The 54,729-nt window shown below is 64.1% G+C and carries 60 protein-coding genes (1 of these 60 only partly in view); 26 read left to right on the plus strand and 34 right to left on the minus strand.

Annotation, left to right across the window (positions count from 1 at the left end; translation table 11 throughout):
* The first annotated feature begins 166 nt into the window (after positions 1 to 166).
* Positions 167 to 979: a MerR family transcriptional regulator gene (locus QM590_RS19070; protein WP_269596064.1), complete on the plus strand. Its 813-nt coding sequence runs from the start codon at positions 167 to 169 to the stop codon at positions 977 to 979.
* Here the strand turns inward: QM590_RS19070 and QM590_RS19075 are convergent, their stop codons facing one another.
* On the minus strand, positions 980 to 1,798 hold the full coding sequence (locus tag QM590_RS19075; RefSeq protein WP_269596063.1) for a DUF2786 domain-containing protein: 819 nt from the start codon (positions 1,796 to 1,798) through the stop codon (positions 980 to 982).
* Positions 1,799 to 1,987: 189 nt separating this feature from the next.
* On the opposite strand from QM590_RS19075, the gene QM590_RS19080 reads away from it, so the two are divergent.
* From QM590_RS19080 to QM590_RS19095, 4 genes are read left to right on the plus strand one after another with little or no spacing between them, the layout of a single operon-like run.
* A complete protein-coding gene (locus QM590_RS19080) occupies positions 1,988 to 3,268 on the plus strand; it encodes an ABC transporter substrate-binding protein (protein WP_269596062.1) in 1,281 nt (426 codons plus the stop codon).
* Positions 3,269 to 3,282: 14 nt separating this feature from the next.
* Positions 3,283 to 4,329 (plus strand): carbohydrate ABC transporter permease, encoded by a 1,047-nt coding sequence (locus tag QM590_RS19085; RefSeq protein WP_269596061.1) that lies wholly within the window; start codon positions 3,283 to 3,285, stop codon positions 4,327 to 4,329.
* On the plus strand, positions 4,326 to 5,147 hold the full coding sequence (locus QM590_RS19090) for a carbohydrate ABC transporter permease (protein ID WP_068047507.1): 822 nt from the start codon (positions 4,326 to 4,328) through the stop codon (positions 5,145 to 5,147). The genes QM590_RS19085 and QM590_RS19090 overlap by 4 nt, the downstream gene beginning before the upstream one ends.
* Positions 5,144 to 5,317: a hypothetical protein gene (locus QM590_RS19095; protein WP_176460445.1), complete on the plus strand. Its 174-nt coding sequence runs from the start codon at positions 5,144 to 5,146 to the stop codon at positions 5,315 to 5,317. Before QM590_RS19090 ends, QM590_RS19095 begins: the two co-directional genes overlap by 4 nt.
* Positions 5,318 to 5,320: 3 nt before the next feature.
* Here QM590_RS19095 and QM590_RS19100 read toward each other — a convergent pair whose 3' ends face one another.
* The 4 genes from QM590_RS19100 to QM590_RS19115 all read right to left on the minus strand — a co-directional run bounded on the left by QM590_RS19100 (position 5,321) and on the right by QM590_RS19115 (position 7,848).
* Positions 5,321 to 6,046, minus strand: coding sequence for a peroxiredoxin (locus QM590_RS19100; RefSeq protein ID WP_269596060.1), 726 nt, complete (start codon positions 6,044 to 6,046; stop codon positions 5,321 to 5,323).
* A gap of 47 nt (positions 6,047 to 6,093) precedes the next feature.
* Positions 6,094 to 6,462, minus strand: coding sequence for a DUF5313 family protein (locus QM590_RS19105; RefSeq protein WP_269596059.1), 369 nt, complete (start codon positions 6,460 to 6,462; stop codon positions 6,094 to 6,096).
* 88 nt (positions 6,463 to 6,550) lie between these two features.
* The gene (locus tag QM590_RS19110; protein ID WP_269596058.1) at positions 6,551 to 7,438 is read right to left on the minus strand and encodes a LysR family transcriptional regulator; all 888 of its coding nucleotides are present in this window, start codon (positions 7,436 to 7,438) and stop codon (positions 6,551 to 6,553) included.
* Positions 7,429 to 7,848, minus strand: a complete 420-nt coding sequence (locus QM590_RS19115; RefSeq protein WP_317813777.1) for an MmcQ/YjbR family DNA-binding protein — start codon at positions 7,846 to 7,848, stop codon at positions 7,429 to 7,431. Before QM590_RS19115 ends, QM590_RS19110 begins: the two co-directional genes overlap by 10 nt.
* Before the next feature lie 108 nt (positions 7,849 to 7,956).
* Between QM590_RS19115 and QM590_RS19120 the strand changes: the two genes are divergently transcribed.
* Positions 7,957 to 8,307 carry a nuclear transport factor 2 family protein gene (locus QM590_RS19120; protein ID WP_269596056.1) on the plus strand — a complete coding sequence of 117 codons (351 nt, stop codon included), beginning with the start codon at positions 7,957 to 7,959 and terminating at the stop codon, positions 8,305 to 8,307.
* A 141-nt stretch (positions 8,308 to 8,448) separates the two neighbouring features.
* On the opposite strand, the gene QM590_RS19125 is transcribed toward QM590_RS19120, so the two are convergent.
* Positions 8,449 to 9,531, minus strand: a complete 1,083-nt coding sequence (locus QM590_RS19125; RefSeq protein ID WP_269596055.1) for an inositol-3-phosphate synthase — start codon at positions 9,529 to 9,531, stop codon at positions 8,449 to 8,451.
* Positions 9,524 to 10,114 (minus strand): PadR family transcriptional regulator, encoded by a 591-nt coding sequence (locus tag QM590_RS19130; RefSeq protein WP_269596054.1) that lies wholly within the window; start codon positions 10,112 to 10,114, stop codon positions 9,524 to 9,526. The genes QM590_RS19125 and QM590_RS19130 overlap by 8 nt, the downstream gene beginning before the upstream one ends.
* A 121-nt stretch (positions 10,115 to 10,235) precedes the next feature.
* Here QM590_RS19130 and QM590_RS19135 point away from each other — a divergent pair, with 121 nt between their 5' ends.
* On the plus strand, positions 10,236 to 10,643 hold the full coding sequence (locus QM590_RS19135; RefSeq protein WP_269596053.1) for a fatty acid desaturase family protein: 408 nt from the start codon (positions 10,236 to 10,238) through the stop codon (positions 10,641 to 10,643).
* 35 nt (positions 10,644 to 10,678) lie between these two features.
* Here QM590_RS19135 and QM590_RS19140 read toward each other — a convergent pair whose 3' ends face one another.
* On the minus strand, positions 10,679 to 11,209 hold the full coding sequence (locus QM590_RS19140) for a GNAT family N-acetyltransferase (RefSeq protein WP_269596052.1): 531 nt from the start codon (positions 11,207 to 11,209) through the stop codon (positions 10,679 to 10,681).
* A 191-nt stretch (positions 11,210 to 11,400) separates the two neighbouring features.
* Between QM590_RS19140 and QM590_RS19145 the strand changes: the two genes are divergently transcribed.
* From QM590_RS19145 to QM590_RS19155, 3 genes are all read left to right on the plus strand, one after another.
* On the plus strand, positions 11,401 to 11,832 hold the full coding sequence (locus tag QM590_RS19145; protein ID WP_170944655.1) for a DUF5318 domain-containing protein: 432 nt from the start codon (positions 11,401 to 11,403) through the stop codon (positions 11,830 to 11,832).
* Positions 11,833 to 12,147: 315 nt separating this feature from the next.
* A complete protein-coding gene (locus QM590_RS19150) occupies positions 12,148 to 14,643 on the plus strand; it encodes a transglycosylase domain-containing protein (RefSeq protein ID WP_411741365.1) in 2,496 nt (831 codons plus the stop codon).
* 112 nt (positions 14,644 to 14,755) lie between these two features.
* Positions 14,756 to 16,207 (plus strand): glycosyltransferase family 87 protein, encoded by a 1,452-nt coding sequence (locus QM590_RS19155; protein WP_068047521.1) that lies wholly within the window; start codon positions 14,756 to 14,758, stop codon positions 16,205 to 16,207.
* Here the strand turns inward: QM590_RS19155 and QM590_RS19160 are convergent.
* The 9 genes from QM590_RS19160 to QM590_RS19200 all read right to left on the minus strand — a co-directional run bounded on the left by QM590_RS19160 (position 16,182) and on the right by QM590_RS19200 (position 25,995).
* Positions 16,182 to 17,432, minus strand: coding sequence for a TerD family protein (locus QM590_RS19160; protein WP_269596051.1), 1,251 nt, complete (start codon positions 17,430 to 17,432; stop codon positions 16,182 to 16,184). The two genes, QM590_RS19155 and QM590_RS19160, sit on opposite strands and share 26 nt — an antisense overlap.
* A 90-nt stretch (positions 17,433 to 17,522) precedes the next feature.
* Positions 17,523 to 17,750 carry a helix-turn-helix domain-containing protein gene (locus QM590_RS19165; protein WP_032378705.1) on the minus strand — a complete coding sequence of 76 codons (228 nt, stop codon included), beginning with the start codon at positions 17,748 to 17,750 and terminating at the stop codon, positions 17,523 to 17,525.
* Positions 17,750 to 18,349 carry a hypothetical protein gene (locus QM590_RS19170; protein WP_269596050.1) on the minus strand — a complete coding sequence of 200 codons (600 nt, stop codon included), beginning with the start codon at positions 18,347 to 18,349 and terminating at the stop codon, positions 17,750 to 17,752. The genes QM590_RS19165 and QM590_RS19170 overlap by 1 nt, the downstream gene beginning before the upstream one ends.
* Before the next feature lie 84 nt (positions 18,350 to 18,433).
* Positions 18,434 to 19,165, minus strand: a complete 732-nt coding sequence (locus tag QM590_RS19175; RefSeq protein WP_269596049.1) for an ESX secretion-associated protein EspG — start codon at positions 19,163 to 19,165, stop codon at positions 18,434 to 18,436.
* 17 nt (positions 19,166 to 19,182) lie between these two features.
* Entirely contained in the window at positions 19,183 to 20,568 is a 1,386-nt protein-coding gene (locus QM590_RS19180; protein WP_269596048.1) for a PPE domain-containing protein, read from the minus strand.
* 39 nt (positions 20,569 to 20,607) lie between these two features.
* Entirely contained in the window at positions 20,608 to 21,411 is an 804-nt protein-coding gene (locus QM590_RS19185; RefSeq protein WP_269596047.1) for an HAD family hydrolase, read from the minus strand.
* Positions 21,408 to 23,741 (minus strand): phosphoribosyltransferase, encoded by a 2,334-nt coding sequence (locus tag QM590_RS19190; protein WP_269596046.1) that lies wholly within the window; start codon positions 23,739 to 23,741, stop codon positions 21,408 to 21,410. Before QM590_RS19190 ends, QM590_RS19185 begins: the two co-directional genes overlap by 4 nt.
* Positions 23,738 to 24,886, minus strand: coding sequence for an HpcH/HpaI aldolase/citrate lyase family protein (locus QM590_RS19195; protein ID WP_269596045.1), 1,149 nt, complete (start codon positions 24,884 to 24,886; stop codon positions 23,738 to 23,740). The genes QM590_RS19190 and QM590_RS19195 overlap by 4 nt, the downstream gene beginning before the upstream one ends.
* Before the next feature lie 23 nt (positions 24,887 to 24,909).
* The gene (locus QM590_RS19200) at positions 24,910 to 25,995 is read right to left on the minus strand and encodes a hypothetical protein (protein WP_269596065.1); all 1,086 of its coding nucleotides are present in this window, start codon (positions 25,993 to 25,995) and stop codon (positions 24,910 to 24,912) included.
* A gap of 220 nt (positions 25,996 to 26,215) precedes the next feature.
* Here QM590_RS19200 and QM590_RS19205 point away from each other — a divergent pair, with 220 nt between their 5' ends.
* Complete coding sequence (locus QM590_RS19205; RefSeq protein WP_027495074.1) at positions 26,216 to 26,791, plus strand: TerD family protein; 576 nt, start codon at positions 26,216 to 26,218, stop codon at positions 26,789 to 26,791.
* Positions 26,792 to 26,883: 92 nt separating this feature from the next.
* A complete protein-coding gene (locus QM590_RS19210; RefSeq protein WP_269596044.1) occupies positions 26,884 to 27,981 on the plus strand; it encodes a DUF475 domain-containing protein in 1,098 nt (365 codons plus the stop codon).
* A 24-nt stretch (positions 27,982 to 28,005) separates the two neighbouring features.
* Here the strand turns inward: QM590_RS19210 and QM590_RS19215 are convergent, their stop codons facing one another.
* The 3 genes from QM590_RS19215 to QM590_RS19225 form a co-directional block, all read right to left on the minus strand.
* On the minus strand, positions 28,006 to 28,371 hold the full coding sequence (locus QM590_RS19215) for a helix-turn-helix transcriptional regulator (protein ID WP_269596043.1): 366 nt from the start codon (positions 28,369 to 28,371) through the stop codon (positions 28,006 to 28,008).
* A 339-nt stretch (positions 28,372 to 28,710) separates the two neighbouring features.
* A complete protein-coding gene (locus QM590_RS19220; RefSeq protein WP_149408091.1) occupies positions 28,711 to 29,409 on the minus strand; it encodes a response regulator transcription factor in 699 nt (232 codons plus the stop codon).
* A 21-nt stretch (positions 29,410 to 29,430) separates the two neighbouring features.
* On the minus strand, positions 29,431 to 30,834 hold the full coding sequence (locus tag QM590_RS19225; protein ID WP_149408090.1) for a glycosyltransferase family protein: 1,404 nt from the start codon (positions 30,832 to 30,834) through the stop codon (positions 29,431 to 29,433).
* A gap of 162 nt (positions 30,835 to 30,996) precedes the next feature.
* Here QM590_RS19225 and rpsF point away from each other — a divergent pair, with 162 nt between their 5' ends.
* The 7 genes from rpsF to QM590_RS19260 all read left to right on the plus strand — a co-directional run bounded on the left by rpsF (position 30,997) and on the right by QM590_RS19260 (position 38,661).
* Positions 30,997 to 31,284 (plus strand): 30S ribosomal protein S6, encoded by a 288-nt coding sequence (gene rpsF, locus QM590_RS19230; protein WP_008711385.1) that lies wholly within the window; start codon positions 30,997 to 30,999, stop codon positions 31,282 to 31,284.
* A 57-nt stretch (positions 31,285 to 31,341) separates the two neighbouring features.
* Positions 31,342 to 31,893 carry a single-stranded DNA-binding protein gene (locus tag QM590_RS19235; protein ID WP_037195207.1) on the plus strand — a complete coding sequence of 184 codons (552 nt, stop codon included), beginning with the start codon at positions 31,342 to 31,344 and terminating at the stop codon, positions 31,891 to 31,893.
* Positions 31,894 to 31,935: 42 nt separating this feature from the next.
* Positions 31,936 to 32,178, plus strand: coding sequence for a 30S ribosomal protein S18 (gene rpsR, locus QM590_RS19240; protein WP_032396926.1), 243 nt, complete (start codon positions 31,936 to 31,938; stop codon positions 32,176 to 32,178).
* 14 nt (positions 32,179 to 32,192) lie between these two features.
* The gene (gene rplI, locus QM590_RS19245) at positions 32,193 to 32,648 is read left to right on the plus strand and encodes a 50S ribosomal protein L9 (protein ID WP_032378698.1); all 456 of its coding nucleotides are present in this window, start codon (positions 32,193 to 32,195) and stop codon (positions 32,646 to 32,648) included.
* A 234-nt stretch (positions 32,649 to 32,882) separates the two neighbouring features.
* On the plus strand, positions 32,883 to 35,162 hold the full coding sequence (locus QM590_RS19250) for a SulP family inorganic anion transporter (protein WP_269596039.1): 2,280 nt from the start codon (positions 32,883 to 32,885) through the stop codon (positions 35,160 to 35,162).
* A gap of 521 nt (positions 35,163 to 35,683) precedes the next feature.
* Positions 35,684 to 38,326: a replicative DNA helicase gene (dnaB, locus tag QM590_RS19255; protein ID WP_269596038.1), complete on the plus strand. Its 2,643-nt coding sequence runs from the start codon at positions 35,684 to 35,686 to the stop codon at positions 38,324 to 38,326.
* A 77-nt stretch (positions 38,327 to 38,403) separates the two neighbouring features.
* Positions 38,404 to 38,661, plus strand: a complete 258-nt coding sequence (locus QM590_RS19260) for a DUF3297 family protein (protein WP_269596037.1) — start codon at positions 38,404 to 38,406, stop codon at positions 38,659 to 38,661.
* A gap of 42 nt (positions 38,662 to 38,703) precedes the next feature.
* Here the strand turns inward: QM590_RS19260 and QM590_RS19265 are convergent, their stop codons facing one another.
* The 8 genes from QM590_RS19265 to QM590_RS19300 form a co-directional block, all read right to left on the minus strand.
* Entirely contained in the window at positions 38,704 to 40,884 is a 2,181-nt protein-coding gene (locus QM590_RS19265) for a heavy metal translocating P-type ATPase (RefSeq protein ID WP_269596036.1), read from the minus strand.
* A 19-nt stretch (positions 40,885 to 40,903) separates the two neighbouring features.
* The gene (locus tag QM590_RS19270) at positions 40,904 to 41,188 is read right to left on the minus strand and encodes a DUF1490 family protein (protein ID WP_269596035.1); all 285 of its coding nucleotides are present in this window, start codon (positions 41,186 to 41,188) and stop codon (positions 40,904 to 40,906) included.
* A 91-nt stretch (positions 41,189 to 41,279) separates the two neighbouring features.
* Positions 41,280 to 42,035, minus strand: a complete 756-nt coding sequence (locus tag QM590_RS19275) for a class I SAM-dependent methyltransferase (RefSeq protein WP_269596034.1) — start codon at positions 42,033 to 42,035, stop codon at positions 41,280 to 41,282.
* A gap of 23 nt (positions 42,036 to 42,058) precedes the next feature.
* On the minus strand, positions 42,059 to 42,532 hold the full coding sequence (locus tag QM590_RS19280) for a GNAT family N-acetyltransferase (RefSeq protein ID WP_269596033.1): 474 nt from the start codon (positions 42,530 to 42,532) through the stop codon (positions 42,059 to 42,061).
* Between the two features lie 14 nt (positions 42,533 to 42,546).
* Positions 42,547 to 42,885 carry a hypothetical protein gene (locus QM590_RS19285; protein ID WP_269596032.1) on the minus strand — a complete coding sequence of 113 codons (339 nt, stop codon included), beginning with the start codon at positions 42,883 to 42,885 and terminating at the stop codon, positions 42,547 to 42,549.
* A 31-nt stretch (positions 42,886 to 42,916) separates the two neighbouring features.
* Positions 42,917 to 43,435 (minus strand): putative immunity protein, encoded by a 519-nt coding sequence (locus QM590_RS19290; RefSeq protein ID WP_269596031.1) that lies wholly within the window; start codon positions 43,433 to 43,435, stop codon positions 42,917 to 42,919.
* Positions 43,428 to 43,604 (minus strand): hypothetical protein, encoded by a 177-nt coding sequence (locus QM590_RS19295; protein WP_269596030.1) that lies wholly within the window; start codon positions 43,602 to 43,604, stop codon positions 43,428 to 43,430. Before QM590_RS19295 ends, QM590_RS19290 begins: the two co-directional genes overlap by 8 nt.
* A gap of 164 nt (positions 43,605 to 43,768) precedes the next feature.
* A complete protein-coding gene (locus QM590_RS19300) occupies positions 43,769 to 44,140 on the minus strand; it encodes a VOC family protein (RefSeq protein WP_269596029.1) in 372 nt (123 codons plus the stop codon).
* Positions 44,141 to 44,288: 148 nt separating this feature from the next.
* Here QM590_RS19300 and QM590_RS19305 point away from each other — a divergent pair, with 148 nt between their 5' ends.
* Both QM590_RS19305 and QM590_RS19310 read left to right on the plus strand, forming a co-directional pair.
* Positions 44,289 to 44,969, plus strand: coding sequence for a thiamine pyrophosphate-binding protein (locus QM590_RS19305; RefSeq protein WP_269596028.1), 681 nt, complete (start codon positions 44,289 to 44,291; stop codon positions 44,967 to 44,969).
* A complete protein-coding gene (locus QM590_RS19310) occupies positions 44,969 to 45,868 on the plus strand; it encodes a transketolase family protein (RefSeq protein ID WP_269596027.1) in 900 nt (299 codons plus the stop codon). The genes QM590_RS19305 and QM590_RS19310 overlap by 1 nt, the downstream gene beginning before the upstream one ends.
* Here the strand turns inward: QM590_RS19310 and QM590_RS19315 are convergent, their stop codons facing one another.
* The 3 genes from QM590_RS19315 to QM590_RS19325 all read right to left on the minus strand — a co-directional run bounded on the left by QM590_RS19315 (position 45,869) and on the right by QM590_RS19325 (position 47,673).
* Positions 45,869 to 46,327, minus strand: a complete 459-nt coding sequence (locus QM590_RS19315) for a DUF6194 family protein (protein ID WP_269596026.1) — start codon at positions 46,325 to 46,327, stop codon at positions 45,869 to 45,871.
* Positions 46,328 to 46,403: 76 nt separating this feature from the next.
* Positions 46,404 to 47,027: a luciferase domain-containing protein gene (locus tag QM590_RS19320; RefSeq protein ID WP_269596025.1), complete on the minus strand. Its 624-nt coding sequence runs from the start codon at positions 47,025 to 47,027 to the stop codon at positions 46,404 to 46,406.
* Positions 47,028 to 47,094: 67 nt separating this feature from the next.
* Positions 47,095 to 47,673, minus strand: coding sequence for a hypothetical protein (locus QM590_RS19325; protein WP_269596024.1), 579 nt, complete (start codon positions 47,671 to 47,673; stop codon positions 47,095 to 47,097).
* Between the two features lie 277 nt (positions 47,674 to 47,950).
* Between QM590_RS19325 and QM590_RS19330 the strand changes: the two genes are divergently transcribed.
* Positions 47,951 to 48,226, plus strand: coding sequence for a PLD nuclease N-terminal domain-containing protein (locus tag QM590_RS19330; RefSeq protein WP_269596023.1), 276 nt, complete (start codon positions 47,951 to 47,953; stop codon positions 48,224 to 48,226).
* Here the strand turns inward: QM590_RS19330 and QM590_RS19335 are convergent.
* Positions 48,219 to 49,613 (minus strand): aminotransferase-like domain-containing protein, encoded by a 1,395-nt coding sequence (locus tag QM590_RS19335; protein WP_269596022.1) that lies wholly within the window; start codon positions 49,611 to 49,613, stop codon positions 48,219 to 48,221. The two genes, QM590_RS19330 and QM590_RS19335, sit on opposite strands and share 8 nt — an antisense overlap.
* On the opposite strand from QM590_RS19335, the gene QM590_RS19340 reads away from it, so the two are divergent.
* The 4 genes from QM590_RS19340 to QM590_RS19355 all read left to right on the plus strand — a co-directional run bounded on the left by QM590_RS19340 (position 49,612) and on the right by QM590_RS19355 (position 54,115).
* Positions 49,612 to 50,553 (plus strand): DMT family transporter, encoded by a 942-nt coding sequence (locus QM590_RS19340; RefSeq protein ID WP_269596021.1) that lies wholly within the window; start codon positions 49,612 to 49,614, stop codon positions 50,551 to 50,553. The two genes, QM590_RS19335 and QM590_RS19340, sit on opposite strands and share 2 nt — an antisense overlap.
* Positions 50,550 to 51,770 (plus strand): pyridoxal phosphate-dependent aminotransferase, encoded by a 1,221-nt coding sequence (locus QM590_RS19345; RefSeq protein ID WP_149406755.1) that lies wholly within the window; start codon positions 50,550 to 50,552, stop codon positions 51,768 to 51,770. Before QM590_RS19340 ends, QM590_RS19345 begins: the two co-directional genes overlap by 4 nt.
* Before the next feature lie 124 nt (positions 51,771 to 51,894).
* Entirely contained in the window at positions 51,895 to 53,058 is a 1,164-nt protein-coding gene (locus tag QM590_RS19350) for an NADH:flavin oxidoreductase/NADH oxidase (protein WP_269596020.1), read from the plus strand.
* Positions 53,059 to 53,173: 115 nt separating this feature from the next.
* Positions 53,174 to 54,115: a DUF808 domain-containing protein gene (locus QM590_RS19355; RefSeq protein WP_269596019.1), complete on the plus strand. Its 942-nt coding sequence runs from the start codon at positions 53,174 to 53,176 to the stop codon at positions 54,113 to 54,115.
* Positions 54,116 to 54,127: 12 nt separating this feature from the next.
* Here the strand turns inward: QM590_RS19355 and QM590_RS19360 are convergent, their stop codons facing one another.
* Together QM590_RS19360 and QM590_RS19365 are read right to left on the minus strand one after the other, a co-directional pair.
* Positions 54,128 to 54,340 carry a hypothetical protein gene (locus tag QM590_RS19360; protein ID WP_269596018.1) on the minus strand — a complete coding sequence of 71 codons (213 nt, stop codon included), beginning with the start codon at positions 54,338 to 54,340 and terminating at the stop codon, positions 54,128 to 54,130.
* 8 nt (positions 54,341 to 54,348) lie between these two features.
* Positions 54,349 to 54,729 carry the 3' portion of a helix-turn-helix domain-containing protein gene (locus QM590_RS19365; protein ID WP_269596017.1) on the minus strand. It continues 162 nt past the right edge of the window, so 381 of the gene's 543 nt are visible here — the last part of the coding sequence; the start codon falls outside the window, past its right edge — the gene reads right to left on this strand; its stop codon occupies positions 54,349 to 54,351.

Consider the following 54,729-nt stretch of genomic DNA (forward strand, 5'->3'; position numbering starts at 1 on the left):
GCAGTAACCCTCCATAGCTTCTCGAATGACTCACCAGAAGCTTGGCAAAGAGGGAGCCCCGGCTACACCCGAATCCCCAGCACCGAAACTCGGCCGTGAACCGAGTGTCATCCCTGTCCAAGGCAAGAGTTCACTCTCCCGCAGGGGGAGGGGTCAGAATGTCGACATGAACGGTTTGCTGACGATCGGTGAGTTCTCTCGGATCACGCACCTGTCGGTGAAGACGCTGCGGCGCTATCACGAGTCGGGTCTGCTCGAGCCTGCGACCGTCGACGACTACTCCGGTTATCGGTACTACGACACCGATCAGGTTGCGACGGCGCAGGTCATCAGGCGGTTCCGCAGTATGCAGATGCCCGAGCGTGAGGTACGGGCGATCGTCACCACACCTGATCCCGACGCCCGAGCCCGACTGATCACCGAGCACCTCACTCGGCTCGAGCGGCAGTTGGACGACACCCGATCAGCGGTCACGGCCCTGCGGCGACTCCTCGACCCGACGCCACCGACCATCGAGGTTCGACGCATCCTCACCGAAGAGTGCTCGGTCGCAGCGATTTCCGAGATGGTCGACGCGTCCGAGGTGCTGGATTGGTACAGCGAGGCGATGGCCGAGATCGACGCAGCTGCATACGAAACCACCGGACCACCGGGTGGGTTGTACGACAACGAGTTGTTCACCGAGGGCCGCGGCGTCATGACGGTGTACGTGCCCACGCTGGATCCATTGTCCATCAACAGGATTCGGCCGATGACGCTGCAACCCACCGAACTCGCGGTGACGGTACACAGCGGTGCCCACGACGACATCGACGTCACCTACGGCGCTCTGGGGATCTACGTGGAGACCAACGGCCTGGCCATCGCTGGGCCCGTTTGTGAGGTCTATGTCGTCGGGCCACGCGATACCGAGGATTCGTCGCTGTGGCGCACGGAAATTGGGTGGCCGGTCTTTGCGGCCTCGCCGCGAACTCGGTAGTCAGCGACCCAACTGTTGGCTCGCGGCGTCGATTTCGGCATGACCGCCGATCTTCGCGTTTCGCCCCGCTCGATCTCCGGCCTTTCGGGCACCCTCGGAGTAGCCGGCGTTCGCGCTCTGGCCGCGCCAGTGTCCGCGCGCGGTCGAGGTCTGCCGGTAGTAGTCGCGCAGTTCGATCTCCTTGTTGCGCAACACAAGCGCCGTACCAGCGCCCTGTTGCTCCTGTGCGATGGCCTTGGCCTCGGTGTCCTTCTTCACGTCACCGAGTCGTTGACCGATGCGCGACGCGAATGCGGTCTGGAAGTTGAGCCGCGCCGTCACCGCAGCGACCGGCACTTCCTCGCGCCGGGTGTAGCGTCGGCGATTCTTGATCTCGGTGACGGTGCGGATGGCCGTCTCGGATTTGTAGGCACCGGACTTGATGTACGCGTCGGAGGCTCGCACCATCTGGATCAGCAGCGAGGAGTAGAGGGCTTCGGTGGTCTCGATGTCGGAGTCGAAACCGTACGCGAACACCTGCGTCGACGATCGGGACACATCGCATTGGACGTCGTTGGCGTGCGCGATGGACACGAACAGGTGCACGTAGGTCTTGAGTCCCCGCTTGCCCGGTTCTCCGATGGGGATCACCTTCTGGCTGGGTGTCGCCTGCCGTTCCCGTGACGCGCTGTGCGAGCGAGCCACTGCCAGATCGACCGACGCCGACGTGGCCAGACGCTGAGCGGCCTCCATGAAGGCCTCGGCCTCGTGTGGATTGTCGGTGGACTCGGCTTGGCGCAACAGCCCGCCGATCCGCGTCAGCATCTTGTCCGAACTCATGAGCGAAAGGCTACCGGCCCCCTACGACACGTCCTGGTTGACCGATTCAGGAACGCAATAACGACCACTGCGCGGTGCGATGTGTGCCACAGTACCCATCGACATATGTGTCGGGGGGAGCATCACAGCGAGATTCTGCGTGCCCATCTCCGGGCACATACCACCGCGTAGAAGTAAGTGGAGAGAACAATGGCGTCTTTGATCACGAAGGTGGCGGTGGTTGCAACGGCAGCCACGCTGCTGACGCTCACCGGATGTTCGAGCGACAGCGGCTCGGGCGGCGATTCGGGTGCTGCATCCGAAAATGCCGACGGCCGTGGACCTATCACCTATGTAGAGGGCCAGGACACCACCGAGACCGGTGTCGTCCAGCAGATCATCTCGGACTGGAACTCCAGCCACCCCGACGAGCAGGTCACCTTCAAGGAGCAGTCCGCCGACGCCGATCAGGCCCACGACGACTTCGTCCAGCAGCTGCAGGCTCAGCAGAGCGATTACGACGTGATGGCACTCGACGTCGTCTGGACCGCCGAGTTCGCGGCCAAGGGCTGGCTCGTGCCGCTCGAGGGCGAATTCGCGCTCGACAACGCAGGCGTTCTGCCCGCGACCGTTGCCAGCGCGACCTACAACGGCACGCAGTACGCCGCACCGAAGAACACCAACGGCGGACTGCTCTACTACCGCAGTGATCTGCTCCCCGAGGCGCCCACCACCTGGGCCGAGCTCACCGAGGACTGCCAGGTCGCCCGGGACAACAACATCGACTGCTACGCCGGGCAATTCGCCCCGTACGAAGGTCTGACGGCCAACGCGTCGGAGATCATCAACGCGCACGGCGGATCCATCGTGGCCGAGGACGGCAAGACCCCCACCGTCGACAGCCCGGAGGCGAGGGCAGGACTGCAGACCCTCGTCACCGCGTTCGAGACCGGCGTCATCCCGGCTCAGGACACCACGTTCAAGGAGTCCGAGAGCCAGCAGGCATTCCAGGACGGTCAGACCTTGTTCCTGCGCAACTGGCCGTACGTCTACGGCACCGCGGCCGAGGAAGGTTCGGCTGTGGCCGGAAAGTACTCGGTCGCACCGCTTCCCGGAGTCACCGGAGTCGGCACCTCGACGCTCGGCGGATACAACGCCGCGATCAGCGCGTACTCCGAGAACAAGGCCACCGCTGCCGACTTCCTGCGATTCCTGCAGGGCGAGCAGGCTCAGCGCATCATCGCCGAGGGTGCACTGCCGCCCGTGCTCGCATCGCTGTACGACGACCCCTCACTGATCGCCGCGATGCCGTACCTTCCCGCACTGAAGGAATCCATCGAGAATGCAGTTCCGCGTCCCGTAACCCCGTTCTACCCGGCCGTATCGAAGGCCGTGCAGGACAACGTGTCTGCCGCGATCAAGGGTGAGAAGAACGTCGACCAGGCGATTACGGACATGCAGGCCGGCATCGAAACCGCCGGCGCCAACTGATTTCGGGAGAACCAATGGCTGTACCTGCTGGTGTGACCAGTGGGGCCGGCGCAACCACCGCGGCCGGGGGCTCGTCCCCCGGCCGCGGTCGGCATGTGCGGTCCAAGAACAAGCGCTTCGGCCTGACGCCTGGTCGGGCCTGGCTGCTGATCGCACCGACGATGGTGATCCTCGCGATCGTCATCGTCTACCCGGTCGTTCGAGCTCTGGTGATGTCGTTCTCCAAGGATCCCGGTCTCGATCCGGCCACCGGCATGTTCGTCTCCGGTGGCTCTGCGGGTTTCGCCAACTACACGCATTGGATACTGCAGCAATGCACGTCGGCGTCGGGCACGCTGGTGCCCTGCCCGCCGGGAACTCTCGGTTCTCAGTTCTGGGGCGCGGTCGGCAACACCGCGTTCTTCACCGTCGTGACGGTGTCCATCGAGGTGGTCATCGGCTTCGCCATGGCCGTGATCATGGGCAAGACCTTCGCCGGACGGGCCCTGCTGCGCGCCGCGATCCTGATCCCGTGGGCCATCCCGACGGCGGTCACGGCCAAGCTCTGGTACTTCATCTTCGCGTACGACGGTATCGCCAATCGCATTCTGGGAACGAACATTCTGTGGACCGGTGATGCCTGGCCCGCGCGTTTCGCGGTCATCATCGCCGATGTCTGGAAGACGACGCCGTTCATGGCGCTGCTGATCCTGGCCGGGTTGCAGATGATTCCGGCGGACGTCTACGAGGCAGCTCGCGTCGACGGCGCGTCGGCATGGCAGCGTTTCACCAAGATCACGCTGCCACTGGTCAAGCCCGCGCTGATGGTCGCAATTCTGTTCCGCACCATGGACGCGCTGCGGATGTACGACCTGCCCGCCATCCTCACCGAAGGCAACCCCGCCACTCGAACCATCTCGATCCTGGTGGTGGAGCAGATCCGGCAGGGATTCAACAGCGCTGCGTCACTGTCGACCATCTCGTTTGTCATGATCTTCATCGTGGCGTTCATCCTGGTCAAGTTCCTCGGTGCCAATGCCGTTGCCACTCAGGACAATCAGCGTAAGGGGGCCGGCCGATGAAGCAGGCTCGCATCTATCTCGGCGTCGTCGTCATTCTCGTGTGGGGACTGGCACCGTTCTACTGGATGGTCGTCACCGCGTTCCGCGACCCGCGCTACACCTTCGACACGACGCCGTGGCCGACGCATGTCACGTGGGAAAACTTCGAAAACGCGCTCTCGACCGCGAACGGCAACAACTTTCTGCGGGCGGTGGGCAACAGCCTCATCGTCGGCGGAGCGACCACGCTGATCGCGCTGACCATCGGCATCTTCACTGCGTATGCACTCTCGCGCATCGACTTTCGCTTCAAGTACGTGGTGACGGGCATCATCCTGGGAGCCTCGATGTTTCCGGTCGTCGCGCTGGTCACCCCGCTGTTCCAGTTCTTCACCAACATCGGATGGATCGGCAGCTATCAAGCCATGATCATCCCGAACATCTCGTTCGTACTGCCGTTGACGATCTACACGCTGGCAGCATTCTTCGCCGAATTACCCTGGGAGCTCGAAGAAGCCGCCCGGATCGACGGCGCCGGACGCTTCCAGGCCTTCCGATTGGTGATGCTTCCACTTGCCGCACCTGCCCTGTTCACCACCGCCATTCTCGCGTTCATCGCAGCGGTGAACGAGTATCTGCTGGCGAGTCAGCTCTCGAGTGACAGCACCGAGCCGGTGACCGTGGCCATCGCGCGGTTCACCGGCAACGATCCGCTCGTGGTGCCGTATGCCGCAATCATGGCCGCCGGGACCATCGTGGCCATCCCGCTGGTGATCATGGTGCTGCTGTTCCAACGCCGCATCATCTCCGGCTTGACCGCAGGCGGCGTCAAGTCGTGACGGCGCAGGATCATCTGCAGCTGCTGGCGGGCATTCTGGGATTCTTCGCGCTGGTGGCCCTCGGGTTCGCGGTCGCCGGGATCATCGGGGGTGATCCCGGCGTACTGCCGTCGCTGGCGCTGCTGGGTCTGCTTGTCGCACTGTGGTTCACCGTCAAGAAGATTCGCTGACTCTCAGCGTGCGCGGATGGCACCTTCGATGTCTTCGGCGCTGATCGACCGTGTGCAGAAGAACCAATCCTGGCATTCCACGTCGGAATCGGTACCGTCCATTCGGTCCGCGGCAGTACCGCAAGAACCGGCCGGTGGCACGATGACCGGATCGCCCGGGCGCCAATCTGCCGGCGTCGCAACGTCGAATGCGTCTGCGGTCTGCAGTGCCTTGATCAGACGCAGGATCTCGTCGAAGTTCCGACCGGTGCTCAGCGGGTAGTAGATGACTGCGCGCACCACACTCTTCGGGTCCACGACGAACACCGCCCGCACTGCCTTCGACGAACTTTCGCCGGGCATGATCATGCCGTACGCGCGGGCGATGTCCATCGAGATGTCCTCGACCAAAGGAAATTTGACCTCGATGCCGGACATCCCGTTGAAACTGATCTTGTCCTTGATCGTGCGCAACCACGCGATATGGCTGTACAGACCATCGATCGACAGGCCGACCAATTCGGTGTTGTATTCGCGCAGTTCCTCGGACATGGCGGCGAATGTGATGAACTCACTGGTGCAGACGGGTGTGAAATCTGCGGGGTGCGAGAAGAATATGACCCATTTTCCGCGGTAGTCGGCGGGGAAGTCGATCGGCCCTTGCGTGGTGACTGCGGTGAACGACGGAGCGCGGTCTCCGATTCGTGGCATTCCGACGTCGGTCGCGGGCTCTGTCTGGGTGCTGGTCATGGGTTCCTCGTCCTGTGCTGTTTTCGGTCGGGTATCGGGTGTGGTGGTCACGGGTGCCTGTAGTTGGCCTCGTAGGTCTTGCGGTCGCGTTCCGCACTGGGCGTAGCGCGCGGAATCGAGGCTGCGTCGATCCCGTGTTGCCCGAGCCGGAACGCGCGATAGATCAGATGCAGTGCCGAGGCGAAGTAGACGACCGGGACGAAGATCAGCATCATCATCAGACCCGCAATCCAGTTCGGCCCTGGAAACAGGAGGAACAGCAAGAGCACGGCGGCCAGTGGAACGAGGAATCGGGCCAGATAGCGCGGAGTGGATCCACGTCCGGTCAGGTCGTGCAGAACCCAGTCCTGCAGGTCGTCCGGGAGGACGCCGCCGACGTCGTAGCGAAGACGCTGACCGAAGGTGGGAGTTTTCATGTCTTTGACCGTAGGTTCGCAGGTGCGCCCGGCGCTGGGGTAGGAAGTCCCGACCTGTGCGCCGAACGTCTCCGGTTCTCGATCCGGTTCAGATCGCGGTGGAACCGAAGGCATCCAGCGTCATCGAGACCAACCTCGCCGACGCGGCGTTCGGTTTCGGGGTCCAGACGAGAGCCAACATCGCTGCCGTGGTCGAATCCGCCAGCTCCACAACAGTAAGTCGATCGCCGTAGGTATCGATCATCGATGCGCTCAGAATCGCCACTCCTACACCGCGCGCAGCGAGGTCGGCGACTGCGTCGGGAGCGCTGGCCTGCAACGTGATCGACGGCGACAGTCCCGCTCCGGCGCAGTCACGGTCGAACACCGCCCGCACTCCGGTACCCACGGGAAGCGAGACGATCGGGTAGTGATTCACCTGCGCCAACGTCGCCCGCTCGAGCGATGCCAACGGATGGTTCGGTGCCACGGCCGCGCAGATTCGTTCCTCGATGATCACCATCGATTCCAGTCCGTCCGGGGCCCGAGCCGCGACGCCGACGAGTGCGAGATCCAGTTCCCCGGAGCGCACATCGGATACCAGACGGTCCGAATTCCCCTCCTGCAGAGCAAGTTCGACGCCGGGATACGCGGAACGGAAGCGGGCCAACGCGTCGAACAGTTGTGGGACGGTGCACGCGGTCACCATGCCGATCCGTACCGATCCGCGTAGAAGTCCGGCAACATCGTCGACGGATTGCCGAACCGAGTCGGCGGCGGCCAGAGTCGCACGGGCGTGTGTCAGCGCGGCCTGGCCTGCGGTGGTCAATGTTGCTGTGCCGCCGGATCTGTCGATCAATTCGGCACCGAGTTCTCGTTCGAGCGCGCGGATCTGGGCGCTGACGCCGGATTGGCTGATGTGAACTCGGGCCGCGGCGCGCGTGAAGTTCGCTTCCTCGGCCACGGCGACGAAGTACTCCAGCTGCCTCAGTTCCACTGCTGGACACCGAGATTCGGACCCTCACCGGCATCGAGTCTGGCGACGTTGCGCTTCGGGGCAGTCACGCGGTAGCTGCAGTCGATCAGTTCGGCGGCCTCGGCCCAGACGTCGTCATCGGCGTCGGAGAGGTCGAAGCCCACCCAGCCGGCCGGTCCGAGGTAGGCGGGGTGGAAGTACCGGGGTTCGAGCTCGCAGGCACGCTGTTCCTCGGCGCTCTCGCATTTGACCAGGATCGAGAGGTCGTGTTGGTCGCCGCCTTTGACGCCACCGCCGAAGTACACGAAGACCGAGGACGTACGGAAGGTCGGCCGTCCATGGGAGATCTTCTCGGACACCTCGGGATAGGCGAAGGCCAGCGCGCGGACGCGTTCGAGGACCGGATGCTTGGACGTGGGATCGATGGCCACCAGCACACGATAGCGCGCGAGCTTCAGCTGCGGCTATGAGTAGAACTTCTGATGATCATCGGAAGCAACTGTTGGACTTCTGGCCCAGTGCGCTCGAGACTGGAGATCATGACACGGACACCGAAAGAAGTTGCCGCGACCTACTTCGAGGCCTGGAAGAGCGAAGATTTCGACACCCTGGCGTCGATCCTGCACGAGGAAGCGACATTCAGGGGACCACTGGGCACAGCGGCCAACGGCGCGGAATGTGTGGCGGGATTGAAGGGAATGTCGGAGATCGTCACCGACATCGATATCGCTCACGTCTTCGTGGACGGCCCCGACGTACTGACGTGGTTCGATCTGCACACGTCGATCGCCTCCCCGGCAAGCACCGCCAATTGGCAGCGAATCGAGGACGGATACATCAAAGAAATCCGGGTGACATTCGATCCACGAGAAATCACCGCGGCCGGATAGACGAACGCCCACCGGTCCACTCAATGTGACATTCAGTGACCTTTTCGGGGGTCAATGTCACATCGAGTGGACCGGCGGGCGGGGGCAGTGGCGCGGACGAGTGCCGTCGCGGGCGCTCAGTCACATCACTGTCGCAGGCATTTATGCGTCGATGATGAACGCTTCGAGTTGCTCGCGAGCGACGTCGTCGGCCAGCTGCTTCGGCGGGCTCTTCATCAGGTAGGCCGAAGCCGGGATGACCGGTCCACCGATGCCGCGGTCCTTGGCGATTTTTGCGGCGCGGACTGCGTCGATGATGACGCCTGCGGAGTTGGGCGAGTCCCATACTTCGAGCTTGTACTCGAGGCTCAGGGGAACGTCACCGAAGGCGCGGCCTTCGAGGCGGACGTAGGCCCACTTGCGGTCGTCGAGCCAGCCGACGTGGTCGGACGGTCCGATGTGGACGTCCTTGGCGTTGAATTCCTTCTGCAGGTTCGACGTGACGGCCTGGGTCTTGGAGATCTTCTTCGACTCGAGGCGGGTGCGCTCGAGCATGTTGAGGAAGTCCATGTTGCCGCCGACGTTGAGCTGCATGGTGCGGTCGAGCTGCACGCCGCGGTCTTCGAAGAGCTTGGCCATGACGCGGTGGGTGATGGTGGCACCGACCTGGCTCTTGATGTCGTCGCCGACGATGGGGACGCCAGCGTCGGTGAACTTCTTGGCCCAGACGGGGTCCGAGGCGATGAAGACGGGCAGCGCGTTGACGAAGGCGACGCCTGCATCGATGGCGGCCTGTGCGTAGAACTTGTCGGCTTCTTCGGATCCGACGGGGAGGTAGGACACGAGCACGTCCACCTTGGCGTCGCGCAGGGCCTGCGCTACATCGACGGCGTCGCCGTCGGCCTCGGTGATGGTCTCGCGGTAGTACTTGCCGAGGCCGTCGAGGGTCGGTCCGCGCAGGACGTGGACGTCCTTCGGGGGTACGTCGGCGATCTTGATGGTGTTGTTCTCGCTGGAGAAGATGGCCTCGGAGAGATCGAAGCCGACCTTCTTGGCGTCCACGTCGAACGCGGCGACGAACTCGACGTCGCGGACGTGGTACTTGCCGAACATGACGTGCATGAGGCCGGGGACGGTGGCGTTCTCGTCCGCGTCCTTGTAGTACTCGACACCCTGGACCAGGGATGAGGCGCAGTTGCCCACACCCACAATGGCCACGCGGATTGCGTTGTTGTTCTCACCCATGGTCGGGTTCTCCTTCTGTCTTGACTGTCCTGTTTGGTGCTGTGCGGAACGGTGCTGGGTTGGGGTCGGCCTGCTCGGCTGCGATGACTTCGTTGAGCCAGCGCACCTCGCGTTCGCTCGATTCGAGACCGAGCTGATGTAGCTGCCTGGTGTAGCGGTCGAGTGTCCCGTTCGCCTTGGCCACAGCGTCGCGGAAGCCTTCTCGGCGCTCCTCGACCTGGCGACGTCTGCCTTCGAGAATGCGGACTCGGGCTTCCGCGGGAGTCCGACTGAAGAAGGCAAGATGTACGCCGAATCCGTCGTCGGTGTAGTTCTGCGGTCCGGTGTCGGCCACCAGTTCGGCAAATCGTTCCCTGCCGAGCGGGGTGAGCTGATACACCCGTTTTGCTCGTCTCTTCACGAGCAAGTCGGGACCGGCGTCCTCGGCGATGAGACCGTCGGTTTGTAGTCGACGGAGTGCCGGGTACAGCGATCCGTACGAAAACGCTCGAAAAGCTCCGAGCAGGCCGGTCAGCCGCTTGCGGAGCTCGTAACCGTGCATGGGTGATTCGAGAAGCAGTCCGAGAATTGCGAGCTCGAGCATGCAACTCCCCCTTCTCGAATCCAACGATCACATCATGACGATGCGATTGACCGCACTATCGAAGAATGTATCGCGCCGATACATATTCTGACAACTCGGCCGTGCACGTATCGTGCGACACATGACCCCGGTCGACGCGCTTCTCGCCGCCGCGGCCCTCCACCTGGGCTTTCAGATGGTGGTGACCGGCGTCGTCTACCCGGCGCTGGCGGAGGTTCCGGACGACGACTGGTCGCGTGCCCACGACGCGCACTCGCGGCGGACAACCCTCGTCGTCGGGCCGGTCTACGGACTGCTCGCAGCTGCGTGTCTGTGGGTGTTGGTGTCCGGGCCGATCGATGCGGTTGTCTTGACGAGCATCGGCGGCGCGGCGGTCTCGGCGTCGGCGACTGCCTTCGTGGCTGCCCCCACCCATGGCGAACTGGGGCGTGCGGGACGCAACGAACATCTGATGAGTCGGCTGCGATCGGCGGACCGCGTACGTCTCTGCGGTGCCGTGGTGTGTGCGTTTTTCGCTCTGTCGGCGTGATCGAGCGCGGGTGAACGTGCAAGTGGCCAGTCGGCTCAGCGAGACGGTGCCACCATCAGCACGGCATCGACTCGATACTCGCCCCACTGCTGCGCAGACGTCCCGATCTGGCACCACCCTCGCCTGCGGTAGAAACCGAGGGCAGCGCTACTCGGCTCGACGAGCAGAACCGCCACGCGCCCTGCATCGCGCGCAGCATCGATCGCGTGTGCAAGCAGAGTCGTTCCACTGCCCGGTACGGAACCGTCGGTGACCAAGCGCGACACCACAGCGAGTCGATCGGCAGCCACCCCCGTTGCTCGCCGCCACTGCGCGCTTGCGTCGTCCGCGCCGGGATCGGTTCCCGGTGCTGCCGTCGAGTGCAGCGCGATATGGCCGACGACGGCGTCGTCGGACTCGGCGACCCAGGCCGCGAGTTCGTTCGGTGGGACGAGCCAGTCGGCTCGCACCGCCACTGCGCGCACGGGATAACGGTGTAATTCGTGCGCACGTTGCAGGATGGGCAGGAGAGTGGTCAGGTCGCCGTGTCGTCGGGGGCGCACGTGGATTCCCGATGTGGCCGACATGCGAGCAAGTGTAGGGACCGGAGCTCACACCGAATCGACGTCGGTGCGATCTGCGTCTCTCGCCTGCGTCGAGGGGCAGACCGCGTCGGCACAGGTGGAGCGGAGTTTCCGAGGGCAGAAATGGGCCCTGCTCGCCATCGAGGCGGGGTTCGCAGGTCCGCATCGGAGGGGCCGCACGTACTCTGGTCCTCGTGCGACTTCAGCGACAGGTGGTGGACTACGCCCTTCAGCGTCGGTCGCTGCTGGCCGAGGTGTACTCCGGAAGGACGGGCGTCGCAGCGGTCTGTGATGCGGATCCGTACCTTCTTCGCGCCGCCAAGTTCCACGGACGTGGCAGCGATGTGGTGTGCCCCATCTGCCGCAAGGAGCAGCTCACGCTGGTGTCCTGGGTGTTCGGCGAGAAGCTCGGGGCACTGTCCGGGTCGGCGAGAACGGCGGACGAACTCGTCCGTCTCGCGGCGACCCAGGAGGAGTTCTCGGTCCACGTGGTCGAGGTGTGTAGGTCGTGCAGTTGGAACCACCTCGTCCAGTCCTATGTCCTCGGGGCCGTCCCCGCGCCCAAGCAACCCCGTCGTCCGCGATCGGGTTCCCGTCAACCGAACCGTCGAACAGCGAGTGAGTGACACAATCGCTCAGCTGATCCCATCCACCGAGAATTCGACGCGGCCGCCGAAATTACTGGAGATTCGTACGTGAGTTCCCCCTACGACAACAATCCGGGTAGCAACGAACCGGGCCGTAGCGACTCCGGACGGCGTCCCGACGTGCCCGGGCCGCCACGCGGCAGTCGCCATTCCGACCCACCCGGGCGTCGCCCGGTACCTCCTCCCGGCCAGCGTCCGATGCCCCCGCAGGGCCGTCCCCCGATGCCTCCGCCCGGCCAGCGACCGGTACCCCCTCCCGGCCAGCGACCGGGACCTCCTCCCGGGCAGCGTCCGATGCCGCCGCAGGGCCGTCCTCCGATGCCTCCTCCCGGTCAGCGACCCGGTCCTCCTCCCGGGCAGCGTCCGATGCCGCCGCAGGGCCGCCCTCCCATGCCGCCGCAGGGCCGACCCGTTCAGGGCAGGCCGCCGGTGGATCCGGTGAGTGGACGTCCCGCAGGCGAACGTCCCTACGGCGAACGTCGGTACGGAGAGCCGCCCATCGCGCCTCCTGTCCGATCCGCCGCCCCGGCGGGCGTCACTCGGTCCGGCGCTGTGCCACCACCCCACGAACCGAACGATCCATCAGTTCTCTCCTCGGGCAGCGAACCGCCCGAGCCGCCCGAAAGAGGTCCCGCCGCGAAAACGAAGAAGAAGTCCAAGTGGCGGGTCGCTCGACGCACGATGTATGCGTTGATCGCCCTGGGTCTGATCGTGCCGATCCTGGCGTTCATGGTGGCCTACACCGTCGAGGACGTGCCGCGTCCCGGCGACATCAGAACCAACCAGGTCGCCACGATCTTCGCCGCCGACGGCTCGAGTGTGCTCGGCAAGGTGGTCCCACCCGAGGGCAACCGAACCGACGTGACGATCGATCAGATCCCGGAGCACGTGCGCAACGCCGTTCTCTCGGCCGAGGATCGCGACTTCTACTCCAATCCGGGATTCTCGGTGACCGGTTTCGGCCGGGCTCTGCGTGACAACGTGCTCGGACGCGACAGTGCCGGTGGTGGTTCGACCATCACCCAGCAGTACGTCAAGAACGCGTTGGTCGGTAACGATCGGACGCTGACCCGAAAGATGCGTGAGCTCGTCATCTCCTCGAAGATGGCGCGGCAGTGGTCCAAGGACGACATTCTTGCGGCGTACCTGAACACCATCTACTTCGGTCGCGGTGCCTACGGCATCGCCGCCGCGTCGACGGCGTACTTCGGCAAGTCCGTCGACCAGCTGTCGGTGGAGGAGGGTGCGGTTCTCGCCTCCGTCATCCAGCAACCCTCCAATCTCGATCCCGAGTTCAACCCCACCGGCGCGCAAGCGCGTTGGGACTACGTGCTCGACGGCATGGTCTCCCAGGGTCAGCTCGATGCGACCCAGCGGGCGTCGATGATGTTCCCGGCGGTGGTCCCGAGCGCGCAGGTCGATACCGGCGATGCTCAGGATGCCGGGCCGGACGGCTTGATCAAGGCCCAGGTGCTGCGAGAGCTGTCGGCGGTGGGTATCAGTGATCAGGACCTCAATACCGAGGGGTTGCAGATCACCACGACCATCGACCCGAACGCCCAGGCTGCCGCGGTCGAGGCCGTGAACGGCAACATGGAGGGCGAGCCCTCGGAGCTGCGGACGGCGTCGGTGTCGATCGATCCACGCACCGGCGCGGTTCGCTCGTACTACGGCGGTGCGGACGGTCGAGGATTCGACTTCGCCCAGTCCGGCTTGCAGACCGGATCCTCGTTCAAGGTGTTCGGTCTGGCCGCTGCACTGGATCAAGGCATTCCGCTGTCGAAGATGTACGACAGCTCCCCGCTCGACGTCAACGGCATCGAGATCAGCAATGTCGAGGGCGCCTCGTGTGGAACGTGCACCATCGCCGAGGCGCTGAAGCGTTCACTGAACACCAGCTTCTACCGGATGATGCTCAGCATGGACAACGGTCCGCAGGCCATCGCGGACATGGCACACAAGCTCGGCATCCCGCAAGAGATCGAGGGCGTCGGACCCACCCTCACCGAGCCCGACAACGCGGGCCCCAACTACGGAGTCGTGCTCGGCCAGTACCAGTCTCGCGTCATCGACATGGCTTCTGCCTACGCGACACTGGCTGCGTCCGGCGTCTATCACACTCCGCACTTCGTCCAGAAGGTCGTCACCGCCGACGGCACCGTGCTGCTCGACCGGGCTCCCGAAGCCGGCCAGCAGGTCGTCTCGGCTGCGGTTGCGGACAACGTGACCTCGGCGATGCGTCCGATCGCCGGCTACTCCAACGGTCACAACCTCGCCGGCGGTCGCCAGTCGGCAGCCAAGACCGGTACTGCTCAGCTCGGAGACACCGGTCAGAACAAGGATGCCTGGATGGTCGGCTACACGCCGTCGCTGTCCACTGCCGTCTGGGTGGGCACCGAGCAGGGTCTGCCGCTCGAGAACAGTTACGGCGGACCGATCTACGGATCGGGCCTACCGTCGGACATCTGGAAAGACACGATGGACGGCACGTTGGACGGCACCTCGAACGAGACCTTCCCGACGCCCGAGGCCATCGCGGGTCAGGCCGGTGTGCCGCAGTACTCGGCACCCGCTCCGGCGACGACGGTGGCACCATCGACAGCTCCGCCGCAGGTGACCCTGCCGATTCCGACGGAGATCTCGCCGCCGGTCGTCATCACTCCGCGGCAGGTCGAGATTCTGCCCGGCGTGACGATCCCGCTTCCCGGACTGGCACCGGCGCAGCCTGCGGAACCCGAACCGGCGGCACCCGAACCGGCAGCGCCCGAACCGGCAGCGCCCGGGCAGTAGCGACGCGGCGGTGACGACCGAACCCGACCGAAAGGGTCGAGCCGTGGCGAGCCCCGGTCGCCTCGATTCGGCGAGCGCTGCGGACCGCGATCTACCCAGTCGTACCGATCCGATGACCGAGGAATTGTCCTCGGTCATCGGCGGTCCGGTCGGCAAGCACGCGGTCATCGGTCGGCAGCGCTGGTTCACTGCGCTCCGGGTGATTCTGCTGCTCGCGGTGGTCTTTCTCTGCTTCGGTTGGTTCGCCAAGGCCGCGTGTATCCAACAGGCACCGGTGGGACCGGGCGGTGAGCTCGGACTCGATTGGAGCGGCAGTCGTCAGTACGTGGCGATGTGTTACTCCGATACCGTGCCGCTGTACGGGGCGGAGCGACTCGATCAAGGTGCGTTCCCGTACAAGAAGTCCTGGGAAGAGACCAAGGCCGACGGGTCGAGTCAGATTCGGTACATGGAGTACCCGGTGCTCGCCGGGCTTTACCAGTACGGCTCGATGGTCGTCGGAAAGGCATGGAACTCACTGAGTTTCCTGCCGCAGGCGTTGCCGGTCGTCGTCTACTTCAACGTGGTTGCCCTGGGATTGGCCGTCGCCTGGTTGGTCACCGTGTGGGCCACTGCAATAGCCGCCGGACGCCGCATCTGGGACGCGGCCCTCGTGGCGGCCTCACCTCTGGTGATCGTGCACGGATTCACCAATTTCGACGCTCTCGCAACGGCTTTCGCGCTCACCGGTTTGCTGGCATGGGCCAAGAAGAAGCCGGTACTGGCCGGAGTTCTGATCGGTCTCGGCGGTGCCACCAAGCTCTATCCCCTGCTGTTCCTCGGGCCCCTGCTGGTGCTGTGCTGGCGCACCGGAAAGATGCGCGAGTGGGGCATCACCGCCGGTGCGGCGATCGGTGCTTGGTTGGCGGTCAATCTTCCACTGGCGCTGCTGTATCCGTCGGGATGGTACGAGTTCTTCCGGCTCAATTCCGAGCGCGGTGCGGACCCGGATTCGCTGTACAACGTCGTCACCTCGTTCACCGGTTGGACCGGTTTCGACGGTCCGCTGTACCCGGGCGACAAACCGTTGGTTCTCAATGCCGTGACGCTCGTGTTGTTCGCCATCGTGTGTGCGCTGATCGCGTACATCGGCACGACGGCACCGACGCGACCGCGGCTCGCGCAGCTGGTGTTCCTGGTGGTCGCCGGGTTCCTGCTCACCAACAAGGTGTGGAGTCCGCAGTACTCGCTGTGGCTGGTTCCGCTGGCCGTACTGGCGCTGCCGCATCGTCGAATTCTGTTGGCGTGGATGACGATCGACGCCTTCGTCTGGTTCCCGCGGATGTACTACTACCTGGGTGTGGAGAACAAGGGTCTACCCGAACAGTGGTTCACCGCGACCGTCGTGGTGCGCGATGTCGCCGTGATCGGATTGTGCGCGTTGATCGTTCGGCAGATCTACCGGCCGGCCGAGGATCTCATTCGAAACGGCAGCGCCGTCGACCCGCTCGGTGGCGTGCTCGACGGCGCTGCAGATCGGACGACTACTGCCCGCAAGGTCACATATAGCGGCCGAGCTGTTTGACGGCTTCACCGGCATGTTTGGCCTGGATACCGTCGCCGATGGCCTGGAGCTTCCACTCGCTGCCCTGGCGGTACACCTTCGCCATCACCAGACCGGTGAACGGCATGCCGCCCTGCAGGGTGAAGCGGGCCAGTTCGGTGTTGGTGGTGTTGTCGACGAGACGGCAGAATGCGTTCGCGACCTGCTCGAACGTCTGACCGCGGTACGACGTGACCGTGAAGACGATGCCGGTCACGTGCTTGGGTACCCGCGTCAGGTCGACCACGATCACCTCGTCGTCGCCCTCGCCTTCGCCGGTGAGGTTGTCACCCTGGTGCACGATCGAGCCGTCCTTGGCATTGAGCTGCCCGTAGTAGACGACATCGTTGACGTTGCGGTCGGCGAGCATGATCGCCGACGCGTCCAGGTCGATGTTCGCGGCTCGGCCTCCGCCGCCGAAGAATCCGCCCTTTTTCGGAGTGGTCACCGGGTCCCAGCCCAGACCCATCCGGATGACCGTCAGAGCCACGCCGCCGTCCTTGCGGAGGGTGACCTTCTGACCCTTCGTGAGGCTGACGGGCTTGGACTTGGTGAGGCTGACTTCCGGAGCCTCGGTGGGGACCGGTGCGGCGGGCGGTGCCGGCGGGGCAGCCGGCGGCGGTGGAGTGACGGGAGCGGGAGGAGGTGTCGGTGCGGGAGGAGGTGTCGGTGCGGAAGGTGTGGGAGCAGGGGCGTCGTCCACGGACACACCGTGATCGGTCACCAGGGCGGCGAATCCGCCCGCGTAGCCCTGCCCGACGGCTCGCACCTTCCAACTTCCCTGACGGCGGTAGATCTCCAGCGCGATCACGATGGACTCCGAGCTGAGGCCATCGATTGTGTACTCGTACAACACATTTCCGGCTGTATCGCTCACCCGCGCCACGGGGGCGGTGGATCGCCCGAAGTTGCTCGACGCGTCGTCGAGGGTGATGACCGCGCGGATCTGCTCGATGTCGGCGGGCACTGCAGCGAGCGACACGGCGAGGCGGGCCGGTCCGCCCTGGCCGGGCTCGAGGCGAACACCGGGGCCGGTGGGCTGGTTGAAGAACACGAAGTCGGCGTCGGTGCGTACTTTTCCGGCGTCGGTGACCAGTAGCGCGGACAGGTCCGCAGGTACGGCCAGCGAGATGGAGACGACGACGTCACCGACGGTGAGGGGGCCGTTCTGACCCTTGGACAACGGTTGACCGACCGGAGCAGACAATGTGATGGACTCTCTCTCGTAGTGCTGGTTACCGCCATCCAATGTACTTGTTCGATTTGTCCGACTGGTGTGGCTGCGATCGGGCGGACGTCAGATCTGGCGGAGGGTGAACAGGTCGCCGGGTGTGCAGCCGAGGACGCGACAGACTGCGGTGAGCGTCGAGAATCGGATGGCCTTGGCACGGTCGTTCTTGAGGACCGACAGATTGACGACGCTGACTCCGGCAAGACGGGAGAGTTCCGCGAGCGTCATACCGCGGGCGTCGAGAATCTCGCCCAGATGACAGACGACGAGATGGTCGACGAATTCCTCCGCCATCAGACCAGACCATCGGCATCACGAGCGAGCTTGGAGCCTTGCCGGAGAACTGCGTAGACGAACTGCAGGACCAGAGCGACGATCACGGCCAGCCAGAACGAGCCGAGGCTTCGTGCAGTATCGGTGACCTCGGTTGTTTCGAGCGCAGCCTGGATGGCGTTGGTGCTGATCAGTCGAAGCCCTCCGGTGACTACCGGGTACAGCACCAGGCACGCAGCGACGACGGCCAGGTCGATGCTGGCGCCGACGCTGAACGGGGTTTCCTTGATGACATTGTCGAAAAATCGGTACGCGAAGAAGATTCCTACCAGGATGAGGACTCCGCCGGCCACGATCTCGCCGTACCTCATGAAGTCGATCATCCCGATGAGCCGCTGGACGTCGCTTTTGGCGACACTGAGCTCGATGACGTTGCCTGGTTGCAACTGTCCGCCGAACAGGTCGAGCGTCGGCGACTCCTCCAGAGGCGTGACGGTGGCGCTGACGTAGTCCGAGGAGTGGTATTCCTGCAACTTCCGACCGGTCCAGATCACAGCTGCCGCCGCATAGAAGGCCATCGTCCATTTGTTCGCCCGTGCCGAGCTCAGTCCGTATGCCATCCCGCCGTCTCCATATCGATAGTCGATAACAACGAATATCGATAACCTATCGAAAATCGATACGGTGTCAAGGGCTGGCCGATCTCACCGCCTCAGCGCCACTGCCACGTGCCGTCCGATCTCCGACGCCAGGCCGGTCGTATCGGCGGGCGCGATGTCGATCGTTTCCGCGGAGTGGACGATGTATCGGCCGTCGTGTTCGAAGTCCATCCAGAAGAACGAGACGGCATCGGTGTCGCGGCGGTTGTCGAAGGTCTTGCCGCGCGCGACGATGATTTCGCCGACTGCAGATCGCGGGCGGTCGAAGAACGACCGGAACCGCTCGTCCGCCGTCGCACCCCGGGTTGCGGTGGACAGATGCGACCCGCCCGAAGTCGTTGCAGCAGTGACGCGTTCGAGTCGCTGGGCCGGTCGGCGGCCTGCAGCGATGTTCGGTACGGATCCGAGAACGATGGCGGGGGCATGGGCAGGGCCGGTCAGTTCGACGGTGATGGCACCGCCCGAGGAGGCGTCGGGCCCGGGCTCTCGAATGAGCACCGCGGCAGTGTCGTGGCGAATCGCCGCGTGGCTGCGCACGATGTCGTGACGAGAATCGGTTGTCTCGCCGCGACATTCGATGCGAACGATCGGGTCGACGACGGTCCGAACAGCTGCGCCGAGTTTCTCGTCCATCATCGCGTCGATCCTCGCCGACGCCTCGCTCCGCAGCTGTCGGAGTTCGTCCACGGTCTCGACGTCGATGGTGACCGCCAGGGGGTACGGCAGTCGGTCGCGTCCGAATCGACTGCACAGCATCATGAAGTCGATGCCGGGCATGGTCCATTTCGTCACCGTCAGCCGCCGAGTACCGGAGGTGCGACCAGGGGTAGATCGCCGATCAGTTCGCTGCCGTTGCTCACATCGACCAGGTAGCCGGGAACGGCGTGCTCTCCGTCGTTGTCGCCGGCTCCCCGTGCGCCTGCTGCGCCCATGGCACCCATTCCCGGCATGCCGTGTGCTCCCGCGCGGCCGGCCGATGCCGTAGCTGCGCTGCCCGCACCGCTGCCTCCCGCCCCGATCCCGCCCGTGCCGCCGCCGATCGGAGAGCCGAGAATCGAGCCGCCGTAACCCGATCCGGTACCGGAACTGCCTCCGGATCCGGACCCGTATCCCGCACCGCCGCCGGAGCTGGAACCATTGGATCCTGCGAAGCCGCTGCCGCCCGGTCCTGTTCCGCCGAACCCCCCGCCGGGACCTGCGCCGACCCCGAAACCCGCACCACTGCCGGACGCGCCCGGCCCGGTGGCCGAGGCGGCACGAGTTTCGCCGGAGTTGTCGGCCGGAGGCAGGAAACCCGAACCGCCCGACCCGGGCTGCTCCGACGCAGCAGTACCGGTCCGACCCGCTTCGGCAGCCTCGGTGCTACCGGCCTGCGCCTGCGCTGCCCTGTCAGCCCCACCCTCGGTACCGGACCCGCCGGGCGAAGTCGACCCGATACCCCCATCTCCGCCCCCGGCAGAACTGACGAGTCCCCAGCTGCCGTCGGAACCACCACCGTCAACGACCGGGTTGTGCGCTGCCGGTAGCACCGGGACCTCGGAATCGGACTGCAGCACCCCTGGTACGTAGACCGAGCGCATGATTCGGCGTGCTTCCTCCTGCTGCTCCTCTCGGGCCGACACCACCTCCTTCGCGGCGAAGGGGATGGGCAGCAGGGAATCGATCAAGCTGCTTTCGGCTCCCGCAACCACCGGCGGCATCCTCGACTTCGTCTGCGTGAAACCGGAGTGCGCCTCGAGCAACTTGTTGCTGATCAGACTCATGGAGGTGGACAGCGCGTTCGCAGACGAGACGTAGTCGCCCACACCGCCGCGGACGGCGTCGGCTGTAGGTCCCGACCAGCCCGACGTCATGGCCGCCTCGATGCCGGACCGAAAGCCGTCGGATCCGCTGTTCGCGGCAGCGGACAAGTCGTTCCAGTTCCTGGACGATTCCCCGATGGTTTCGGTACCCAGCGATTTCACCATGGCCACGATCTGCTCGTGCGGCATCACCTCGAACGCCTCCGTGATGACCACTTCGGCCGGCTCGAACTCGCCGCGGTAGTCGAGGGCCACGTTCGCCTTCTCGAATGCCGCATTCAGAACGGAGCCGAGAAATTCGGGGCCGACCGGCGTCACGAACGCACTGGTGACGATGTTGTCGATCGTCGCTGCGAGTTCCTCGTACGGATCCGTCATGCCCACCCCTTGCCCTACGTCTGCCTCCCCGACGAACAGTTAGACGCGGCGCACGGCCGTTCGGTTCCGCAGCCACTCGAGAATTTCCTCGCTGGCCCGGACACCGGAGGATTCGGTGACGGTCAAGCCGGGTCGAGTGAATCCGAGCAGCTCCAGTTCGCCGTGCCGCGGACGGATCGCGGCGTCGGCCGCGATGAGCATCTCGGCGTCGAGTGCACCGTCACCTGCGGCGAGGACTCGGGCATCGGCGTCGAGGGTGCCGTCCTGTATCAGCCTGGTCCGAACCTCGGCCACCGCAGAGCTCTTGCACACCGCGTTGGGCATCGTGTAGATCTTGCGCCCCTGTTGCGAGACGTTCCAGTCCCGAGCGGCGCACCACTGCGACCACTCCGCGACGAAGCCCTCGGGCACGGCCGCCGTGTTCACCACCAGGTAGCAGAACAGGCCGTCGGCCTCGCGGTACTTGAGGACCCAGTCCGCGGAGACCCTCGATCTCAACTCGGCACCGATGCCGGCCAGGTTCAACTCGAACCCGTTGCGCCAGTGCATGTCCGGCTCGCCGTCGACAAGAATGTTGCCGCCGTTGCTGGTGATGGCGTACCGCCACGGGGCACCTGGGAGTGCGATCCGCTGAAACTGCTCGATGGTACGTGTCGTGGTCGGCACGACCACAACATTCTCACTCAACTCGCGCAGCAGAGAGATCGAACGAGAAGACATGTACGACAACGGCTTTCCCTCGTACAGCTCCACGCACTCGAACGAATCGTCCAGGGGCACGGCGAGTGCGCCCTCGGAGAAGATCATCGTGCGGTCGAGATCCATCGCGACGAGAGCGCTCACGACGCGTCCCCACTCGACACGTTCTTGATCAGCCCCATGCAGGAATATGCGAGGTCGGGAACCACATCCACCGGCACTCCCCTGGCCGCGGCGAGCATCCTGATGTGTTCGTGCTCGGGCGCATCGGCCTCGCGCACCAGTACTCGCCACGGAACGCGACGTAGCAGCACTCGAGTGGTTTCGCCGACGCCGGGTTTGACGAAATTGACGTGCGAGATGCCGTACTCCTCGCGGACCTTCTCCACCGATGCCCAGCCGGACCACGTGGGTGTTCGGTCGGAGCCGAGCACGGCTGCTACCGAGGCATCGACCTCGTCCCGGACGTCCTCGAAACGGGCAGCGACGGTGTCGAGCAGGTGACGCGAGACGTCGTCGGGTGCGAGATCGGCGTAGTACTTCGCGCCGTGGAAGTCCCCGGGGCGAATCAGACTGTCGTTGAGCACGGTTCGTGAAACCAGGCCCGACACAGTCGAGTTCAGACAGGCAGACGCGATGAGGAAGTCGTCGCGGGTGCCGTAGGTGCGAGCGCAGTTGCCCGGATCGGCGAGCACGGCGAGGTCGTCGTCGAACTCGGCTCCGGGGAATTCGCGCAGCGCCGCGGTGAGTTCGCGAGCGATCGCGCCCTTGCCCGTCCAGCCGTCGACGAACACCACCGAGCGCGAATCGTGATGCTCGGCCAGGTAGCGCAGGGCCACGGCGTCGATGCCTCGATCGCGCACGATCGAGACGGCATAGTGCGGAATCTCGATGCCATGGGCTGCGAATGCCCAGCGGCGCATCAGGATTCCGACGGGTGTCCCCGCGCGGGCCAGGGACGCCAGTGCGATGTCGTGTCCGCGCTCGGCCAGCACGACCTCGGTGACAGTGCCGACCGCGACCGCCAGCCGTGACGCGCTCTCCTGCAGCACTTTCACGAACAGTTCGCGGTAGGCAAGATCCGGTTGATACTCGACCGGAAGCGATTCGGCGTAGTGGGCTTCGCCGGCCTGAATGCGCTTCTCCCGCTCCTCGATTCCTGCTTCGAGTGAGACCGACGAGAGGTCCTTGAGCAGCCAGGTGACTTCGTCGGCTGCGTACGAACCGAATTCCGGCCCTCGCAGCGGACGTGCCCGCCGCGAGACTTCGAGAGCCACCGGGTCCGCGCCCGTGACGACGACCAGCAGCACGTCGGTACCCGAGGCGGCCAGGGTCTCGGCGGCTGCTGCCAGAGCGTCGGTGTCGGCGGGGGCGTCGGCGACGAGCACCAGTGTCGCGTCGTCCGGTCCGGACGCATTGTAGAGGTAGCGCAGTCCCGATTCGTCCTCGGGCGCAGTGAACTCGAAGCCGCGGCGCAGGGGGTAGCCGGGCACGTCGAGAACGTATGCCGGTGACCGAGTGGTGGTCTGGAACAGTGCGGTGTGCCCGCGCTCCTGCAACGCCGCCGCCAGTCGGAGCGGCAGGTACATGAGCTCCTCGTGGCCGATGACGACCACCGGTGCCGATCCGGGGAGCGAGGAGTCGACGGTGGCTGCGAGAGCATCGATCGCCGCGTCGAAACCGGCGGCGTCGGATCGGAGGAACCCGTGCCGGCCGCCGTCGGGCAGGGTTGCCGGCCACTGCGCATCGACGCGGTGAACCGAACCAGGCTGTGCAGCAACCGGATCGAACTCCGGATCGGGGAGGGCCAGCACCGTCTCCACCAGGCCTGGCTCGAGCTCAACCGATCCCTGCGCCAGGCTCACGTTGTCGATCCGAACGCCGAGTTCTGTTGCCACCGCCGCAGCTGCAGCGAGATGCTCGGTGGTGCGCATGTCCACCAGGGATGCGATGACGTAGTGCGCGCGGCCGGCGGATGCGTGAATCTGCCGAAGGGCATCGAGCGCGGTCGCTCCGGTCGAGATCTCGTCGTCGACGAGGATCAAGGGGAGGTCGCCGGCGAGAAGGTCGGCCGAGGTGGGCATCAGCAGGTGGTCGGTGGCGTGTGAGTGACCCTCCTCGAACTCGCCGTGCACGGTCATGCCGGGAACGTGGCGACGCGTCGAGTGCAGGTAGCAGTGTGCGCCCAGAGCCGTCGCGACGGTATGGCCCAATCCGGTTGCAGTTTCGGCGAATCCGAGCACGTCGACGTCGGAACCGCCCACCGTGGTCTGGACCAGGGCCGCCAGTTCGTTGCCGGCGGCGATGACGACGTCCGGATCGACGGGTATGTGTTTGCCGAGCACCGTCGAGACCAACAGGTGGGCGCGGCGAGGGTTGCGACGCAGACCGGGCAGCACCAACTGTGTTGCCGTCCAGGACGACGACGAACCGGTGTCGGTGAGCACGATGCCGTCGGCCGGATTCGCGTTCATCGCTGTGCCAGTGCGGTCAGTAGATCCACGAACGTGATCCCCTCGTTGGTGACACCGAACGCCCTGGCGCGCACCACCGTCTGTTTCGCCCAATTGCGGTGCGGTCCCAGCTCGTTCATCTTGTTGCGGTAGCCGGATGCCTGGACGCCGCCCTGGTCGGAAGAGAGAATGTCGAGTGCGTCGTGGTATTCCTCGTGCGTCACCGCGGACAGCGCGTGCACCGCAGGCACGTGCGAGGGGTGGATGACGGTCTTGCCCTGAATGCCGTTCGCGCGGTCGAGTGCCACCTCGCGCAGGAGGGCGTCGAGGTCGCTGCTCACCAGTTGCTGGCGAAAGCGCACGGCCTCCTGATCGACGAACGGCGTCTGGCGCAGCAGCGGGCGGAACATGCGTTCGTGGTCTGCGAAGTACTCCCACACCGGTCCGGTGATGACGAAACCCGATCCGTCGTAACGACCCAGGTGATTGACGATGGCGCTGATGACGTCGGCGACGACGCGGACGTCGTAGATCGTCAGGTCGCGGTCGCGGCGGATGCCGAAGGTGCCGCACATGTCGGTGGCCCCGATTCGCACCGCCAGCACGGTGTCGCGGTACTCACCGAGGAGTTCACGGATGGCAACCAGTTCCGCGTCGCGTGTCTCCCGGTGCACCACTTCCGTGGATTCGAGGACGGGCATGGCGAACAGACGGGTGCCGTGTGTCGTGGACGCGGCGACGATCTCGTCGAGGAACTCGGCTCCGCGTGCTGCCGTGAACTTCGGTACGACGAATCCGGCGAGCCCGGCGGCACCGTGGTTCAGGCCGGCGCAGATGCTGCGGATGTGCGCGGCGGTGCGAGCTCGAACGAACACCAGTGATCCCGAACCCGAGAGTTCGTTCAGAGTTCGTACGGTGTTGGCCAGCGCTTCTTCCAGATTATGGTCCGCCACAGCGTCTTCGAGATCGATGACGATGGACCGAACCCCCTCGCCGGTGCGTTTGTTCACCGTCGCGGTCAGGTCGGGACGCGTCGCCGGGATGTACAGCGTCGCTCCGAGAGCCGTTGCCACGAGGTCGTTTCCGTCGCTCGTCTCGATGTCCTCCGGCTGCAGGAAGAACACTCGTTCACGGGTGTCTGCGTCGAGATGGCGAAAGTGTTGCACCACTGTCCTTCGTGTGAATGTGATCAGTGCGAGGTTCGCATGCGGTCGATCACGCCTGCGATGAAGTCCGAAATGGTATCCAGATCCTGCAGATATGACCAGTAGTCGGGGTGGGTACCCGACAGGGCTGTGCTCGCCCTGTCGATCCGGGCGAGCTGAGCATCCAACACCGAGCCCCATTCGGCAACCAGACCACGGTTGACCGCGAGTTGTTGGGCGTCACGAAGTTTGAACCGCACTTTGTTCTCGGTCTGTTTCGGATCGGCTTTGACCGCGCGCAGTAGACGAACTCGGTCGGTGACCGCGTCGACCAGTTGTTCGGCATCGCTCAGGTGTTGGCGTGCCTGGGTCACCAGATCCAACGAGTGTTCGGGATTGCCCGCGTCGAGTGCAGAACGCGCTGCGCTCAGATCCTCGTCGGCCTGCTCGATGTGGCGCGCACTGGACCGTTCGTTGCGAGAGAGGTCCGCCGAGCTCTTGGCGTTGAACTCCCGCAGCAAGCTCGAGAAGGCCGGGGCAATGCCCTCGGATCTCGTTCGCACGGCTTCGATTCGGGTGCGCACCGAGGCCAGTGCCGTTCGGGCCTCCTGAAGGCGGCCCGGGGCCGAGTTCACTGCAGCACGCAGTGCGGCCGCCCGCTCGCGGACAAGGGCGGCGTGCTCTCGGGCGCGCAGGGGGTCGCGCTGATCGGCCTGCAATTGCGTTGTCGCCGAATCGAGTTCGCGCCACGCCTGCCGGAGTGAGGGGTAGCCGGCAAACTGTTCGTCGACGGTCGATCGGGCTGCGTCGGCCTCGGCCAGTGCGTCCTGGACCAACCGCGGGGTCGCGGCGAACTGAGCGGAGGACTGCTCGAGGGTGTCTCGATGTGCGTCGTAGAACCGATCCACAGCCGAGCTGGCGTCGTGCAGAAGCGCGGTCGCTCGGTCGAATGCCGATCTGGCGGCAGGAGTGGTGATTCCGTCGAACTGATCGACGGCGGCGAGGTAGGCGGCTCCGGCGTCGAAACATTGCTTCTCGGTGTCTGCCCACCGGCTCGCGAGTCGATCCTGAGGACGCAGTGCGGTGGAGGCCTCGACGCCCGCCGAGGCGATGGACTGACGTTTGTCCATGTCGAGGAACGCGGCGACAGCGTTGTCCTGGGAACGACGCGCGGCGGCGTCGGATTCGGTACCCCGGCGGAACACCCCAGGCCAGCGACTTGTCACCTGCTCGATAGTACTGACGGGAACCCTGGCGATGTCGTACTCGTTGGCGGAGTACGTCCAAGAACCGGACATTCCCACTACGGTTGAACCCGTAACGGGAAACCAATTGCGAAAGGACCTCTCCATGGGCGTCAGCCTCAGCAAGGGTGGCAATGTCTCGCTCACCAAGGCAGCTCCGAACCTGACCGCGGTCGTGGTCGGTCTCGGATGGGACATCCGCACGACGACCGGCACCGACTTCGATCTCGACGCCAGCGCCATCGCTCTGAACTCGACGAAGAAGGCCTTGAGCGACGGGCACTTCGTGTTCTTCAACAACCTGAAGTCTCCGGACGGCTCCATCGAGCACACCGGCGACAACACCACGGGTGAGGGCGACGGAGACGACGAGCAGATCAAGGTCGATCTCGCCGCAGTACCGCCGGAGATCGAGACCATCACCTTCCCCGTGTCGATCTACGATGCGGACGCACGCTCGCAGTCGTTCGGTCAGGTGCGCAACGCGTTCATTCGCGTCATCAACCAGGCCGACAACTCCGAGCTCGCTCGCTACGACCTCAGCGAGGATGCCTCCACCGAGACCGCCATGGTCTTCGGTGAGCTGTACCGCAACGGCGCGGAGTGGAAGTTCCGCGCAGTCGGTCAGGGCTACGCATCCGGACTCGCAGGAATCGCCCGCGATTTCGGGGTAAACGTGTAGTAAAGGCCCTCTCAAGATTGGGAGTACCCCCGCCTCGTCATTCATGATGGGCGGGGGTTTTTCCGTATTTAGTCTCGAGAAGGGCCACGCCTGTGGTTGTGAAGATCTTCGGATGGTCGATCGCGGTCACCATCGTGTCCGTGATCGTGGCTTTCCTGTACGGCGGGATCGAGGCGATGATCCTCGTGCTCATCCTCGGCGTGCTCGAGGTGTCGCTGTCCTTCGACAACGCCGTCATCAATGCCACTGTGCTGCGACGCATGAGCGAGTTCTGGCAGAAGATCTTCCTCACCATCGGCATCATCATCGCGGTGTTCGGCATGCGGTTGCTGTTCCCGCTGGTCATCGTCTGGGCCGCGTCCGGTCTGGGCCCGGTGGCGGCACTCGATCTGGCACTGAACCCGCCCGCCGACGGTGCCGCGACCTTCCCGGACGGGTCGCCGAGTTACGAAACTCTGCTCACCGACGCGCATCCGCAGATCGCCGCGTTCGGTGGCATGTTCCTGCTGATGTTGTTCCTCGGCTTCATTTTCGAGGACCGCGAGATCACCTGGTTGAGCTGGCTCGAGAAGCCCCTCGCCCGGATCGGCCGCCTCGATCAGCTCTCCGTGGTCGTCGCGGGCCTGCTGTTGGTACTCAGTGCCGAGTTCCTCGCCGAGGACGACAAGATCTCCACCGTCATGGTCTCGGGTGTGCTGGGCATGATCACCTACATCTCGGTCAACGGACTCGGTGAGCTCTTCCACGTCGAGGAAGAGGGCGAAGAGTCCTCGGGCGGACCGAGCGAACTGGCGAAGGCGACGGGTAAGGCCGGATTCTTCCTGTTCCTCTACCTCGAGGTGCTCGACGCGTCCTTCTCGTTCGACGGTGTCATCGGTGCCTTCGCCATCACCGCCGATCCCATCATCATTGCGCTCGGCCTCGGCTTCATCGGCGCGATGTTCGTCCGCTCGATCACGGTGTTCCTGGTCCGCAAGGGAACGTTGTCCGACTACGTGTACCTCGAGCACGGTGCGCACTGGGCGATCGGTGCGTTGTCCATCATCCTGCTGGTCTCGATCGGTGTGCACATCAACGAGCTGATCACCGGCTTCGTAGGAATCCTGTTCATCGGAGCCGCCCTGCTGAGCAGCATCCGACGCAACAAGCGTCTGGAGAACGAAGGCGTGGAGACCACAGTCAGCGTCTGACCGGCGGTCTCGCAGCTCCGAGTCTCACAGCTCCGAGATATCGACCAGCCCGTCCTGCAGGGCCCGTGCGACGAGGGCGGCTTTGGTCGGTGCCGGACGCCCGACCGAGGTGTACTTGGCCCGGATTCGGGTGAGATGGGTGTTGACGGTGCCGAGCGAGAGAAAGAGTGTCTTCGCCACTTCGGTCTTCGAGTCGTGTCGAATCCAGCAGAGCAGCACCTCGATCTCGCGGCCGGTCAGATCCGGTCGCGGCGGGAACGGGCTCGGGGCGGCCGGGACGGGGTGCATCTGCATCGCAGGCGGAACCAAGCTGATGGGCCCACGTGAACGGTGCGTCGTCGGGACTCCCGCGTCGTCCGCGGAGGGCAAGGGTTCGAGCAGTGCAGACATCAATTCTCCCGGACGCCGTAGTGGGTTGAGACCAACTAAACCAATGGGAATGATTCTCACAGGTAATTCGCAGGTTTTCTGCCCTGACTATTAGGGGCATTGAACCGTCAACCGTCCGATGAGCGTGTCACGAAGCTACGACAGACTGCCGGCCGTCGGCATCGAGTTCGATCCGCACGTCGGCGCTCGAGTCGCTGACCAGGATGGATACGATCCTCGCGCGGCCGGGCGGCAGTATCCGAGCGGTCACCACCCCGCTCGTCGAACCGCTGAGTGCGTCGGAAACCGCGGTGCTCACCCGCGTCGACACTGTGGGATGAACCACAGCAAGCCCGCGGGTCAATCCTGCGGAGGTAGTTCGGGCATCGGCAGCCAGCCGTCCTCGACCGCTCGCTTGTACAGATCGGTTTTCGTCGGTGCCGGACGCCCGGCCTCGGCGTATTTGTTGCGGATCCGCACCAGGTAGTCGTTGACGGTCTGCTCGGACAATCCGGCGAGGCGGGCAACGCGTCCGGCCTTCTCGCCCGACGCGTAGAGGGCGAGTACCTCGCGCTGACGCGGACTGAGTCCGACGTCGGGAAGCTGCGGATCGCCGTCGATCGCGGCAGCCCAGTCCGTCGTGACGACCTGCCCGCCGCTCGCTGCGCGTCGGATCGCGGAGACGATCGCCGCCGCCGGGGCGGACTTTCGGACCACGCCGAGCACACCTGCACGGGCTGCCGAACGAACGAGAAAGGCGTTCTCGGCACCGGTGTAGACGAGGACGCGCGCGCCGGCGGCGTGCAACTGTTCCACGTTCGAGCGGGGTGACGAACCGTCACCCAGACGAAGATCGAGTACCACCAGATCGAGTGTCGGCTGTTGGGCGAGCAGCTCCGCGACCGTGGCGGCGGTGGACACCAAGTCCAGGTCGGGTTCGTCTGCGAGCATGGCCTTGAGCCCGAGCGCTACCGATTCGTGGTCCTCGACGAGGCCGACGCGTCGTACATCGGTGGTTCGTCTCTCGGTGTTCTCCTGCGATTGCGACACCTGTGTCATGTCCCCGCCCCGCCCTACGTGCTACTGCCCCGGTGATGTTGTCAGCGATATCGTTGCTGGTCGGGGCGATGATACAGACGCCTGGTCGGTTTCGCCCGGGAACGGAACCCGCATCCGAGCTCGGAGGAACAGCACGAAGAACACCAGCAGCAGCAGCGCTCGTCCCCACACTCCGACGAGAACGAAGAACTCCTCGTCGGTGGCATCTGCCCCCGAGGCCAACGCGGCGAAGTACTTGAAGACGCCGATTCCCATCGACAGATCGACGAGCAGATACGCGGCGACGAGCCCCCACGGGACCCGAAGCAGCACCAGGAAGGGCAGCAGCCACAGCGTGTACTGGGGCGAGTGCACCTTGTGCAGCAGCATGAAACCGCACAGCATCGATCCGCTGACCGCGACCCACGGGTACGTCCCGACGACCTTCGCGCGACGCCATCCGAGCCACAGCGCGAGAGCGAACGCGGCGAACACCAGCAGCGGCGACGCCACGTCGACCACGTTCTGGAAGGAGGCCTCGGCCTCGGCGTAGGCATCGGGATTCATCTGGTCGTTGATGTAGAAATGGCGCAATCCCCAGTACCAGATGGAGTTGGTCGTCAGGTCTGCCTGCCGCAGCGACTGGAACGTGAACGACGCCCGCCATCCTTCGTAACCGAGCACCGCGAACGGCAGATTCACTGCGACGACCGTGCCGATGGCAGCGCCGGCCACCATCAGGCCGCCGCGGATGTCCCAGCGAGCTCGGACGGTGTCGGCGGACTCACGTCCATCGATGCCGCCGGTGACCACGTACGCGATCAGGGGCAACACGAATGCTCCCGGATAGAGCTTGAGGCAGAAGCCCACGGCCAGCAGCACCGAGGCGAGAATCGCCTTGCGTCGCAGCGGCATCGGCAGCGTCATGACGAATATCGCGCCGACGGCGGTGGCCACGACGGGAAGCTCCCAGTTGTGGAAGGCGTACATCACCAGAGGCGGGCCGATCGACCAGAGCAAGGCGGGCCAGCCTGCCATCCGGCCGAGCATCCAGGCGGTGAGCAGACCGAACGGCGCGAGAATCAACGCCGAGGTCAACAGGAACTGTGCATCGGTGTGGGCCGGAATGGCTCCGAGCCACATCAGCAATCCACTGAGGACCGGGTACTCCACCGTTCCGCCCGTGAGGATTCCGTCGCTGGTGATGGCCCCGTGAATGTACGGAAAGATGTGATTGTCGATGTCTCGGCCGAGCCACAGGAATTGGATGTCGGAGTAGCAGACCGAGGAATCCTTGATGGCGTCGAACATCGTGCTGCGACCGGAGGCGTCGAACGGCGCGACCGCGCATCGGGCCTTGTTCAGATAACCCAGAATCAATCCCACCGCAGCCATCGCTACGACCACGACGACCGTCATCGGATTGGCGCGGACCCCGGATCGCATGGTGCAAGACTATGACGCGCGAACGCCGGACCGTGCGCCCGACGCGAATTAGCAGGTCAGGGCCCGCCTCGTGTATCTTCGAGGGGTTGCTGACGCAACGACCCTCCTGCCACGGACAGTCCGTGGCCGTTTTCACTAGTCCACAGGAGGTGATGAGGTCTTATGCGTCATTACGAATTGATGGTCATTCTCGACCCCAATCTGGACGAGCGCACTGTCGCTCCGTCGCTCGATACGTTCCTCAACGTCGTTCGCAAGGATGGCGGCACCGTCGACAAGGTCGATGTGTGGGGCAAGCGTCGTCTGGCCTACGAAATCCTCAAGCATGCCGAGGGCATCTACGCCGTTGTGAACCTCAACGCCGAGCCTGCCACGGTCAGCGAGCTGGATCGTCAGCTCGGACTCAACGAGTCCGTTCTGCGCACGAAGGTCCTGCGACAGGGCAAGTAATTGTCGCTGCCCGCCTCTAGGCTGGCATCTACAACGCTTACTACTGAAAGAGAAACCATGGCAGGCGAGACCGTCATCACCGTCATCGGAAACTTGACGGCTGATCCAGAACTTCGATTCACCCCCGCCGGTGCGGCGGTTGCCAACTTCACGGTTGCATCCACCCCGCGCACATTCGATCGTCAGACGAACGAGTGGAAAGACGGCGACGCGCTCTTCATGCGCTGCAACATCTGGCGCGAGGCAGCGGAGAACGTTGCCGAGAGCTTGACCCGAGGCTCGCGAGTGATCGTGAGCGGACGGCTGCGGCAGCGCTCGTACGAGACGCGTGAAGGTGAGAAGCGGACAGTCGTCGAGCTCGAAGTCGACGAGATCGGACCTTCACTTCGCTACGCCACCGCAAAGGTCAACAAGGCCAATCGCGGTGGAGGTGGCGGCGGAGGCGGCTTCAACTCCGGCTCCGGCTCCGGTTCCTCCGGCGGATCGGGCGGCGGCCGCTCGAACTCCTCGTCCAACTCCGGTTCCGGCGGAGACGATCCCTGGGGCAGTGCCCCTGCGGCGTCGGGCTCCTTCGGCGGACGTGGCGGAGACGAAGAGCCACCGTTCTAGATCCTTCGATCGAGAACAACCAGATGTAACGGAGAAAGACCCATGCCCAAACCGCCATTGCGCGACAAGGTGCTCAAGAAGAAAGCGTGTTCCTTCTGCAAGGAAAAGAACACGTCGATCGATTACAAGGACACGACGTTGCTGCGTAAGTACGTCAGCGATCGCGGAAAGATCCGTGCTCGCCGTGTCACCGGCAACTGCGTCCAGCATCAGCGTGACGTGGCCGTTGCCGTGAAGAACTCGCGTGAGGTAGCACTGCTGCCTTACGCCGCGACGGCTCGATAGAAAGGGCGATTGGTATGAAACTGATCCTCACCGCTGATGTGGACAACCTCGGTGCGCCTGGCGACACCGTAGAGGTCAAGGACGGCTACGGCCGTAACTTCCTGCTGCCCCGCGGATTGGCCATCCAGGCCACCCGTGGAGCTCAGAAGCAGGTCGACGGCATTCGCCGCGCTCAGGAAGCTCGTGCCGTCCGCGGCCTCGAGCACGCCAACGAGCTCAAGCAGGCCATCGAAGGCCTCGAGGCCGTCACGCTGTCCGTGAAGACCGCGGGCGACTCGGGCAAGCTGTTCGGCTCGGTCACCGCGTCGGACGTCGCTTCTGCTCTGAAGGCTGCCGGTGGCCCGGTCGTCGACAAGCGCAGCATCGATCTGCCGAAGGCTCACGTCAAGAGCACGGGCAAGCACGACATCGTCGTGAACCTGCACCCCGACGTGACCGCGAAGTTCAAGCTGGAGGTCGTCGGAAGCTGATTTCAGCTTTCGGCCCGTTTCGGTCGAACAAAGCCCCACGAACCCTGGGTTCGTGGGGCTTTTTCGTGTCTTCTCACAAAGATCAACTGTCGCAATGGGTTCCGATTTGTGAAGCATCTCTCTTCAAAGGTTCGTGAGCAAAGCTTTGCGTAGTCTTTAGGCGGGGCGACATCGAACATCATCACCAACTGGATCCACCCGACCTGACGCCTAGACGCCCGGAGGAACGCTGCCGTGACCACGACCGTGGAACCCGATTCCGACCCCAGTCCCGAGACCCGACCCGAGCCGCAGTCTCGCGTCGGGTCGATCCTGAAATACGACGTACCGGCCTCGTTGGTCGTCTTCCTTGTGGCAGTACCACTTTCGATCGGTATCGCCGTCGCCTCCGGTGCCCCGATCATGGCCGGCCTCATTGCCGCCGTGGTCGGCGGAATTCTCGCCGGCATCCTCGGCGGATCACCGTTGCAGGTCAGTGGGCCCGCTGCGGGACTGACCGTGGTGGTTGCCGAGCTCGTCAACCAATTCGGTTGGGGCGTAACGTGTGCCATCACGGTGCTGGCCGGTGCGGTGCAGATCCTGCTGGGAATGAGCCGGATTGCTCGCAGTGCACTGGCCATCTCGCCCGTGGTGGTGCACGCTATGCTCGCCGGAATCGGTATAACCATTGCGCTGCAACAGATTCACGTACTTCTCGGCGGTGAATCCGAAAGCTCCGCAGTTCAGAACGTCCTCGCCATTCCCACATCGGTCTCCAACGGCCAATGGCCGTCGATCATCGTCGGCGGAATCGTGGTCGTGCTCATGTTCGGCTGGCCGCGATTGGCTGGAGTGTCGGGCGTGATGGCGAAGATCACGAAGGTGCCGGCTGCGCTGGTCGCGGTGGTCACCGCTACTGCGGTCTCGATCTTCTTCTCCCTGGATGTCGAGCGAATCGAGTTGCCCGGCAACCTGATCGAATCGCTGAGCTTTCCGATCATGCCCGACGGGCAGTGGAGCGCTTTCGCGACCGGCGTCATCACCATCGCGTTGATCGCCAGCGTCGAGAGTCTGCTCTCCGCGGTGGCCGTCGACAAGATGCACAGCGGTGAGCGCACCAACTTCGACCGGGAACTGATGGCCCAGGGCGCGGGCAACATGGCCTCCGGTACCATCGGCGGTCTGCCGATCACCGGCGTGATCGTGCGTAGTGCCACCAACGTCAAGGTCGGTGCCAAGTCCCGTGCGTCGGCGATTCTGCACGGCGTGTGGATTCTGATCTTCTCGGTGCTGTTCATCTCGATCGTCGAATTGGTTCCGTTCGCCGCACTCGCCGGATTGCTGGTGATGATCGGTGTGCAGCTGATCAAGTTGGCAGACATAAAGATCGCCAACAAGACCGGAGACATCGCGGTCTATGCAGTGACGGTTGTCGGCGTGGTGGCACTCAACTTGCTCGAGGGCGTGCTGATCGGTTTGGCACTGTCGATCGTTCTCGTGCTGCGCCGTGTGGTGTGGGCAAAGGTTCGCGCAGAGGAGACGGTCGACGGCACCTGGCGCGTCACCACCGAGGGGTCGTTGAGTTTCCTTGCGCTCCCTCGATTGACACACGTACTGTCCACCGTCCCCGCAGGCACCGTCGTCACCGTGCATCTGGGAGTGGATTTCCTCGATCATGCGGTGCACGACGCTCTGAACGAGTGGATCCGGCAGCACGAACTCGGCGGCGGCACGGTGAGAGTCGAGGAAGTGGGCACGGCGTCGATGGCAGCTGCTGCCGAGGGACCGCCCAAGCGCGGATCTGCGACGGTACGCAGCTCGTTGGCACCGTGGCGGGCATGGCAGCTGAAAAGCGATGTGACACAAAATGAGTCACCCGTCGCGCTGCGGGCGGTCCTGAGTGGCGTAGCCGAGTATCACCGCACCCACGCCCCCAATATTCGACCGCACCTCGAGGGTTTGACCGAGTCTCAGGATCCCGACACGCTGTTTCTGTGCTGCGTGGATTCGCGCGTGATGCCGAACACGATCACCAGCAGCGGACCTGGCGATCTGTTCACCGTCCGAAACATGGGCAACCTCGTGCCTGCCCAGGGGCAGGACTGCTCGGTGGAGGCAGCGCTGGCCTTCGGTGTCGATCAACTGGGTACCTCGTCGGTGGTGGTGTGCGGACACTCGGGCTGCGGTGCCATGAAGGCGGTGCTGAGTGGACCGGAGAACGCCGCGGACGAGTCGGTGACGGCATGGCTGGGTCATGCAATGACGAGCCTGGATGCGTACCGCAGCGGGCACGTGGTGGGCCGTCAGGCGGCAGAGCTCGGCTTCGGGGAGGCGGACCAACTCGCGATGGTCAACGTGGCGGTGCAGTTGCAGACGCTCACCCGTCACCGGGTCGTCGGCCGAGCCAATGCCGAGGGGCGGCTGCGCATCACCGGACTGTTCTTCGACATTCCCACGGCACGAGTGCTTCAGATCGGTACCAAGGAGGTCACCGTGCTGGACCCGGCGATGTGCCCGCAGGAGATCGGTAGCTGAGCTTTCGTCAACAGTGTCGAGGGGCCCGATTCCGAGCGTGGAATCGGGCCCTTCGCGCGCAAACGGGACACTGGTCTGTTTCTGTGAGTCATCCCAGCCACTGTGACCTGGTTCACCCCCGGGTTCACCTGGTATTTACTCAACACGCCCGAGCTGTCAATTCGGCCGACACGCCGATCCAGAATCGATGCACAGGAAGAAAACTTTATGTACATGCCCTGACCTGCCGAAAAGACCGAAACTCGGAAAGTTATACCCAGGTTATCCCCAGACGGTCAACACGGTTGTTCAAGACCATCCACATTTCGTGCACAGGTTCATCCACAGGCCGTGTTGTGACTCCTGCCGATAGCGCTTAACGTCCGTGCAGCGTCTCTCTCGATGCCGTGCAGCGGCGACGAGACAGTGCGAATCCGGTGCCGAAAAAGCTTGTCGGTGCCCGGGGGTAGAACTTGCTACACAGCACCGCCGGGTGATACCCGACGATGCCGACGACAATGGGGAGAGGACGGCCGGTTCGCGTGGCAGTTGTGGACGATCGAGGACAGTCCGACTACTCCGGCCCCTCGTCCAGCGAGGGGCCCGGCGAGGATTTCGGTCGCCAGCCCCCACAGGACATGGCCGCGGAACAGTCCGTTCTGGGCGGCATGCTGCTGAGCAAGGACGCCATCGCAGACGTGCTAGAGGTGCTTCGTCCCGGCGATTTCTACCGGCCGGCCCACCAGAACGTGTACGACGCGATCCTCGACCTCTACAGCCGCGGTGAGCCCGCCGACCCGGTGACCGTCTCGGCCGAGCTGGATCGTCGCGGGGAACTCAAGCGCATCGGCGGCCCGCCGTACTTGATCACCCTCACCCAGACCACGCCGACGGCAGCCAACGCCGGGTACTACGCCGAGATCGTCGCGGAGAAGTCGATTCTGCGCCGCCTCGTACAGGCCGGCACCCGCATCGTGCAGTTCGGTTACGCCGGAGCAGACGGGCAGGACGTCGCCGAGGTCGTCGACCGCGCGCAGGCCGAGGTGTACGAGGTCACCGAGCGGCGCACCTCAGAGGACTTCCTCCCCCTCGAGGAACTCCTGCAGCCCACGATGGACGAAATCGACTCCATCGCCAGCCGCGGCGGCATATCCCTGGGCGTACCAACAGGATTCGCCGAACTCGACGAAATCACCAACGGCTTGCACCCGGGTCAGATGATCATCGTGGCGGCGAGGCCTGGCGTGGGCAAGGCGCTCGCCCTCGACACGCCGCTTCCGACGCCCGACGGCTGGACCACGATGGGCGAGGTGGCGGTGGGTGACCACCTGATCGACGCCCACGGCATGCCGACCAGAGTCGTGGCGGCCACGGACATCATGCTCGATCGACCGTGCTACGAAGTCGAATTCTCCGACGGCACAGTCATCGTCGCCGACGCGGAGCATCAGTGGTTGACCGAGACCAGGGCGTCACGCAAGTCGGCGCAGGCCGCGGCGGTCAACTACAACCGGACCCGTAATCAGAAGACGTTCGCTGCCGTGCGCACCACCGAGGAAATCGCGAACACTGTGCGCTGCGCGACGAAGGATGCGCGCATCAATCACTCGGTCACCAATACCGAGGCCGTTCAGTTGCCCGAGCGTGAGCTTCTGGTGCCGCCGTACACCCTCGGCGCATGGCTGGGAGACGGAACGTCTGCCTGCGCGCAGATCACCAGCGCCGACCCCGAAATCATCGCCCGAATAGAAGGCGAAGGTCTGCACGTGGTGGCGTCGGAGAAAGCCGCACTCCGATACTCGATCAAACTTCCTACCGAGGTCGTAGAGGCAAAGGACTGTGTCGTCTGCGGCAAGCAGTTCGTGCCGTTTCCGCTCAATGTCCGTACCTGCGGCCAATCATGCGGCGGCAAAGCGCGTTTCATGTCCGCTCCGGTCGCTGCACCGACATGCATCGACTGCGGCAAGGTGACGACCGGTTTGCATCGCTGCCAGGCATGCCGCAACTCGATCGGGACCGTGCAGGCGCGTTTACGGACGATCGGCGTACTGGGCGACAAGCATGTACCCATCGGCTACCTCCGTGGTTCCGAGGCTCAGCGACGTGCGTTGTTGGCGGGTCTGCTCGACACCGACGGCACTGTCACCGGGGGTGGCTCGGTTCAGTTCTCGGTGACCAGTGAGCGGCTCGTTCTCGGGGTGCGTGAACTGATCGTCAGTTTGGGCTATCGCGTGCAGATGTCGACCAAGAGGGTCCGAGGTCGCAGCGAAGCGTCGTCGACGGCGTTCACTCTGACGTTCGCGACGGACGATGTGGTGTTCGGTCTGCACCGGAAGCAGATGCTGCACAAGGAACGTCGCGCTGCCGGATCTACCGTGAGGTCGGGATCCCGATTCATCGTCGACGTTCGCCGAGTCGACTCGGTTCCGGTTCGCTGTGTCGAGGTCGACAACGCAGAGCATCTGTATCTCGCCAGCGACTCGATGATTCCGACTCACAACTCGACGCTGTCAATGGATTTCATGCGTTCGTGCTCCATCAAGCACGGCATGCCCAGTGTCATCTTCTCTCTGGAGATGAGTCGCACCGAGATCGTCATGCGACTGTTGTCCGCCGAGGCGAAGATCAAGCTCGGCGACATGCGTTCGGGAAAGATGACCGACGACGACTGGACCAAGCTGGCCCGCCGAATGAGCGAGATCAGCGAAGCGCCGTTGTTCGTCGACGATTCTCCGAACCTGACGATGATGGAAATCCGAGCCAAGGCGCGTCGCCTCAAACAGCGCAACGGTCTGAAACTCATTGTGGTGGACTACCTTCAGCTGATGTCGTCCGGCAAGAAGGTCGAATCCCGTCAGCAGGAGGTCTCGGACTTCTCGCGTCAGCTCAAGCTGTTGGCGAAGGAACTCGAATGCCCGGTGGTCGCGGTCTGCCAGCTGAACCGTGGCCCTGAGCAGCGAACCGACAAGAAGCCGATGGTGTCCGACCTCCGTGAGTCCGGCTCACTCGAGCAGGACGCCGACATGGTGATTCTGCTGCACCGCCCCGACGCGATCGAGCGCGACGACCCCCGCGGCGGTGAGGCCGACTTGATTCTCGGCAAGCACCGTAACGGTCCGACCGCGACGATCACCGTGGCACACCAGCTTCACCTGTCCAGATTCGTGGACATGGCGCGGGGCTAGGGGTCATCAGCGCGGGATCGCGTATTCTCGCTGTGAATCAACCGAGCACCTGACGCCGCATTCGACGAAAGTGATCCATGCCAGAGGACCAGAACGTAGACGTTCCACCGAATCACCTCTCGATCGATCCGCGGAGCCCCTTCTACAACGAAGAAGTTCTTCAGCGGGACGTGGGTATTCGCTTCAACGGCGTCGAGAAGACCAGTGTCCGCGAATACAACGTGACCGAGGGTTGGGTGCGAGTCGAAGTCCCCACCGCCAAGGATCGCTTCGGAAATCCCATGCTCGTCAAGCTCAAGGGCACGGTCGAACCGTACTTCCGCGGCGCGAAGTAGCGGACTTCGTCGAGTACCTCGATCGCGTTCGGGCGCTACTGATCAGATTCGGTATCGGATCAGTCGTGAGCTGTTGCCCACCACCGCGACCGAGGATGCGTTGTGCAAAATCGCGGCGAGCACCGGAGACAGTGCTCCACCGGCGCTGACCACGAGGCCCAGTGCATTCACAGCGATCGACATTCCGTAGTTCTGCCGGATGACGGACACCGAATGTCGGCCGAGATCGCGGACGTCGAGCAACCGTGTCAGGTCGTCGCTGGCCAGAGCTACATCGGCCGTCTCGACGGCAACATCGGTGCCCGCCAGGCCCATTGCGATTCCGATATCCGCGACGGCGAGGGCGGGAGCGTCGTTGGTGCCGTCTCCGACCATCGCGACGACGTAGCCCTCTTCTTGTAGCTTGCGGACGGCTTCGAGTTTGTCGTCGGGCATCACCTCGGCTCGCCACTCGGCAATGCCCAGTTCGGCGGCTACGGCCGCAGCGGTCTCGGGGTGATCTCCGGTGAGCATGACGATGCGTTCCACACCGTCGGCGCGAAGGGCGTTCAGTACTTCCAGAGCATTCGACCGGACCTCGTCGCGCAGGCTGATCAACCCGACCAACACCCCATCGACTGCGAGCAGCAATGGGGTCTCGGCCTGACGCTGAAGTCGCGAAACCCAGTCGGCTGCATACTCGGATACGTCGACGTTCTCGCTGCGCAGCAGCGAAGGACTGCCCAGCAGCAAGGTCCGGCCGTCTGCGACGGTGCGCATGCCGAGACCGACGAGCACCTCGCATTCCTCGTGCGGAGGAATGACGATGTGGCGTTCCTCGGTGCTGCGAATCACGGCCTCGGCCAACGGATGTCGAGAATGAATTTCGGAACTGGCCGCGTACGCCAGTACCTGCTCCGGCTCCCAGTCGTCCTGAAACGACACGACATTGGTGACGACGGGACGCCCGACGGTGAGGGTTCCGGTCTTGTCGAACACGAAGGCATCGACTCTGCCTGCTTGTTCCAGATGCGATCCGCCCTTGATGAGAATGCCTCGGCGAGCACCGTTTCCGATAGCGGCACTGATGGCCGTCGGAGTCGACAACCCCACCGCGCACGGGCATGCGACGAGCAGCATGGTCATCGCTCGTCGGACATCGCGGGTGACCACGAGCGTGAGAGCCGACAGGATGAACGACGCGGGTACGAACCGACGTGAGAAATTCTCTCCCACAGTCTGAATCGGGGCGCGGTCTTCCTGCGCTTCCTCGACACGGGAAATGATGCGGCCGATCGTCGTATCGCGGCCCACCGCAGACGCGCGGATGACGATGCGGCCACGAACCACGACGGATCCAGCATGGATACGGTCGCCTGCAACGATCGATACCGGCAGTGTCTCACCGGTGATCGCCGACTGGTCGACCACCGCGTCCCCGTCGACGACGGTCCCGTCCACCGGAACGCCGACGTGATCGTGCACGACGACCTCGTCGCCGATCTCCAGCCGATCGACGTCCACGGAGATCTCGGAACCGTCGGGTAGCCGGATCCATGCGGTGTCCTGCGTGCCGGTCAGGAGATCGGAGATTGCCCGACGAGTGCGCTTGAGGGTCAGCTCCTGCAGGTATTCGCCGATGTTGAGCAGCCACAGCACGGTCAGGGCCACGACATTCTCGCGGAGTACGAGACTTGCCACAGTGGCAGCGCTGACGAGCGCGTCGGTGCCGGCGGACCGGTTTCCGGCCAGCGAGCGCAGCGCTCCCTTCAGGAACGGATAGCCGGTGAAGATGGTGGCTCCGGTGGCCACGACACGGCTGGTGGGGCCGAGGATGGGTGGCCGCCGGAAGGCGTAGCGACGGAAGCCGAGCAGGACCAGCGCGGCCCCGCCGATGGTCATGCGCAGGACGTCGCCGTTGTTGACGTCCGCAGACCGTGGGCTACGGACTGGTACGAGTCCCCAGTCGGTGGTGCGACCTGCGTTCACTGCGTTGAAGAGTTCGGCCCTGTCGATTCTCGACCGTGAGTACCAGACGACGACCGATGCTGTGCGGGGGTAGGCGTGGACTGCTCGCACGCCGCGGATCTTGTCGACGTGGTCTTCGACGGCGACCGCGCGACCCGGACTGGACCGCAGCCAGTCGACGCGGAGCCGCATGCGGCCGGCTGCGTCGGACAGGATTTCGATGCCATCCGCGCGGTCGGGAGCCGCATCGAGCGAGTGTTCGACGAGCGTCGTCATAGTCGGCGTGCTGTCGCGCTCAGTGCGAGTGGCCGTGGCCGACTTCGGTGGCCGAGGGTGGCGGTACCTCTTCGCCGATTCGGTCGCGTGCCTCCGCAACGACATCGGATACAGCCAAACGCGCTGATTCGGCGTGGATTTCGGCTTTTCGGGCGGCGCGGAGACCGAGTTCGGTTGCCGATACCGCAGCCTTGCGGACGGGAGCCTTGTCGTACAGCTTCTTTGCACCGTTGTAGGCGGCGACGCCGACTGCGCCTGTTACGACCGTCGATACTGCCTTCGCGACGATGATCGGAAACGCCATGTTGTAGCTCCTCGAATTCGAACCTGACCCACTTATTGGGAATCGTATTCGTTTTGTTCGGCTGTGGCGACTTCCGGGGTCGCGGGAAGCGTCATCGGATCGGCATCGTGGTGCGGAACGCTCTGGTCACGTAGGGAAGGTCGATCGTCGTCGAGCAGTTCAGGCCCAGTTCGTCGAACAGTGCGGCGAGATCCCGGTCGATGCGGTTGCGCTCATCGGCGGTGGCAGTGATGTAGAAGCTGCGCGACCGAACCAGGTCGGTCAGCTGGGACCGAGTCACCGTCCGCGACCACGTCCATCGCTCCTCGTCGAGCTGATGGAACGGTTCTGCGATCGGCGGCGGACCGTCGTCGAACATGGTCAGGGCTCCACCGCGCGAGACCACCGAGTTCAGTCGCCGAACCCACGGCTGCGATTCGTCGCGAAGGTTCCAGATCAGTCCCAGGGTGCCGCCCGTGTGAAGAACCCGGCCGATCTCGCGTGACGCGGCCACTGGCTCGACCCAGTGCCAGGCCTGTCCGAGCAGAACGGCATCAACGCGTCCGTCGTCCAACGGGAGGGACTCGGCGGTGCCGACGTGGGCGGAAACGCCGGGCACTGCGTTGCGCAGGGCGTCGAGCATGGCGGGATCAGGGTCGACGGCGACGGCATCGCACCCTGCAGCGACGATGATGCGGGTGAGCTTGCCGGTTCCGGCACCGACGTCGGCGACAAGCGGCCGCCCGCCGGCCTCGTGTACGGGGCTCAGCAACCATTCGACTGCGGCCGACGGGTATTCGGGACGAGCAGATTCATACACGTCGGCGACGGTCCCGAACGACGTCGAGCTGTTATCTCGGCTAACCATATAGTCAGGTTACATCGCTCCCGTCAGTTCAGTTCGAGTTCGTAGTAGAGAGCCTTCGGTCCCTCGCCGCGGCCTTCGTGGCAGTCGAACCCACGCTTTTCGTATACGTGTCGCGCGGCCTCGTCATCCTCGGAGGTATTGAGGTCCATGTAGGTGGCACCCCTGCCGCGCGCGTGCTGGATGACGTCGTCGAGAAAGGTTGTGCCGTAGCCCTTTCCGCGAAGACCGGGCTGGATGTAGAACTCGGCGAGGTAGGTCTCGAGGTCTGCGCTCAGAGTGCCGATCCGAAAGCGCAGTACGGCGACACCGATGGCGGGAGTCCCGAATGTCAGCACGCTGGTGTCGCCGGACTTCACCAGACTGTCGAGATGTGCTGCGAGCCAATCAGGCTCGGGCACGGGATAGTCGTACTCGCGATTGAAGTCGATCAACAGCTTTGCAGCCTCGAACAGGCCGTCGGAGTCTTTTACGTCACGTGTACCGCGGAATGTCGCCATAGCCTTCTCTTGCGTCAGCGGTCCGGTTGAAGGAGATTCTTCGCATCGAGCAGTCCGAGACCGGGATGCATCTCTCGTAGCGCTTTGATGGCGTGGACAGTTCTGCCGGATTCTGCGACCACCGCGTCGACATCCTCGGTGGGTACAGCCTCGGGCCCGATCTTTTCGGGCGTGCTCCGGTCGTCTGGCCGCAGGAGGAACAGAGCGGCTACAGCGAGCACTACTAGCTTCGACCAGTTCCAGACCGAAGGATCGGACACGATGTCGCTGATTGTCGAGAATGCGAGGAAGGCCAGCAACGCGGCAAGCCCGTAACGCTTCCAGGGGCGTTCTTCGGCCTTCATGACTTTCATGGTGTCACCGACGCTCGGTCGAGACAATGCGTCAGCGTCGCAATTCGGTATCGAGTCGAAGCATGAGAACGCTGAACCTCGTTCCCCCGACGGCCGGAGACGGATACCGGCGCAAGACCGATCGTAATGCCGTATCGGCCTGAGAATCGATCCATTCGATCTGCTCCGCAGCAGCTTTGGGATGAGCGAGCACCAGATGCGCGGCAGAACCGAGAATGTGTTTGACCTGATGTGGGCTGTGCAGCGGATGTAGAAAGGCAGCACCGGCCGCGTGCATTGCGGACAGTGCAGCGTCTGTGGCCGCAGATGCCGGCTCCTCGCGGGCAGCTTTGTGTGCTGCCCAGGCGAGTTGGCGGAGTGCCGCCGTGCGTTGGCCGGTTTCGGCAAAAGTCTGGGCACCGTCGATCGCCGCGCGTGGACGCGCGTCGTCAGGTTGGGCCATCTCGTAGATCGGCAATGCCCGTCGTGCGCAGGTAGTTGCGAACGCCGCCACGCGCCGAATGTCGTCGAGGCTCAGCTCTACTTCTGCAGTCCCTGCCACCTCAGGCATCTCGAGTTCGTCTGCGGCTGAGCACGAATCCGAACTTGCCGAGAACGATCCCGGTCATTGCACCGAGTGTTGCGCTTGCAATGGGGACCAGGTAGAGCCACAGCGTCGACAGGCCTCGAGTTCGTCGGTTGAACGAATCGTTCATCGAGTCCACGAATTCGTCGCTCATGGTGACACCTCGCAGAGGCTCATAGCCACCCGAATACACGACCCCACTCGTGTTGGTAGTCATCTCACCGATCGCGTACCAACCCAACGGCACCAATCCGACAATGAATCCGAACAAAAGCAGAACGATCACGAGATTGCGCACTGTCTCAGGCTATGTCCTTGTCAACCGTCGTACACCTCCGTGGTGATGCAAAAGGGGTGTCCGGCAGGGTCGAGGAGAACGCGCCAACGGGGGTCAGGCTGGTCCGCCGCCTCGGTCGCTCCGCATTCGACTGCGTAGGAAACAGATCCCGCGAGGTCCCCTCCCGCGTCCAGGTCGAAGTGCACGATCGAAGTCGACGGCCACACGGGCGGAATGTAGTTAGCTACTTTCTGCGCAACGATGTTCAGGCCTGCCTGCGTCCGTATGCCCGAGCTCGACGGGTTCTCCCACAACAGCTCTCCACCGAGTAGGGCGAGGTAGAAGCGAGCGAGCTCCGCCGGCTCTGCACAGTCGATGGACGTCCCCGCTACAGCGAGGTGTTTTCGCGGCATGTCTGGAGACTACGGGCGATGGTGCGCTCAGTGTCCACAACTCCGCTCGAGAATCTGGAAAGCGCCTCTGAGCACAAATGTTGGACACCGACCGCACCACCCACGGAGCTCTTGACCTCGAGTGCACTCGAGGTTGCAGGGTGGGGTCATGCAAAGGACCTACGACGAGTTGTCGCAACTCATGACACTGATGACGTGCGACGAAAAGCACAGCACCAGTGCCACTTCGACGCTGGATGTGCTGTGGGTGCTGTACTCCGACATATTGCGGCTCGATCCTACGAATCCCGATGACCCGAATCGTGATCGGTTCTATCTGTCCAAGGGGCATGGCCCGATGGCGTACTACGCCGTGCTAGCGGCACGTGGATTCTTGACGCCCACCGAGCTCGCGTCGTTCGGCAGCTACCACTCTCGCTTGGGTAGTCACCCGGATCGCACGCTCATTCCCGGGGTCGATATCGGATCGGGATCGCTCGGTCATGGTTTGGCGCTGGCCGCCGGAACTGCTGTTGCGCTGCGTATTCAGAAGAGAATCGCCCGAGTCTTCGTACTGATCGGCGATGCGGAACTCGACGAGGGCAGCAATATGGAGGCCATCCAATTCGCTGCGCGGTCCGAGTTGGGCAATTTGACCGCCGTGGTGATCGACAACGATTCTGCCGGTCTGGGTTGGCCCGAAGGTATCGCCTCGCGGTTCGCCGTCGAGGGGTGGCTCACCTCTGACGTCGACGGTCGAGACCACAGTGCTCTTCGCCAGGCGTTTCGCGCCGATCACCCAGACCGTCCGCACGTGGTGGTCGCTCACGTCGAAAAGAAGGAGAGCTGATGAGTGCATCGCTGAATCAACGCGAGTACTTCTACAGTCTGGTGCCCCGATTGTTGGCGCAGAACGAGCGAACAGCGTTGGTGCTGGCGGAGATCGGAGTCGGATATCTCGAACCACACCTCACCCCCGATATTCGATCGCGGGTGATCAACGTCGGGATTCGAGAGCAGGCGATGATCGGTGTCGCCGGTGGTCTGGCCCTGGCCGGAATGCGGCCGATCGTGCATACCTTCCCGCCGTTTCTGATCGAGCGACCCTTCGAGCAGGTGAAGCTCGATCTGGGGCACCAGGGCGTCGGTGCCATCCTGGTGAGCTCCGGGGGGTCCTACGGATGGCCGCAGGGCGGCGAGACACATTTCGGTCAGCGAGATGTCGCACTCCTCGACACGCTGGGCGAGTGGACCGTCCACATCCCCGGTCACATAGACGAGGTCGAGTGGATGCTGCACAGCGCGGCGGCCACCGACGATCGCGTGTACATCAGGCTCGACGGGGTGTGCAACGATCGCCCGTACGGACGGTCCGACGGGATGTTCACCGTTCTGCAGCAGGGCAATTCGGGAACCGTCATCTCCGTCGGACCGATGACGGACCGAGTTCTGGCCGCGGCGTCGGGGCGCGACCTGACGGTGCTGCATGCGTCGACGATCAGGCCCTTCGACAGTGCCACTCTACGAGAGACGCTGACGGCGCCGGACATCATGATCGTCGAGCCGTATCTCGCGGGAACGTCTGTGCTGCAGGTCGATCGAGCCTTGGCCGATGTGCGTCATCGGGTGTTGGGAATCGGGGTGGAGCCCGGAGAGCGTCGCAAGTACGGCACAGTGGCCGAACACGATCGGGCCAACGGCCTGGACGTCGAAGGGCTGTCCCGATCGATGGACGACTTCTTCGCGTGATCAGCCCTGACGTCGTTCGTATCTGTTCTTGGCAACGTTGTAGGCGGAGTCCAGTAGTTCCCGAACGTGTGTCTCGGTCTGCGCCGACGGGTTGACCACCGAAAGCCAGCCGGCGGTGCCGTACTGAGGGTGGGCGGCGATGACATCGTCGCTGTCGGCCTGGGGTGCGTGGGCCGCCTCGCGGGGCGGCATTCCCAGAATCCTCTCGAAATCCTGCTTTCCTGCAACGATATTGACGCGGAACGCTTCGGCGCGGTCCAGCCGGGACAACTCGTCGCCCGGATAGTTCTTGGTCACGATGGTTGCGAACGGCTGCGTCGTCGGGATCGTCCCGTCGGGTGAGTAGTAGAAGAACGCATCACCCCAAGCAAGTTCGGGAGTTCCATCACCCTCTCGCGGGCGCTGCGTCACGGTGCCCTCGAAGCTTGCGACCACGTTCACGATGTCATCGAGTGTCATTCACCGATCGTCACATGTTCGACAGCTTGTGCCCAGAGTTCAGCCGACTTTGTCCGTACCCCGCTCGAGTGCAGAGTCAGGCCCTCGCGGTGGAGACAGCGCGACCGATGATCTGTTCGATTCCGTGGATGTCGTCGGAATTTCTTGGTGCATAGAGGAAGACGTAGGTCTCGGGTAGTCGGAGGATCGGGCGTCCGGCCAAGGGGTGCAGTTCGCCCCACCCGGCGGAGATGACGGTCTGGGCGTCGTCCGGCTGCATCACCACGTGCATCGAGCCTTCGCTCTCGTGTACGTGCAGAACTTCGCCCTTCGTTCGCGATATCCACGGCGCGGCAGCATTGATGTCCGAGACGTACAGCGCGTCGCCTCGTCGCTCGAATCGACTGCGCTCCATGTGAAACGGCGATTCCGGTCCGGCGTGTTCGGCGACGGCGGCAGTCAGACGCTCGATCGAAGCAGGGGTACCTCGATCGGTGAGTTGGCGATGAGGAATGGGGTGCGGCGCGATCGCCGGCCGAGTCCCGGGGCGCTGTTCGAGATGCCAGTGCAGGCCAGGACTCGATGTGCCGGCGACCGTCAGTGGATCGCGTCGAGCAAGTGGCCTCAGGGCAGTGGTGATCAGCCAGCCGCCCACGTTCGCGGGAAGGCCGCCCGGCCCCAGTTCCATCCACGCGGCGTAGTCGCTCTTGACGTTGTGCACAGCCCCCCCAGGTCACGTCGCTCAGCGACAACGTAGCCCGGAGGGGCCTGTCGTGGGTAGCTCTACCTCAGGCCGGGCAGCTCACGGTGTAGGTCCAGACGGTGCCGACCGGTCCGGTGACGCGCACCAGAACATTGGTTGCTGCGCCGGGCGGAACTGCCACCACCACCGAGCCGACGCCGGTGCTGCCGCCGACATAGCCGGTGTTGTGGATCAGTGCGCCCTGGTAGAACACCTCGATCTGATCGGGAACGTCGACGGTGTCGTAGCTGAGAACGAACGACGTCGGTCCGGTTCGACCCAACTCGTGCAGGGTCTCCGTCAGGCCCTCTTCGCCCGACAGTGTCGAGGCGTTGCACTGCTGGGTCGCGATACCTCCGTTCGCCGAACCCGTGTCGATCCCGAGGATGTCGCCGGCGATGGCACTTCCGCTGCCGAGAATGCGTACACCGTTGTCGATGATGTTCCCGCCGTCGAGAATCGCGCTGCCACTGTCGACGATGGCGCTGCCGCTGTCGACGATCGGGCCGAGTTCGGGCTGGGCCAGGGCCGACGAGGGCGCGGCCAATGTGAACGCTGCGGCGGTCAGGGCCACCGCCACCGAACGGCGCGCCAGGTTCTTACGAATTCCACTCTTGCTCGACACAATTCCTCCACCGAAAGTATTGGACGGGCTGTCCGTCTCAGCGATGGTGACACAACGGAACCGCGTCGGATATCCCTTGTTCGGATGATCGTTCGGAGCCAAATTGTCTGTGCCCCAAAGGCTTGTGTCGTTCGGTCGACTGAACAACGGGGCCGACCCGGACCGCGTCGTACATCTCGAGATGTACGACGAAATACCCACGCAGACCGATGTGGCGCGGCCTGCCGGTTCGTAACGTTGTCCAGGTCAACGAAACAGCTATATCGGAGGAACCGTCATGCACGCCGTAACACTTCTGTCTCAGCAACCGTCCACCACCGAGCAGGTGCTGGGGTGGGGGTTGGGAACCGTCGTTCTGGTGGCAGTGCTCGGCGCGGTCGTACTGTTCGTTGCTGCGCTGGTCAGCATCATCGGATCGCCGAACTACACCGTCGCCGGTCGCGCAGTGTGGATCTTCGTCGTTCTGGCGTTCCCGTTCCTCGGTCCCCTGGTCTGGTTCGTGTGGGGTCGGAAGTCGACGTTCGCCGTCGATGCCTCCAACGGTCTCAGATGATCGAACCGATCGTGCGCGCCGCGTCGGCGAACTCCCCGGGGTTGGGGCCCGCATAGTTGAGTCGAAGGTACTTTCCGGTTGGTTCGGCGGGGAAGTAGTCGTCGCCGGCCCCGACGATGACGCCCGCCGATTTGCATTCTCGCACAATGCGTTCCAGATCTGCGTCGTCGCTCAGTCGCATCCAGAGATTGAGTCCACCTCGGGGCACCGCGTCGAGATGTCCACGCGGTGCGAACTCGATGAGGCTGTTCGCCAACAAGTCTCGACGCGAAGCCAGCTGAGTACGCAACCGCCGCAGGTGGGTTCGCCAGGCAGGCTGCGTGACCACATCGAGCGCCACGGCTTGCAGAATCCCGCTGACATACATCGATTCGGCTCCCGTATCGGCGAGGATGCGTTCGTGTGCGGGCCCGCGAGCAATCAGGCCTGCCAGGCGAACCGAGGGTGACACCGTCTTGGTGAGTGAGCGAAGGTAGACGACATGCCCGGCGTCGTCCCGTGCGGCCAGCGGACTCGGCTCCGCGGTGATGCCGAAATCGTGGGCCGAGTCGTCCTCGATCAGAAACGCGCCGTGGCGTCGAACAGTGGCGAGGACCTGCTCGGACAATGTGGGCGACCACTGTGCACCGGTGGGGCTGGCGAACGTGGGTTGGGCATAGAACGCCCGAGCGCCGGTGTGCGCGAATGCCCGAGCGAGCGCGTCGGGGTCCGGACCGTCGACGCCGCTGGGTATCGGTACGACGCGGACACCTGCCTGCGTGGCAGCAAGGATCGCGCCCCAGTACGTCGGGGACTCCATGAGCAACGGCCGACCGGCTCCGACGAGCGCCCGAAATGCCGTGCTGAGTCCGGTCTGGCTGCCGGGGATGATGACGACGTCACTGGCCGACGGTGGCGTGATGCCCAACGGTGTCGACGCCCCCAACTCGGCGGCGAACCATGCCCGCAGTTCCGGCAGGCCCGCGGTGGGTGGTCGGTCGATCACCGCGTCGGTGCGGGAGGCGCGAGTGAATGCCGCGTGAACAAGCCTTTCCGGCAACAACTCTCGGGCCGGGTAGCCAGAATGCAGAGCGATCACGTCGCTCGAGGTCGACTGCAGAGCCGCTGGCAGTTGCAGTCGATTGTCCGGCGCTCCCAGAGCCGCAGTCTGCCACCCGTAATCGTTGGGGCGCGCTGTGCGCACCGTCTTGACGAATGTGCCGACGCCAGGCCGGCTTTCGATGACGCCCTGCGCGATGAGCGTGCGGAGAGCCTTCTGAACCGTGACCGGGCTTGCCGAATGTTCGGCGACCAGGGCGCGGGTGGACGGCAGCCGGGCTTCCGGTGGCGCAGTCGCAATCCATATTCTCAGTGCAGACACGATCCGGGAACTGCTATCGTCGGACATGACACAGCATAGTAGCGCTACTCGGTCTGGGGCGGGTCTGCTATCCCGCGCCGGACTGCTCTGGGGCCTGGCAGGCGTCACGGCGTTCTCGTTCACGGTGCCGCTGACCCGCGTCGCCGTCACCGGGGGCCTGTCCCCGCTTTTCGTCGGAACTGGACGCGCTGTAGTCGCCGCCGCATTGGCTGCGGTAGCGCTCGCCGCTACTGGGCAACGGCTCCCTCAGGGGCGGCAGTGGATGCGGCTCGCGGTGATCGCGGCCGGTGTCGTCATCGGCTTCCCGGTGCTCACCTCGTACGCCCTCACCACTGCATCGGCCGGGCACAGCGCCGTTGTCATCGCATTGTTGCCGGCCGCCACCGCCGTCGTCGCTGTTGTCCGCGAACGGCAACCCGTGCGGCCGATGTTCTGGTTGGTCGCAGGCGTGGGCGCTGCCGTCGCAGTCGGATTCGCTGCTCTGCAAGGCGGGCAGTCGACGGGTGTGCAGTGGTCGGATCTGCTGCTGCTCGGAGCAGTGGTGGCCGCGGCGGTGGGATACGCCGAGGGCGGCCTGTTGTCGCGAGAACTAGGCGCGTGGCAGACGGTGTCGTGGGCGCTGGTCGTGTCCGTACCGGTCACCGGCGCATCGGCCGCGTTCGCGTGGTGGCAGCAACCCTCGACAGCCGGTGCGCCCGAGTGGACAGCCTTCGGGTATCTGGCGGTGGTGAGTATGTACCTGGGGTTCTTCGCTTGGTACCGGGGATTGGCGATCGGTCCGATGTCCAGCGTCAGCCAGGTCCAGTTGATCCAACCTGTGCTCACCATCTGCTGGGCCGCGATCATCCTGCGCGAGGGCTTGACCTGGCCGGTGCTCGTGGGTGGAGCGGCGGTCATCGTGTGTGCAACAGTGGCGGTCCGGACCCGGATGTCGCCGACCGTTCGGCAGGAGGAGTTTTCGAAATGACGAAATCGATCGATCAAGCGCGCAAGCTCGAGAACGTGCGGTACGACATTCGTGGACGCATTCTGGACAAGACCGAAGAACTCGAGGAGCAGGGGCACGCGATCCTGCGGCTCAACGTCGGCAATCCTGCCCCGTTCGGTTTCGAGGCACCGGACGAGATCATGATGGCGATGATCCGCAACCTCCCTACCGCACAGGGTTATTCGGACTCCCGGGGCCTGTTCTCTGCCCGCACCGCGGTGGTCCAGTACTACCAGACCAAAGGCCTGACCGATCTCGACGTGGGCGACGTCTACCTCGGCAACGGGGTATCGGAATTGATCACCATGACGATGCAGGCCTTGTGCAACCCTGAAGACGAAATCCTGATCCCGTCGCCCGACTATCCGCTGTGGACGGGCTCGGTGGCTCTCGCCGGGGGCGTACCCGTCCACTATCTGGCCGACGAAAGCCAGGACTGGGCCCCGGACTTCGAGGACCTCGAAGCCAAGATCACCCCCCGCACCCGTGCGATCGTGGTGATCAATCCCAACAACCCCACGGGAGCGGTGTATCCGCGTGAGGCACTGGAGCGATTCGTCGACCTGGCGCGGAAGCACGATCTCATTCTGCTGGCCGACGAGATCTACGAGAAGATCGTCTACGACGGTGCGGAGATGATCAATCTCGCCACTCTGACGGGCAAAGATGTTCTGTGCCTGACCTATTCGGGTCTGTCGAAAGCTTACCGAGTGTGTGGATTTCGTGCCGGGTGGCTGGCGATCACGGGCCCGCGTCGGCGCGCGGCGAGTTTCATCGAGGGCATTACCCTGCTGTCCAATATGCGCATGTGTGCGAATGTCCCGGCGCAGCACGCGATACAGACCGCGCTCGGCGGTCGGCAGTCGATCGAGGATCTCCTACTTCCGGCGGGCAGGCTGACCGCGCAGCGCGATCTGGCGCATCGCATGCTCAACTCCATCGACGGAATCAGCTGCGTGCAGGCAGCGGGTGCGCTGTACATGTTCCCCAAACTCGACACCGAACGCTTCGGCATCGTCGACGACGAGAAATTCGTCCTCGACTTGCTCGAGTCCGAGAAGATTTTGGTCAGCCACGGCCGCGCATTCAATTGGGATGTGCCCGATCACTTCCGACTGGTGACCCTGCCCAACGTGGACGATCTCGCAACGGCGCTCGAGCGGCTGGGCAACTTCATGAGCTCGTACCGGCAGTGAAGATCGGCCCTCACACTCGGGTGAGTTGGACGGTGAGAAAACCGTCACCGATTTGCACCACCGGTGTAGTCGGTCGAAACCTGCCAGGTGATGAGGTGGTTCTACCGAGGAAAGGACCACTGCCATGCCCGATCTCTTCAGTCCGTTCACGCTCAAGGGCGTCACGCTTCGAAACCGCATCGCCATGTCGCCGATGACGATGTACCGCGCCGTCGACGGGAAGATGAACGACTTCCACCTCATGTATCTCGGTGCGCGTGCGGCAGGCGGCTTCGGGATGGTGTTCCCGGAGCAGGTTGCGATCACGCCTGACGGACGCACCACTCCCGGATGCGCCGGGATCTACGACGACGATCAGATCGAGGGTCACGCTCGCGTGACGGCGATGATCAAGCAGATGGGATCGGTTCCGGCGATTCAGCTGGGCCACACCGGACGCAAGGGCAGTGAAGTGCCACCGTGGCAGGGCGGACACCAGCTTCCGGCAGACCATCCCGACGGATGGGAGTGTGTTGCGCCGTCGGCGATTCCCTACGGCGGCGACCACTCGTTCCCCGTCCACGAACTCAGCGTGCCCGAGATCAAGGCGATCCATCAGAGCTACGCCGACGCAGCTGTTCGTGCTGCGGAAGCCGGGTACGAGTGGCTCGAAATGCACTACGCCCATGGTTATCTCGGTGCCAGCTTCTTCTCCCCGCTGGCGAACCAGCGCACCGACCAGTACGGCGGAAGCCTGGAGAACCGGGCACGGTTCCACCTCGAGGCACTCGACGCGGTGCGTGAGGTGTGGCCCGAGAAGTACCCGCTCACCATGCGGTTGGGCTCGGACGACCATCACCCCGACGGGGTTCAGTTCGACGAATCCATGATCGCCATCGGATGGATGAAGGAACACGGCCTGGATATGGCCGATGTCAGCCTCGGCTTCAACACGGACGACATGGTGGACCCGCCGTTCGGCGACATGGGGTTCATGGTCGAGCGCGCCGCGCGGGTCAAGCGTGAGCTGGATATTCCGGTGACGTGCAGCTGGAACCTCGGTGTTCCGGAAAATGCGGACGCCGTGATCCGCGACGGCAAGATCGACGTGGTGTTGCTCGGTCGTCCGGCGCTGGCCAACCCGCACTGGCCGGTGTGGGCTGCACGCGAGCTCGGCCACGGTGACCCGTTCTCGCTGGTGCCCGAGGACTGGAGCTGGTGGTTGAAGAATTTCCGAGGACACGACCCGAGCATCGGATTGCCGCCTGCGAAGGTCGTCGAGGTCGAGGAGGAGCGCAAGATCGCGTAGCCACCGACAAGGAGGGGCCGGACGGCGATCACAGACCACCTGCGGACGGTAGGGTTCCAAGGGCTCGCATCATGAGGAGCCCAGTGGTGTTCTCGTATCGACGCGGAGGTTTGTGATGGCCGGCGGACTCGTAGCCCTGCTCGACGACGTGGCAGCGCTGGCGCGTCTGGCAGCTGCGTCCATCGACGATGTCGGTGCGGCGACAGGCAAGGCGACGGCCAAGGCCGCCGGCGTCGTGATCGACGACGCAGCAGTGACGCCGCAGTACGTTCGCGGTCTCGCAGCCGAACGTGAACTGCCCATCATCAAGCGCATCGCCGTGGGCTCACTGCGCAACAAGCTGCTCATCATTCTGCCGATCGCCTTGTTGCTCAGTCAGTTCCTACCGTGGCTGTTGACGCCGATTCTGATGATCGGCGGCTGCTACCTCAGCTATGAGGCCGCGCACAAGATCTGGGGCGCGCTGTTCGGCCACGGCGACCATCACGCCGCCGCCGAGGACGAGCCGCGCGACGAGGACACCGTTGTCTCCGGCGCAGTGCGCACCGATCTGATTCTGTCCGCCGAGATCATGGTCATCGCGCTGGACACCATTGCTGCAGAGGACTTTTGGAGCCGCCTGATCATCCTGGCGGTTGTCGCCGTGGTCATCACGATCGTCGTGTACGGAGTCGTCGCGCTGATCGTGAAGATGGACGACATCGGTCTCAAACTGGCCGACGGCTCCACCGGATTCGTGGAGAAGTTCGGCCGAGGCCTGGTCAAGGGCATGCCGAAGGTCATGTCGGTGCTCTCGGTCGTCGGCACCGCGGCGATGCTGTGGGTCGGCGGACACATCCTGCTCGTCGGTATCGACGAGCTCGGATTCCATCCGATCTACGAACTCGTGCACCACGGCGAGGATGCCGTACGAGGCGTGGCCGGCATCGGCGGAGTGCTGGCGTGGATCGTCAACACCCTCGCGTCCGCGATCATCGGCGCGATCGTGGGCGGCATCATCGTCGCTGCGCAGCTGGGGATCTCGAAGGTACTCGCCAAGCGGGCTGCCGCGAAGTAGTGGCCGCTTTCCTTACCGATGAATGAGCTCGAGCACCCGTTGCTCGGATACGCAGACATCGGCGAGCGATGCCGTCAACTGGTCCCATGCGCGTTGAACGCGAAGTTCGTCGCGGCGCAGGCGTTTCTGGGCAGCAGCCAGTCTGCGGCGCTCGGCTCGAAGCACATGCAACTCGCGATCGTGCCGGGCGATGAACAGGTACGTGTGCGGATCGAACGGATACATGCCAACTCCTATGGTGTCGTGGGGAATCCGTGCATCAGAACCATGACGTGTTCGCGCTCCCCCGAGGTCGCGGCTTCCCCATGTCGACGCCACCTGTCCACGACGGCACGTAATTCCACGTCCATCTCGGCGGTTTCGCTCGCGGTCAGTCGCAGGACGTTGTCGGTGCTGAAGGCAGCCGATACCCACTCCGGACCCCACGATTCGGATGTTCGATCGAAGTTGCGCAGACGCGACCACTGGTGTGCCAACCAGGAGTCCTTGGATGCTTTCGCAACCTGTAGCGATTCGGGTGAGTCCGCAAAGTCGTTCTCGGACCAGCTGAACCCGTTCTCGTTGGCCTCCGACCACCAGCGCTGACGTTTGTCCGATCCGTTCTCGACCTCCTT

This window comes from Rhodococcus sp. IEGM 1372, assembly GCF_030056835.1.
Taxonomy (GTDB): domain Bacteria; phylum Actinomycetota; class Actinomycetes; order Mycobacteriales; family Mycobacteriaceae; genus Rhodococcoides.

Coding starts and splice junctions, on each gene's coding strand:
- QM590_RS19275 (WP_269596034.1), bottom strand. CDS start 42,035: ATGGTTAGCCGAGATAACAGCTCGACGTCGTTCGGGACCGTCGCCGAC.
- QM590_RS19180 (WP_269596048.1), bottom strand. CDS start 20,568: ATGACGGATCCGTACGAGGAACTCGCAGCGACGATCGACAACATCGTC.
- QM590_RS19080 (WP_269596062.1), top strand. CDS start 1,988: ATGGCGTCTTTGATCACGAAGGTGGCGGTGGTTGCAACGGCAGCCACG.
- QM590_RS19085 (WP_269596061.1), top strand. CDS start 3,283: ATGGCTGTACCTGCTGGTGTGACCAGTGGGGCCGGCGCAACCACCGCG.
- QM590_RS19075 (WP_269596063.1), bottom strand. CDS start 1,798: ATGAGTTCGGACAAGATGCTGACGCGGATCGGCGGGCTGTTGCGCCAA.
- QM590_RS19125 (WP_269596055.1), bottom strand. CDS start 9,531: ATGGGTGAGAACAACAACGCAATCCGCGTGGCCATTGTGGGTGTGGGC.
- QM590_RS19140 (WP_269596052.1), bottom strand. CDS start 11,209: ATGTCGGCCACATCGGGAATCCACGTGCGCCCCCGACGACACGGCGAC.
- QM590_RS19155 (WP_068047521.1), top strand. CDS start 14,756: ATGACCGAGGAATTGTCCTCGGTCATCGGCGGTCCGGTCGGCAAGCAC.
- QM590_RS19360 (WP_269596018.1), bottom strand. CDS start 54,340: ATGTATCCGTTCGATCCGCACACGTACCTGTTCATCGCCCGGCACGAT.
- QM590_RS19225 (WP_149408090.1), bottom strand. CDS start 30,834: ATGCGATCCGGGGTCCGCGCCAATCCGATGACGGTCGTCGTGGTCGTA.
- QM590_RS19135 (WP_269596053.1), top strand. CDS start 10,236: ATGACCCCGGTCGACGCGCTTCTCGCCGCCGCGGCCCTCCACCTGGGC.
- QM590_RS19270 (WP_269596035.1), bottom strand. CDS start 41,188: ATGGCGTTTCCGATCATCGTCGCGAAGGCAGTATCGACGGTCGTAACA.
- QM590_RS19150 (WP_411741365.1), top strand. CDS start 12,148: ATGCCGCCGCAGGGCCGTCCTCCGATGCCTCCTCCCGGTCAGCGACCC.
- QM590_RS19315 (WP_269596026.1), bottom strand. CDS start 46,327: ATGACACTCGATGACATCGTGAACGTGGTCGCAAGCTTCGAGGGCACC.
- QM590_RS19215 (WP_269596043.1), bottom strand. CDS start 28,371: ATGTCTGCACTGCTCGAACCCTTGCCCTCCGCGGACGACGCGGGAGTC.
- QM590_RS19340 (WP_269596021.1), top strand. CDS start 49,612: ATGACACAGCATAGTAGCGCTACTCGGTCTGGGGCGGGTCTGCTATCC.
- QM590_RS19120 (WP_269596056.1), top strand. CDS start 7,957: ATGACACGGACACCGAAAGAAGTTGCCGCGACCTACTTCGAGGCCTGG.
- QM590_RS19070 (WP_269596064.1), top strand. CDS start 167: ATGAACGGTTTGCTGACGATCGGTGAGTTCTCTCGGATCACGCACCTG.
- QM590_RS19355 (WP_269596019.1), top strand. CDS start 53,174: ATGGCCGGCGGACTCGTAGCCCTGCTCGACGACGTGGCAGCGCTGGCG.
- QM590_RS19100 (WP_269596060.1), bottom strand. CDS start 6,046: ATGACCAGCACCCAGACAGAGCCCGCGACCGACGTCGGAATGCCACGA.
- QM590_RS19290 (WP_269596031.1), bottom strand. CDS start 43,435: ATGCCTGAGGTGGCAGGGACTGCAGAAGTAGAGCTGAGCCTCGACGAC.
- QM590_RS19165 (WP_032378705.1), bottom strand. CDS start 17,750: ATGGCGGAGGAATTCGTCGACCATCTCGTCGTCTGTCATCTGGGCGAG.
- QM590_RS19310 (WP_269596027.1), top strand. CDS start 44,969: ATGAGTGCATCGCTGAATCAACGCGAGTACTTCTACAGTCTGGTGCCC.
- rpsF (WP_008711385.1), top strand. CDS start 30,997: ATGCGTCATTACGAATTGATGGTCATTCTCGACCCCAATCTGGACGAG.
- QM590_RS19285 (WP_269596032.1), bottom strand. CDS start 42,885: ATGAAAGTCATGAAGGCCGAAGAACGCCCCTGGAAGCGTTACGGGCTT.
- rplI (WP_032378698.1), top strand. CDS start 32,193: ATGAAACTGATCCTCACCGCTGATGTGGACAACCTCGGTGCGCCTGGC.
- QM590_RS19300 (WP_269596029.1), bottom strand. CDS start 44,140: ATGCCGCGAAAACACCTCGCTGTAGCGGGGACGTCCATCGACTGTGCA.
- QM590_RS19350 (WP_269596020.1), top strand. CDS start 51,895: ATGCCCGATCTCTTCAGTCCGTTCACGCTCAAGGGCGTCACGCTTCGA.
- QM590_RS19345 (WP_149406755.1), top strand. CDS start 50,550: ATGACGAAATCGATCGATCAAGCGCGCAAGCTCGAGAACGTGCGGTAC.
- QM590_RS19280 (WP_269596033.1), bottom strand. CDS start 42,532: ATGGCGACATTCCGCGGTACACGTGACGTAAAAGACTCCGACGGCCTG.
- QM590_RS19295 (WP_269596030.1), bottom strand. CDS start 43,604: ATGAGCGACGAATTCGTGGACTCGATGAACGATTCGTTCAACCGACGA.
- QM590_RS19175 (WP_269596049.1), bottom strand. CDS start 19,165: ATGCCCGGCATCGACTTCATGATGCTGTGCAGTCGATTCGGACGCGAC.
- QM590_RS19335 (WP_269596022.1), bottom strand. CDS start 49,613: ATGTCCGACGATAGCAGTTCCCGGATCGTGTCTGCACTGAGAATATGG.
- rpsR (WP_032396926.1), top strand. CDS start 31,936: ATGCCCAAACCGCCATTGCGCGACAAGGTGCTCAAGAAGAAAGCGTGT.
- QM590_RS19090 (WP_068047507.1), top strand. CDS start 4,326: ATGAAGCAGGCTCGCATCTATCTCGGCGTCGTCGTCATTCTCGTGTGG.
- QM590_RS19265 (WP_269596036.1), bottom strand. CDS start 40,884: ATGACGACGCTCGTCGAACACTCGCTCGATGCGGCTCCCGACCGCGCG.
- QM590_RS19205 (WP_027495074.1), top strand. CDS start 26,216: ATGGGCGTCAGCCTCAGCAAGGGTGGCAATGTCTCGCTCACCAAGGCA.
- QM590_RS19105 (WP_269596059.1), bottom strand. CDS start 6,462: ATGAAAACTCCCACCTTCGGTCAGCGTCTTCGCTACGACGTCGGCGGC.
- QM590_RS19260 (WP_269596037.1), top strand. CDS start 38,404: ATGCCAGAGGACCAGAACGTAGACGTTCCACCGAATCACCTCTCGATC.
- QM590_RS19220 (WP_149408091.1), bottom strand. CDS start 29,409: ATGACACAGGTGTCGCAATCGCAGGAGAACACCGAGAGACGAACCACC.
- QM590_RS19305 (WP_269596028.1), top strand. CDS start 44,289: ATGCAAAGGACCTACGACGAGTTGTCGCAACTCATGACACTGATGACG.
- QM590_RS19200 (WP_269596065.1), bottom strand. CDS start 25,995: ATGGACAAACGTCAGTCCATCGCCTCGGCGGGCGTCGAGGCCTCCACC.
- QM590_RS19235 (WP_037195207.1), top strand. CDS start 31,342: ATGGCAGGCGAGACCGTCATCACCGTCATCGGAAACTTGACGGCTGAT.
- QM590_RS19190 (WP_269596046.1), bottom strand. CDS start 23,741: ATGAACGCGAATCCGGCCGACGGCATCGTGCTCACCGACACCGGTTCG.
- QM590_RS19170 (WP_269596050.1), bottom strand. CDS start 18,349: ATGGCATACGGACTGAGCTCGGCACGGGCGAACAAATGGACGATGGCC.
- QM590_RS19130 (WP_269596054.1), bottom strand. CDS start 10,114: ATGCTCGAGCTCGCAATTCTCGGACTGCTTCTCGAATCACCCATGCAC.
- QM590_RS19330 (WP_269596023.1), top strand. CDS start 47,951: ATGCACGCCGTAACACTTCTGTCTCAGCAACCGTCCACCACCGAGCAG.